The following is a 56,273-nucleotide window of genomic DNA, read 5'->3' as shown; positions in this document are numbered from 1 at the left end:
ACTTCCTCGACTTTGCCGCTCGCGTCGGTAATGTGCCAATAGCGCGACAACAGCTGGACGAACTCATCCGAGTTGTTCTCGATGGTGACGCGGTAGCCCCAGACGTAACGGTTTTCCGACGGCTCCGACTGGTCCACCAGGTAGAATGGCTCGACCTCGACCGCGATGTTGCGGGTGATTGCGCGATACATATGCTGCGCTCCTTGGCCTGCACGTTGACAGAGTCCGTCGCAGGAGGCGGCGGGTCAACTGCTGTTCGACAAAATCACGCCGATTGTGATGAATGCGCGGTGGATTTCACCCCGCCGACGCATCGGCGTCACCCGTATGTCATGCCGCAAGGCCAGTTTCCAGGTCGTTCAACGACAAGGAAACTCTGTCATGAAACGTCTCTTCGCCCTTCTTTTCGCCGCGGCCTGCCTAGCTGGTGCAACCGCCCATGCCGACGATCTGACAAGCGGCATCGGAAAGCTGACCAGGGGCACGGAGTGGCAGTTGGTCAAATCGCCGAGGCTGGAATTTGACACCTTCCACCCCCAGGGCTTCGCCCGCGTCGGCGAGGCGCTGTTCATGTCGTCGGTGGAGATCATCGAGCGGACCAAGAAGTTCGAAGCGCCGCAGAACGGGCTCGACCGCGACGAGGGCAAGGGTGCTGGCCACCTGTTCAAGCTCGATGCGAACGGCAAGCTCGTCGGCCAGGTGAAGCTCGGCGACGGCGCGATCTATCATCCCGGCGGCATCGACTACGACGGCCGCTGGTTGTGGGTGCCGGTTGCCGAGTACCGGCCGAACAGCAAGTCGATCATCTACCGCGTCGATCCGGAAACCCTGGAGGCGACCGAGGTCTTCCGCTTTCCCGACCATATCGGCGGCATCGTCTCGGATCCCGAAAGCGGCACCTTGCACGCCGTCAGCTGGGGTTCGCGCCGCTTCTACAGCTGGAAGGTCACCGAGGACCTGACAGTGCCGGACGCAGCGCTCGACCCGGAAAAGACGCGTACGCTCAATCCCTCCCACTATATAGATTATCAGGATTGCGCTTTGGCCAAGCCGGGCCAGGCGGTCTGCACCGGCCTTACCGAGTATCGCCCGGGGCCTGACGGGCAGGTCTTCCGCCTTGGCGGCATCGAAACAGTCGACCTCAAGGACGGGCGCCCGCTGTTTCAGGTGCCGATCCAGATCTGGACGGAAAAGGGCAAGTCGATCGCCGGCAATCCGGTGCTGATCGAAAAGACCGAAACGGGCCTGCGCCTGACGGCTGCCCCTGAGGACAACGAGACCAAGCTCTACGTCTACGAAACCAAGCTGCCGTAAGGCGGAATGCGAGCGGCGCTCCTGATGCCGGAGCGCCGTTCGTGGAGCTGCCGCTTAGCGGGCCGCCTTCAGCGCATCGCCGATGTCGTTGAGGAGGTCGTCGGCATCTTCGAGGCCGACTGACAGGCGCAGCGTGCCGTCGTCGATGCCGAGTTCGGCTCGGGCTTCGTCGCTGAGGTTCTTGTGCGTCGTCGTCGCCGGATGGGTGATCAGGCTCTTCGAGTCGCCGAGATTGTTCGAGATCAGGATGATGTTGAGGGCGTTTTCGAAGGCGAAGGCCGCCTTCTTGCCGCCCTTGATGTCGAAGCAGATCAGCGTCGAGCCGCCCGACATCTGCTTCTTGACGATGTCGGCCTGCGGATGGTCGGCCCGGCCCGGATAGATCAGCCGCGACACTTCGGGGCTATCGGCGAGGAAGTCGGCGATCTTGCCGGCAGTCTCGGTCTGCTGACGCACACGCAGCGGCAGAGTTTCGAGGCCCTTGAGCAGCGTCCAGGCGTTGAACGGCGACAGGCTGGGGCCGGTGTGGCGGAAGTAGTCGTGCAGGTTTTCGTCGATCCACTTCTTGTCCGACAGGATCACGCCGCCGAGGCAGCGGCCCTGGCCGTCAATGTGCTTGGTCGCCGAATAAACGACGATATGGGCGCCGAGTTCGAGCGGCTTCTGCTGCATCGGAGTGGCAAAGACGTTGTCGACGACAAGGCGCGCGCCGATCGAATTGGCCAGCGTTGCGACCGCTGCAATGTCGACGACTTCGAGCGTCGGGTTGGTCGGGCTTTCCAGGAAAAACAGCTTCGTGTTGGGCTGGACTGCCTTTTCCCAGTTCTCGATAAACGTACCGTCGACCAGCGTCGCCTCGATGCCGTATCTCGGCGCCAGCGTCTCGACGACCCAGCGGCAGGAGCCGAACAAGGCGCGAGCGGCAACGATGTGGTCGCCGGCCTTGAGCCCGCACAGGATGGCAGCGGTGACAGCCGCCATGCCCGACGCCGTGGCGCGCGCGTCTTCAGCGCCTTCGAGCGCGCACATGCGCTTTTCGAACATGTCGACGGTGGGGTTGGCGTAGCGTGAATAGATGAAACCGGGGCTCTCGCCCTTGAAGCGGGCTTCGGCACTTTCGGCGCTGTCATAGACGTAGCCCTGGGTGAGGAAGATCGATTCCGAGGTTTCGCCGAAGCCGGAGCGGAGGGTGCCGCCATGGACGAGGGTGGTCTGGGGTTTCCAGTTACGCTGCTTTTCGGAGCTCATAGCCAAATCCAAATACAAAAAAACCGGTCGCGAAGTCGCAACCGGTCCATCGACGGCCCTTTAGCGACTTGTTTAACGTGGCTGCAAGCCGACCGGCCAAATCACCACGGGATAAATGTCCTTTAGACCCGCAGCCTGCTTGCGTCAATCGTGGGCTCGACTAAACGTTTTGGGCCACGCACATGACCCCGAAACGGTCGGGATCCAGCCGCCTCGGCTCGCATTTCGGGCTCGTGGCGCTGTAGAGGAGTGAGGCAATTGCGGCAGTCGGGCATACTTCCGGATCAGGATATCGCGGCCCTGTTTGCGTCGGGCGCTCTCAAGGCGCCGCCGCTCGATGGCGACCAGATCCAGCCGGCGAGCCTCGATCTCAGGCTGGGCGCAACCGCATTCCGCACACGCGCCAGCTTCCTGCCCGGCCCCAACTGGCTGGTCTCGGAAAAGCTCGACCGGCTCAAGCTGCACGAGATCGACCTGACCAATGGCGCGGTGCTGGAGACGGGCTGCGTCTACATCGTGCCGTTGCTGGAAAGCCTCGCTTTGCCGGCCGAGATCTCGGCCTCGGCCAACCCGAAGAGCTCTACCGGCCGCCTCGACATCTTCACGCGCGTGATGACCGACCGCGGCCAGGAGTTCGACAAGATCCCGGCCGGCTATACTGGTCCGCTCTATCTCGAAGTCAGCCCGCGCACCTTCCCGATCGTCGCGCGCAAAGGCTCGCGCCTGTCGCAAATACGCTTCCGCAAGGGCAATGCGCTGCTGTCGGAGACAGAGCTTAACGCGCTGCATGTGTCCGAACGGCTGGTGGCCATCGATCCGCCCAACATTTCGGGCGGCGGCATCGCACTGTCCATCGATCTGGCTGGCGAAGTCGGCAGCATCGTCGGCTATCGCGGCAAGCACCACACCGGCCTCGTCGACGTCGACAAGCGCGCCGCCCAGAAGGTCGTCGATTTCTGGGAGCCGATCTACAACCACGGCGCCGAGGAACTGGTGCTCGACCCTGACGAGTTCTACATCTTGGTGTCGCGCGAAGCGGTGCATGTGCCGCCGCTCTATGCCGCCGAGATGACGCCGTTCGATCCGCTCGTCGGCGAGTTCCGCGTCCATTATGCCGGCTTTTTCGATCCCGGCTTCGGTCATTCCAGCGCCGGCGGCACCGGCAGCCGCGCCGTGCTCGAGGTGCGCAGCCACGAAGTGCCATTCATCCTGGAACACGGCCAGGTCGTCGGCCGCCTTGTCTATGAGCACATGCTGGCGCGCCCGAAGGCACTGTATGGCACCGACCTCGGTTCCAACTACCAGGCACAGGGCCTCAAGCTTTCCAAGCATTTCCGCATGGACTGACCTAGCGTCATGGTGCGCAGACCTTAGTCTGCTTGTCCATTTCCGGCCGCTGTGCTTGGCTGGAGCCAGGACGCTCGCATAAGGGCGCCTGGCAAATGGAGAGGACCATGCAGATTTCTTGGAAATTCGCTTGCGCTGCTTCGCTGGCAGCTTTGCTGTCGGCGGCAGGCGGTGCCTGGGCGCAGGACGCGGCAAAACTCAAGATCGCCACCGAAGGCGCTTATCCGCCCTTCAACAGCCTGAGCGCCGACGGCAAGCTGATTGGCTTCGACGTCGACATCGCCAACGCGCTGTGCGCCCAGATGAAAGTCGAATGCGAGATCGTCGCCCAGGATTGGGACGGCATCATTCCGGCCCTGCAGGGCAAGAAGTTCGACGCCGTCGTGGCCTCGATGACCATCACCGAGGAGCGCAAGAAGCAGGTTGCGTTCACCAACAAGTACTACACCACGCCGCTGGCATTGATCGCGGCGAAGACCTCCGACCTTACCTCGCCGGAACCTGATGCGCTGAAGGGCAAGACCGTCGGCGCGCAGGCCTCGACCACCCAAAGCATCTATGCCGAGGACCACTACGCCAAGGCCGGCGCCGACGTGAAGCTCTATCCGACGCAGGACGAAGCGGTGGCCGACCTGACCAACGGCCGTCTCGATGCGGTCGTTGCTGACAAGTTCGTGCTCGTCGACTGGATGAAGACCACCGGCCAGGATTGCTGCAAGATGATCGGCGATCTCAAGGGCACCGAATCCGAGACCGGCATTGCCGTGCGGCTGGATGATACGGCCCTGCGCGACAAGCTCAACGCGGCCATCGACGCCATCGTCAAGGACGGCACCTACGCCAAGGTCAATGCCAAGTATTTCGACTTCGATATCTATGGCGCTGATTGACGTTAAAGCCTGAGAACCGGGCCGGGCGCGTCTTGCGTCCGGCCTGTTCGTTTCAGGGACAGGCATTCGTTGCGGGCCGCCGTCGTGGCCCTCCGACAAGGAGGCGTCAGCTTAGACGATCTCAGCTTGCAGGGTCGTTTCAGGGGGATTTGGAGCGGGTAGCGGGAATCGAACCCGCGCGTTCAGCTTGGGAAGCTGACAGGCTACCATTACATCATACCCGCGCGGGCACTTGGTTAGCATCAGCGTTGCTGGCAGGCAATCGGGAAACGGGATGTCTTGTCCGACGGCTGATGTAATTCGGCGATCTTGCCGAACGGCGCTATTTGCGCTTCCGAAGTATAGATGCTGCCTTGCGCGTCTCAGACAGCGCGATCTCGCCATAGGCACGTGGTTTGAGCTTGCCGCCAAAGCCGGCGCGCAGAATCTTACGGGCCTGGCTGCCGGAGTAACGCGCCAGAATCTCGCGACAAAAGACGCGCGAACGAAACTGGGGCGCGAGCTTTGGCGCGTTGGCCAGGAATATCTCGAACACCTTTGGATCGCTGTAGAACCTGCGCAGCCGTCTCGGCGTTTCGCGGGTGATGAGGTCCAGCACCGACCAGAAGCCGCCGTCGAGCATCCAGACATATCTGACCGCGTTGGCCAGCAGAAAATCGATGTCCGTCAGCGTCGCCTCCTGGGCGAGCCGATAGTATTCCGGCGTTCCAGAGCGCAGCCAAGGCGAGCTTTCGTGGTTCGAGAACGCGTTTTCGCCGTGCAACCTGTAGCCAGACAGGACGACGTCAATGAGCGCGCTGCCACCGAATGCATGACACATGAAGTTGAAGTAGCCGTCCGCCGAACGCATGTATTTGGCCTCGCCGCCGCGCCGGACCAGCCGCAGTTGAGATGCGCGATACATGTTTGCCGTGCCAGGGCTCCAGTGCCAGCCGCTCGCCGACTTCGAAACGAGTGCTGTCCGCACCGAAAGTTGCTGGAAGTCCCGGTGCGAGACGGTTGGCAGGCGCAAGATTGACGCCTCGGGGTGCAGATTTCGTGTCTGGCCCTGGCTGTTGATGGCGCCGCTGCCGCTGGCGGCGGCCAGCATGTTTCCGCGCGCGTCCATCTCCGCAACGCTCGAGGACGTGAAGGCAACGCTTTGCCGGAGCGCCAGGTGAGCCTGGACATGCATTGAAGCGTAGGTCGAAAGCAACACATCGTCGGCGTCGACGAAGCTGACGAAGCCGCCCTTGATCCTGTCCAGCGACCAGAAGGCCGCGCCGAGCTGGCCCAAATTGTCAGGCAGGTTTGCGACTGTGAAGCGGCTGTCGCCGGCAATGTGCCTGGCGATCACCTCGGGGCTGTCGTCGGTCGAGCCGTTGTCGATGACCAGGCATTCGAAATTCGGGTAGTCCTGCGCCTTGATGGAGTCGATGGTGGCGCCGACATAGCGAGCATAGTTCCAGGCGATGACGACGAAGCTGACCAGCGGCGGCTTGAGCGCGCCGCCTGAGAGGCCGGCGAGGCTGCGCTCGCCGATGCTGAAGTCGGACGCTGCGGGCCGGGAAGATGCGCGAGTCTTGCGGATGACGACCTGGTAGTCCTGGTGCAGGACCTCATACTCTCCCGATCTGGCCTGGAGAAAGGCATCGATGCCGGCCTTCGGTCGCTCGGGTGCGGGCTTGGTGGGTTGCCACTGGTAGTCGTCGAGGATCATGATGCCGCCTGACACAAGCAGGTCCCAGCTTTGCTGGGCATCGGTGAAGGCAGAGGCGGCGTGATGGTCGCCATCGACATAAACGATGTCGAAGCGGCGCGATGCGCGTTGCATTTCAGCCAGCGCCTCGATCGAGAAAGCTTTCACCTTTTCAAGCCGATGGGCGAAGGGTTGCGTGTTGGCGTCGAAACGCGCCTCGACGTCGGCCATGTCGGTGTGATGGCACTCTCCTGCCGTCCTGTGCTCGATGCTGCCTTCGAAGGTATCGATGCAGGTGAGCTGACAGTTTGGCAGGAACTGCAGGAAAAACAGGGCCGAGCGGCCTTCGAACGAACCGACTTCCAGAACCCGCAAAGGCTCGTGCGACCGCTCGCGCAGCAGCCGTTCCCAGACCGGGACATGGTGGGAGGTCCAGTCCCTGCTGAAGGCCTTGCCGTCAAAGTAGTTCATTCAAACGCGCCTATTGGCCTGGAAATCGTGAGCCTGTAGAAAGCCTGTAGAAACAGGATTACATGAGCCTGCCTGCCGAAGGACATCTATAGCGAAAGCAGAGGCCGACGTGCATCCGGAAAAACGGGTACTGGTAACAGGCGGGGCCGGATTTCTTGGATCGCATCTCTGCGAGCGGCTGCTGGAGGCAGGAGCGCATGTCTTGTGCGCCGACAATTTCTATACCGGCGCGCGCTCCAATGTCGCTCACCTAGCCGAGCATCCACGCTTTGAGCTGATCGATCACGACATCTGCCACCCACTGCATGTCGAGGTTGACGAGATCTACAACCTGGCCTGTCCGGCGTCGCCGGTCCACTACCAGCGCGATCCGGTCCAGACCACCAAGACCAGTGTGCTCGGCGCCATCAACATGCTTGGCCTCGCCAAGCGTCTTGATGCCAGGATCCTGCAGGCGTCGACGTCTGAGGTCTATGGCGACCCTGCCGTCCACCCGCAGGATGAAACCTACTGGGGCAACGTCAATCCGATCGGTCCGCGCTCCTGCTACGACGAAGGCAAACGCTGCGCCGAAACGTTGTTCTTCGACTATCGGCGCCAGCACGATCTGGAGATCAAGGTCGCCAGGATATTCAATACCTATGGTCCGAGGATGCAGCCCGGCGATGGTCGTGTCGTCTCCAACTTCATCATGCAGGCGCTGCGCGGAGACTGCATCTCGATCTTCGGCGATGGCACGCAGACGCGGTCGTTCTGCTACGTCGATGATCTTGTCGACGGCTTGATCAGGCTGATGGACACGCCGAGGGAATTCACCGGGCCGGTCAATCTGGGCAATCCCGAGGAATTCTCGATGATCGAGTTGGCGAGAGCGGTTTTGGCTGAAACAGGCAGCAGATCGCTGTTCGAGTTCTTTCCGCTGCCTGAGGACGACCCCAAGCAGAGGAGGCCAGATATCACCTTGGCCGGCACGTTGGGCTGGCAACCGAAAACGCAGTTAGAGGAAGGCTTGCGCCGAACGGTTGTCTATTTCCAGGCACGGCAGGTCGAGACGCTCGAAGTTGGCGGCGCCGGCGAGGAGGCCGCGGCGGCGGTTTCCTGATCTCGCGAGCGCAGGATCAGGAACGCATCTGGGGCTGTTCGCGCGCGTGCTCCTGTCGCTGCGATTTGCCTTTCGCCGCTAGCTCGGCCATTCCCACCAGCATCTCATCCTGGTCATGGAAACAGACGCGTCCGCGGCCATCCTGCTTGGCACGGTAGAGTGCCTTGTCGGCACGCTTGAAATAGGCGTCGATGTCGGTTGAATCGTCGCCGATCAAGGTGACGCCGACGCTGGCGCCGATGGTGATCTGGTGGCCGCCGATTTCGTAAGGGGCGCACAGCGCCTCGACGACGCGGCAGCCGAGCGATACCGCCGCATCGGGCTGCAAGCCCTCGCTCTGGATGACGGCGAATTCGTCGCCACCGAGCCGCACCAGGCAGTCGGCATTGCCGGCACAGCCGCGCAGTCTGTCGGCGACCGCGCAAAGCAGCGCATCGCCAACCGGATGGCCAAGTGTGTCGTTGACCTGCTTGAACAGGTCGAGGTCTAGGCACAGCAAGGCACTGTCGAGGCCAAGGCGGGTGTTTGCCGCTGCCTGTTCGAGCCGCTGGTGGAACAAGGTGCGATTGCCGAGCCCTGTCAGGGTGTCGTGGTGCGCCAGATGGGCGATGTCTGCCTGCGCGCGCTTGCGCTCGTCGATGTCTTCGAGAAGCCCGACCCACTCGATGATCTGGCCGTCCTGGTCGAGTACTGGGGCGCCCTGCGAGCGGACCCACAGCCAGCGCCCGTCACTGATCTTGAGACGGAACTCGACGTCCAATGACGTGGAACCGGCGAGCGCCGCCGCCCATGCCGCCGTGGTGATGGGACGGTCCTCGGGATGGATGGCGCTGGTCCATTCCTGGCCTTCGACCTCGCTTTCCGGCCTGCCGGTCAACTGTTCCCAGCCGGAAGCCAGGCCAGCTCCGCCATCACCGTCGCGTCGCCACAGCACGATGGCGCCGGTTTCAGCGATCGTGCGATAGCGCCGCTTTTCGTTGCGCAGCGAGCACTCGGCACGCGCGAAGCTTTGTCGCAAGGTTTCGAATTCACGAATGGATGACGGCGCCACCACAGCCGCATCCGTTTCCTTGCCGTCGGCTATGGCGTTGCTGTAGCGCGCAAGGGCCTGGACCGGCTGCAGGATGCGGCCGCCGAGCCATATCGCGGCACAGACTGCCAGTAATACGCTCGCGCCCGCACCCAGCAGCAGCTTCAGCATCGGGTCGCGCCAGCGCGCATCGAAGACGCTCGTCGACTCGCCGACGATGATCACCCAGCCAGGTGTTCCGGCAAGTTTCTGGAAAGACAGGACGATCGGCACGCCTTCAATTGTCTTTGCCGTGAAAAGTCCTGCACTGGTGCCGAGCGCCTCCAGCCTGGGCCAGTCGGGAGCGACCTGGCCAACGAACCGGTCGGCGTCGCGTGAACGCGCAAGAATCCGCCCGTTGCCGTCAGTGACGGCCACGAGAATGTCGGTCAGAGCGCGCTTGCCACGTTGCAAGGTCTGGATCAGCTCCTGCGGCGACGTCGACATCACGAACGCCGCAGCCCCGCGCTCGCCTGTCGGAGTGGGCACGGCGAGCACAAGGCGCGGCTCGTTGCCTGTGGTCAGCACGTTCGAGACGACATTTGCCTGCGTCCTTATGGCGAGCAAGGCAGCGTCCGCTGCCGCAGCCGACCTGGCGCGCAGTACCGGGACGCGATCGCTTGGGATCAGCGCGACATTGTTGCTGGCTCCGAGTGCCCACTGCTCGGGTTCGGGAAGCGGTTCGGCATTTGGGGTTTCGCGATGTTGTGCCAGCACCGACATATTGGCGAAGCGGCTATCGAGTTCGCCTTCGATAGCGTTGGCCAGCGTGCGGGCGGTATCGTTCAGGCGCGCGGTCGCGGCATCCTTATAGGCAGTGCCGGCGGACCAGACGGCAATGCCCGACACCGCAACGACAGGCAGCAGGCAGGCGAGTGCCAGCGCGATGAGATAGCTGTTGAGATTGCGCTGACGTTGCCAATGTTTCTCGACCCCCACCGCGCACATGCTCCCAGCCAAGGTATGCCGGCGCTGTGGCCGACGATCCATCAGAGGTTGCTAATCACCCGAGAATGTTTGCCAAAAGGTCAACGCCAAGTATCGTCCTGCTTGAAATATCTGCGGCCAGATGACGCTCAGGTTGTGTGGGGCGTGGAAACGCCGGGCCCGCACCTTGATGCTGGCGCGGTTATCACGATATCCCTGTCAGGCTAGAATCGTAGGAGATCGAACTTGTCCGGATTGGCGCGTTTTCTCGGAGACACCCCGCTCAGGGTGTTGATCAAGCTCCTAGTCATCTCCTTCCTCGTTGGCATCGTCATGAGCGCTTTCGGCTGGTCGCCCTTCGACGTGCTTTATGGCATCCGCGATTTCTTCGTCGACATCTGGCGCATGGGCTTCAGTGCCTTCCACCGCTTCCTGGGCTACTTCCTGCTCGGTGCCGCGATCGTCGTGCCCGCCTTCATCATCCTGAGGTTGTTCAGCTACCGCAAATAGGCCCTGCCGTCTTCCGGGGGGCGTGATCTCTTCGGGACCCGGCTCAGGCGAAGGCAGCTGCCGCCTCGAACAGGATGGCATGGCGCGCCGCAAGCGCTGCGATGTCGGTCGAGTAGCCGCCGCCGATCACGCCGCACAGTGGCAAGCCGGCCTCGCGAAAGTGCGCGATGACGATGTGTTCGCGTCGGCGCAGGCCTTCGTCACTCAGTGCAAGACGACCAAGCCGGTCGTCGCGATGTGGATCGACGCCGGCATTGTAGAACACGATATCCCATCCGCCACGGCGTGACAGGCTGGTCAGCGTATCGGCGAGAACCTGGAGATAGGCGTCGTCGGTGGTGCCGTCGGGCAGGCCGATGTCGAGGCTTGAGGCGACTTTGCGCACTGGGTAATTCTTCTCGGCATGCATCGAGAAGGTGAAAACGTCGGGGTGGCCGGCAAGGATCTCGGCGGTGCCGTCGCCCTGATGCACGTCGAGATCGACGACCAGGATCTTTCCGACCTGCCTGTCTGCGAGCAGCGCCAGCGCCGCCACCGCGACGTCGTTGAAGGTGCAAAAGCCCGCACCCTGGGCGCGCCGGGCATGGTGGCTGCCGCCGGCGGCATTGCAGGCGATGCCGTGGCCAAGCGCCAGATGTGCGGCAAGCAGCGTGCCGCCAGCTGCAAGCTGGGCGCGCCGCGACACACGCTCGCCGACGGGGAAGCCAATCTCGCGCTCGATATGCTGCGGCACCGTGCAGGCCAGCACTTGATCGACATAGGTCGCGTCATGGGCCAGGCGCAGCCATTGCGGCGCGATGACCTCGGGTCGGTTGAGCCCGCCCGTCAGGGCGAGGGCCTCGAGCCGCGCCATCAACTGGGTGTACTTGCCCATCGGGAAACGATGGTCGGCGGCAAAGCCGGCGTCGTAGTCGGGATGGCTGACGATTTGAAGCGGCATGACTGAACCAGGGGAGCAAAATCGATTGGAGCCGCAACTTAAATTGTTGCGGGCGTTGGGGAAACCGGGGCATGTGCCGAGCGGGAGATTCGGCAACAGGGAGGACTTTCGTTGGAATACGCATCGCCAGAGGGCCGCGTGACGCCTTTTTCCGTCACCAACCGCTCGGTGCTGGCGATTGCCGTGCCAATGACCCTTGCCTACCTGACGACGCCCTTCATCGGCCTTGTTGGCACCGGCGTCGTCGGCCAGTTCGGCGATGCCGCCCTGCTCGGTGGCCTTGCGGCCGGCGCGGTTGCTTTTGATGTAGTCTTTACCAGCTTCAACTTCCTGCGCGCCGGAACGACGGCGCTGGTGGCGCAAGCCTTCGGCCGCGGCGACGCGTCGGAGGAGCAGGCAGTGTTCTGGCGTGCCGTGGTGATCGCCCTGATTGCCGGCATAGTGCTGGCGTTGACGGCACCGCTGACCTCGCTTGCCGGTCAATGGTTCATGCAGGCCGAGCCGCGCGTCAACGAGACGCTCGACCACTATGTCCGCATCCGTATGCTGGGCGCGCCCTTCGCGCTGATCAACTACGCCATCCTGGGCTACATATTGGGGCGGGGCGAGGGCGGCTTCGCGCTGTTCCTGCAGGCGACGCTCAACGGCGTCAACATCGTCATCTCCATTCTGCTCGGCCTGCATCTCGGCTGGGGCGTCGAGGGCGTTGCCTGGGCAGCCGTTGCCGGTGAGCTGGCCGGCATGGTCATCGGCCTGGCGGTGCTGCTGCGGCGTTTTGGACGTGAGCCCAGGCTGGCGCGCCGGCGCATCTTCGACGCCGCCGCGTTCCGACGGCTGTTCGTGCTCAACCGCGACATCATGATCCGCTCGCTGTCGCTGCTCATTGCCTTCGCGCTGTTCACCCGACAGGGCGCCCAGTTCGGCACGGTGACGCTGGCCGCCAATGCGGTGCTGATGAACTTCTTCATCGCCGCAGGCTTCTTCCTCGACGGCTTTGCCGCCGCAGCCGAACAGCTCGCCGGCCGTGCTGTCGGCGCGCGCTACGAGCCGGCCTTCCGCAAGGCGGTCTATCTCTGCTCGATCTGGGGCTTTGCACTGGCCGGCAGCATGACGGCAGCACTCATGGTCTTCGGCGTCGACCTGATCGCGCTGATCTCGACGTCTCAGGATGTGCGCGCCGCAGCCATCGCCTTCCTGCCCTGGGCGGCGTTCACCGCGCTGAGCGGCGTGCTCGCCTTCCAGATGGACGGCATTTTCATCGGCGCCGCCTGGTCGCGTGACATGCGCAACATGATGGTGGTGTCGCTGCTGGCGTTCATCGCAGCACTGCTGGTGCTGCCTACGCACTACGGCAATGCCGGCCTATGGGCGGCACTGCACCTGTTGCTGATCGTGCGCGGCCTATGCCTGCTGGCGATCCTGAAGCCGCGGGCGCGGGCGACGTTTCAGAGCGGTGCCGCCGCCCATTGATCGAGCTTGCTGTCGCGTAGTTCGGCAATGTTCTTGAGCCCTTCGCGGGCTGCAAACTCGGACATGCCGCGCACGATGCGTGCCGGCAGCGACGGGCCGGCATAGACCATGCCGGTGTAGAGCTGGACGAGGTCGGCGCCGGCGCGGATCTTTTCCAGCGCCGTCTCCGTCGAATCCACGCCGCCGACGCCGATGATGGCGCGTTGCGGACCGAGCAGCTTGCGCATGCGCGCGAGCACCGCGGTCGAGCGTGCGAACACCGGCTTGCCCGACAGGCCGCCGGTCTCGCCGGTATGTGCGGGGCTGTGCAGCGTCGGCCGGGTGATGGTGGTGTTCGAAACGATGACGCCGTCGATGCCCTTTTCGGTCACTTCGGCGGCGATGTCTTCCAGCTCCGCCTCGTGCAGGTCGGGCGCGATCTTGAGGAAAATCGGAACGGGATGGCCGGCTTCGGCACGGGCGATCATCACGCTGGCCAGCAACTCGGCCAGTTGCTCGCGCGCCTGCATGTTGCGCAGGCCCGGCGTGTTGGGCGACGAGATGTTGACGGTCAGATACGAGGCATGGCGGGCAAAGCGCTTTACGCCGAGCACGTAGTCACCGATGCGGTTGGTGCTGTCTTTGTTGGCGCCGATGTTGACGCCGACGATGCCGAGTCGGCCGGCGCGGGCGATCAGGCGCTTCTCGCAGGCGTCGTGGCCTTCATTGTTGAAGCCGAGCCGGTTGATGACGGCGTCATCCTCGACGAGGCGGAAGATGCGCGGCTTGGGGTTGCCTGCCTGCGCCAGCGGGGTCACCGTGCCGACCTCGGCGAAGCCGAAGCCAAGGCCCAGCAACGCGTCGGGCACCTCCCCGTTCTTGTCGTAGCCGGCGGCCATGCCGAGCGGATTGGGCACGTCGAGCCCGGCGATCTTCAGCCGCAGGCGGGCATCGCGCGTAGCGCGCCCCCCGACCGGCAGGCCACAGCGCAGTGCCCTGATCGACATGCCATGCGCGGTCTCGGCATCGAAGCTGAACAGCAGATGCCGGCCGAGACGGTCGAATGCGCTCATGCTTCAAGCTCCGGAAAGTCGTGGGTGCCGTCAGCCTTGAGCGGCAGGGGGCGAACCCATTTGGCAGTTTTGGTCTCAAGCGGTGCGAAAAGATGCGGAAACAGCGCGCCGCCGCGCGAGACTTCGTATTTGAGTGCAGGGCCGAGGCGTTCCGCTGCGATGGCGACGAGCAGCAGATTGTCCTGCCCGGCAAAGTGCTTGGTTGCCGTCTCCACGACCTGTTCGGCGGTCGAGAAATGGATGAAGCCGTCGGCGAGGTCGACCGGCGCGCCCTCGAAAATCCCGTTCCGTTCGGCTTGCCGCCACATCGGTTCGGGACAGATCTTGTAGATGGTCTTCGTCATACGGGCGCTATAGGCTGAAAGCATGATGCGCGAAAGGGCAGCTTTCATTGCCCACCGCAATTTGGGCCCAATGCCCTCAGACAATGCGCACCGTCCGCAAATGGAGACAGCTATGCGCCGCGCCTTTTTGATGTTCGTTCCCCTAATTGCCGGTCTGGGCGCCGGACCAGCCCTGGCCGCCGAAGCGCAGCGCTACCAGATGGAAAAGACCGACAAGGGTTATGTCCGCATGGATACCCAGACCGGTGAGATGTCGATCTGTGAGGAGCGCGACAACCAGCTGGTGTGCAAGCTCGCCGCCGACGAGCGCTCGGCACTCCAGGACGAGATCGGCCGTCTGCAGGGCGAGGTCAAGGCGATCGAGAACCGGGTGGTGGCGCTCGAGAACTCGCTGACCCAGAAGCTGGAATCGACATTGCCGACCGAGGAGGAATTCCAGAAGAGCATGGGCTATATGGAGCGCTTCTTCCGCAGCTTCATGGGCATCGTCAAGGACATGGAAAAGGAAGAGCAGGCACCGCAGACCGCACCCGCTCCGAACAAGACCTGAGTGCAATTTGTGCGCTGGCAGCCCGAAAGTTGAGCATGAATGGCCAACGCGCGCGGTGATTTGACTTTAGCTGCTTGAAAACCCGGCGCCGCGCCGCATAATCGCGCCCGACGGTCCAAGGCGCACAGAACAGTCGGGACCTCGGGAGGGATATTTGCCAGCAGGCCACAAGTTCGTCATCGCGGACGACCATCCGCTTTTCCGCGGTGCTCTCAAGCAGGCCATCGCCGGGCTCGCCGATGTGTCGAGTGTGCTGGAAGCCGGTGACTTCGAGAGCGTCAAGGCGATCGTGGCGGCCAACGAAGACATCGACATCGTCCTGCTCGACCTGTCCATGCCCGGTGCCTCGGGGCTTTCCGGCTTGATCTCGCTGCGCGGCATTCATGCGACGGTGCCGGTCGTCATCGTCTCGGCCCATGACGACCCCGAAACGATCCGCCGTGCGCTCGAACTCGGCGCCTCCGGGTTCATCTCCAAGTCGGCAAGCATGGATGACATCCGCAAAGCCATCGAGGCGGTGCTTTCAGGTGAGATTTCGGCTCCCGGCGACATCGATCTCGGAGTCGAGCGCGATCCGGAGATCTCCGACTTGATCAAGCGGCTGCAATCGCTGACGCCGCAGCAGACGCGCGTGCTCGGCATGCTGGCCGAGGGCCTACTCAACAAGCAGATCGCCTACGAACTCGGCGTCTCCGAGGCGACGATAAAGGCCCATGTCTCGGCGATCCTGCAGAAGCTCGGCGTCGACAGCCGCACCCAGGCGGTCATCCTGCTGTCCAAGATCGGCGGCGAGCCACGCTCGGCGGCCTGACGCATTTCGCAGCCACGCTGGAAGCGTGGCGCCGGCGACAATGCGCCGGAAGGCATACCGTCACTCGGCGGCGTGGGCCATGCGCCGCATCCGGTTCATCATCGAGCGCAGCACGGCCGGCTTGAGCGGCTTGTTGAGCACGGCGACGTCGATCTGATCGGCGGCGGCGCGGACCTCGTTGGAACGGTCAGCGGTAATGAGGAGTGCAGGTGTTGCCTCGCCATAGACCGCGCGCAGCGAGCGGATGACATCGAGGCCGTTCTCGCCGTCGAGATGGTAGTCGGCGAGGATGATTTCGGGCGCCGGCCCGTCCGGCTCGCCGGCGAGGAAGGCCGTCGTTCCGGAATAGGTCCTGACCTCGCAACCCCAGCCCTCGAGCAACAGCCGCATGCCTTCGAGAATGCGGGCATCGTTGTCGATGCACACGACGGTCAGCCCGTTGAGCGCAGCGGCAGCCTGGATGCGTGGCCGGGTCGTGGCCGCGGCAGGCAGTTCCTCGGCGGTGGTGACAGGCAGGATCACTGAAAAGCGGGTGCCCTTGCCTTTGTGCGACTCGATCTGAATCTCGAGCTTCAGCACGCGCGCGATGCGGTCGACGATCGACAGGCCGAGCCCCAGCCCCTGGGCTTCGCGAACACCGTCGTCGAGACGCGTGAACTCCTGGAACACGGTGCCGAGCTTGTCGGTGGCGATGCCGATGCCGCTGTCGATCACCTGTATCTCTGCCAACTCGCCACGACGCCGGACCCCGACGATGACGCGGCCACCGCGGGTGTATTTGATGGCGTTGGAGACGAGGTTCTGGATCAGCCGCCGCAGCAGGTTGCGATCGGTGTTGACGGCAAGCGTCGACGGCACGATCACCAGTTCGAGGTCCTTGGCACGCGCCATGGGCAGGAAGTCGGTGCCGATCTGGCGCAGCAGACCGTCGAGGCGGAACACGGTTTCTGCCGGTTTCATCGCACCGGCGTCGAGGCGCGAAATGTCGAGCACGGCGCCGAGGATGGTCTCGACCGATTCCAGCGAGGATTCGATGTTGCGCGCCGCAAGGCCGGCATTGCCCTTGCCGGCCTTTTCGATCAGCGACGAGCAGTAGAGCCGGGCGGCATTCAGCGGCTGCAGGATGTCGTGGCCGGCGGCCGCGAGGAAGCGCGTCTTGCCGAGATTGGCCTCCTCGGCGAGCATCTGTGCCTGCGCCAGCTCCTCGTTGACGCGGGTAAGCTCCGCGGTGCGGCTCTTGACCCGCTGCTCCAGCGACTCGTTGGCGCGCTTGAGGGCGAGGTCGGCGGCGACACGCGCGGAAATGTCGGTGTAGGTCGCAACGATGCCGCCGTCGGGCATCGGGTTCGACTGCATTTCGATGATCCTGCCGCTGGTCTTGAGCTCGACCTGCCAGGGGCCGCCAAATCTGGTCAGCCGGTCGAGCGTGGTCAGGCGCGAGGTCTGCGGAATGTCGCCGCGCGCCACGAGGTAGGCGAGGATGCGGTCGATCGAAACGCCGACCTGGCCCATCTCGTCGGGCAGGTCGAACAGCGAGCGGTATTGTCGGTTCCAGCAGATCAGTCGGAAATCCTGGTCGAAGACGGTGATGCCTTGCTCCATCTGGTCGAGCGCGATCTGCAACAGGTCGCGGTTGTGCTGCAGCGCTTCGGTGGCATCATCGAGCAGGCGGAACGTGTCCTTGGATGAATTGTCGCCGCGCTTGAACAGCAAGGACAGGATCAGCCGTGCCGACGAGGAGCCGACAGCACTGGCCATCAGCTGCTCGGAAAAGCGGATGACGTCCATGCCGGCCGGGTCGTTGCCGTTGAGCTTGCTGCCGCTCTCGTTCTGGAAGGTCTCGAACGAGCGCTCGGTGCGCTCGACGCCAAGATATCTGGCGATCGTGTCCTTGAGGTCATTGACGGTGATGGTGGTGCGGAAGCGGCGCAGCGACGGCATCGGGCTCGAGTCGCGTGGCACGAAGATCGACGCCTGGATGCGTTCGAGCGGCACCGAGGCGCGCGACAGCGAGCCGAAGACGAAGAACAGCGTGTTGATGGCAAGGCTCCACAACACGCCGTGATTGAGCGGTTCGGCTGATGTGCCAAACAGCGCCTGGGGCCTCAGCGCCTCGATGCCGAACAGCCCGTCGGTGATGACGGTGGTGTCGGGTGCGGCCAGCGTCGGCAGCATCAGCGTGTAGGCCCATACGACGATGCCGGCGGCCATGCCGAGTGCAGCACCGCGGGCATTGGCGCGGCGCCAGATCAGCCCGCCGATGAAGGATGGCGCGAACTGGGCGATGGCGGCGAACGACATCAGGCCGATCGAGGCAAGCCGCGTGTTGGTGGTGCTCTCGCGGTAGTAGAGGAAGGCGACGAACAGGATGATGAAGATCGAGGCGCGGCGGATGTTGAGGATGATCGCCGACCAGTCCTCGGTGTCGCCGGATTTGAAGCTGATCAGGCGGCGCACGAAGATCGGGATGACGAGGTCGTTGGAAATCATGATCGACAAAGCGACGCTGGCGACGATGACCATGGCGGTTGCCGCCGACAGGCCGCCGATGAAGGCGATCATGGCGAGCAGGTCCTGGCCCTTGAACAGCGGCAACGACAGCACATAGAGATCGCTGGTGGTCGCGGTGCCGACGGTGGAAAGTCCGGCAAAGGCGATCGGCAGCACAAACAGGTTGATCGCCACCAGATAGGCCGGGAAGACCCATGTCGCGGTGCGCAGTTCGCTCTCGCTGCGGTTCTCGACGATCATGACGTAGAACTGGCGCGGCAGCATGATGATGGCGAAGCCGCTGATGATGGTCACCACCAGCCAGGTGCCGAGCGAGGTGCCGTAGCCCATGGCGTCGCCGACCTGCTCGGTGGCGGCAAAACTCTGCAGCATGTCGCCGGGGCCGTCGAAAAGGGCGAAGGTGACGAACAGGCCGACGGCGAGGAAGGCGACGAGCTTGACGATCGACTCGACTGCGACCGCCAGCACCAGTCCGTTCTGGTGCTCGGTGGCGTCGGCATGGCGGGTGCCGAACAAGGTGGCAAAAAGTGCCAGCAGCAGAGCCACCACCAGCGAGATGTCGCTGACGAAGGGATCGAAGGACGGCGGCGAGCCGGTGTAGTGCTCGACCATCAGGCTGACCGAACCGGAGATCGCCTTGAGCTGCAGCGCGATGTAGGGGATGGCGCCGACGGTCGCGATCAGCGTGGCGATCGAGGCGACGGCGAAACTCTTGCCGTAGCGGGCGCCCAAGAAGTCGGCGATCGAGGTGATCTTCTCGGCCTTGGCCAGCTTGATGATGCGGCTGAGCAGGGGAAAGCCGAACATGAAGACCAGCACCGGGCCGATATAGATGGCGAGGAATTCGAGGCCGCGCTCGGAGGCGAGCCCGACAGAGCCGAAGAAGGTCCAGGAGGTACAGTAGATGGCAAGGCTGAGCGCATAGATGAACGGACGCGGCCGGCCCGGTCCCACGTTCGCGGCCCGGCGGTCGCCGATGCTCGCGATGGCGAACAGCAACGTGACGTAGGCAATGGCGATGAGGACGACGGCCAGCCCCTGCACTCTAAATTCTCACTCCCTTGGCGGCCAGTGGCCGTGCAATGAGGCAATCACAGCTGCGAAGACAAGTCCATTATCCTTGTCTCCTATGCCGGCCCGGGTGTGCTTGCATTGGCGGGGTTTTGCAACCGGCGGTTTTTGCTATGTTGGCGCTGTGCGGCGACGGTTGGTGGGGAACGATTCGCCTTTCTGCAGATCGTGAACGGAGGGTTCAATGCTCAGGGAATTCCAGGAATTCATCGCCAAAGGCAATGTGATGGACCTCGCGGTCGGTGTCATCATCGGCGGCGCCTTCGGCCTTATCGTCTCGTCGCTGGTTGGCGACATCATCATGCCGGTCGTCGGGGCGATCTTTGGCGGCTTCGATTTCTCGAACTACTTCCTGCCGCTGTCGTCTTCGGTCACGGCAGTTTCGCTTGAAGAAGCCAAGAAACAGGGTGCTGTGTTCGCCTATGGCAACTTCTTCACCGTGGTCATCAACTTCCTGATCCTCGCCTGGATCATCTTCCTGATGGTCAAGGGTGTGAACACCATGCGCAGGCGTCTGGAGAAGCAGAAGGCAGCCGAGCCAGCTGGTCCTCCGCCCGCCGATGTTGCGTTGCTGACTGAAATCCGCGACCTGCTCGCAAAGAAGTAACCAGCCGAGGCTGGCATCGCGAAAACCCCCGGTTGGCTGGACCACCAGGGGTTTTTTCGTTTGCGCGGGCGCGATAGGACTAGGCTCAAGCAGCAACTCTCAGCCTGGGATGACCATGAGCCTTATTGACGCCGTTCGCATTGAGGCCCGCAGCGCTCCGATGAGCGGCATCGAGGCGGTGGCCAATTACGGGCGCGACCGCGCAGGCCTCATCCCGCTGTGGTCGGGCGAGGGCGACATGCCGACGCCGGCCTTCATCAGCGATGCAGCGGCGCGGGGCCTTGCCAATGGCGAGACCTTCTATACCTGGCAGGCCGGCATCCCCGAATTGCGCGAGGCGATCGCGCGCTATTACCAGCGCCATTTCGGCAAGAGCTTCGGCGCCAACGAGTTCATCGTCACCGTCGGTGGCATGCAGGCGATCACCATGGCCTTGCAGGTGACGGCGGGTGCCGGCGACGAGGCCGTCTATCTGGCGCCTGCCTGGCCGAATTTTGCCGGTGCGGCTGGCGTCGCTGGCGTCAGGCCGGTGCCGGTGCTGCTCGACATGACCGACAATGGCTGGAGCTGCGATGTCGAAAAGATCGCCGCCGCCATCACGCCGCGCAGCAAGGTGATCTTCGTCAACACGCCGTCCAACCCGACCGGCTGGACCGCCGATCGCGGGACCCTGCAGGCGATCCTCGACCTCGCGCGCAAACACGACCTCTGGATCATCGCCGACGAGATCTATGCACTGTTTCATTACGGCGGCAGCCGGGCCGCGTCGTTCATGGACATCATGGTTGCAGAGGACAAGGTCCTGTTCGTCAACACCTTCTCCAAGAACTGGGCGATGACCGGCTGGCGCGTCGGCTGGCTCAAGACGCATCCGTCGCTGAGCCGCACCTTCGAGAACCTGGTCCAGTATTCGAGTTCCGGCGTAGCGCAGTTCATGCAGCGTGGCGGCATTGCCGCGCTCAACGAGGGCGACACCTTCATCGCTTCGCAGGTCGAACGCGCCCACAAGGCGCGCGACATCGTCTGCAAGATCCTCGGCGAGACCGGCAAGGTGCGCTTCAGCGTGCCGCCGGGTGCTTTCTACCTGTTTTTTGCCGTCGACGGCATGAAGGATGCGGAGGCTGCCGCCTTCGACATCGTCGACAAGGTTGCCGTCGGCGTGGCGCCCGGCACGGCTTTTTCAGCCGGTGGCGAAGGCTTCCTGCGCCTGTGCTTCCACCGTCGCCTCGACCAGATCGAGGAGGCGTCGCACCGGCTGGCGAAGTGGATCAAGGATCAATAGCCCTGGCTGGTTCCAAGGCTCCAGATGCAGAAAGGCCCGAAACCTGACCGGTTCCGGGCCTTTCGAATGAGGCGCTTGCCGTTCAGCCGCCCGATTGCGGCACCAGCAACGAAACGATGCGTTCGCTCTTGGGGACTTCGGTGTGGCCCTCGGTGCGGTAGGGAATGCCCAGTGCATTCCAGGTCTCGACCAGCGCTTCCCTGAGTTCGGCGATCAGCGCATCGTTGTGGAACGGTGTCGGCGTCACGCGCAGGCGCTCGGTGCCGCGCGGCACCGTCGGGTAGTTGATCGGCTGGATGTAGATGCCGTGCACGCCGAGCAGGCGGTCGCTGGCCATCTTGCACAGTTCGGGGTCGCCAACCAGGATCGGCACGATATGCGTTGCCGACTCCATCACCGGCAGGCCGGCGTCCGCCAGCACCTTTTTGGTGTGCGTCGCCTGGCGTTGCTGGGCGTCGCGCTCGACCTGAGAGCTTTTCAGGTGCCGGATCGACGCTGTTGCGGCCGCCGCAATCGACGGCGGCAAAGCGGTGGTGAAGATGAAGCCAGGAGCATAGGAGCGCACGGCGTCGATGACGCTGCGCGTGCCCGTGATGTAGCCGCCAAGCGTGCCGAATGCCTTGGCCAGCGTGCCCTCGATGATGTCGATGCGCTGGGCGAGGCCTTCGCGCTCGGTGATGCCGCCGCCGCGGCCGCCATACATGCCGACCGCGTGGACCTCGTCGATATAGGTCATGGCGTTGTACTTCTCGGCGAGATCGGCGATAGCCTCGATCGGCGCGATGTCGCCATCCATCGAATAGACGGATTCAAACACGATCAGCTTGGCGCGCTCGCGGCCGGCGGCCTGAAGCAGGCTTTCGAGATGGGCGACGTCGTTGTGGCGAAACACCTTCTTTTCGGCGCCGGAGCGGCGCACGCCTTCGATCATCGAGGCGTGGTTGAGCTCGTCCGACAGGATCAGGCAGTTCGGCAGAAGCTTGGCAATTGTAGAGATCGCGGCTTCGTTGGAGACGAAGCCCGAGGTGAAGACGAGGCCTGCTTCCTTGCCGTGCAGGTCGGCGAGCTCATGCTCGAGCTCGACCAGCGGATGATTATTGCCGGAGATGTTGCGCGTGCCACCGGCGCCGGTACCCATGTTGCCAGCAGCCTTCTGCATCGCCGCCACCACATCGGGATGCTGGCCCATGCCGAGATAGTCGTTCGAGCACCAGACGGTGATTTCCTCGGCCTTGCCGTTGGAGCGCCAGATGGCGCGCGGAAACTTGCCGACGATGCGCTCGAGATCCGCGAAGACGCGATAACGGCGCTCGGCATGGACCTGGTCGATCGCTTCTTCGAAAAACCGCTGGTAGTTCATATTGACGTCCCAATTTTTCAACCGTGAGCATAATCAACGGCCGGTTCGGCGTCCATCGACCGTTTTTGGTCAAAATGCCACGCCCTCGACGTCCCAAACGACCACGGATCGTCGAAACGTCCTTGATGTGGATCAAATTCGGCTGCGGCAGAATGGTCAACGTGATGAGGCCGCGAAAGTCCTATCTCGCATTCGCCGGTATTGTCAGGCTACACAGGGCCCGACGGAATGCGATGCGGAGTGTAGTCATGGCGGTATTGGTGACGGGTGGTGCCGGTTACATCGGCAGCCACATGGTCTGGGAATTGCTCGATGCGGGCGAAAAGGTTGTCGTGCTCGACCGGCTGTCGACCGGCTTCGACTGGGCCGTGGCACCCGAGGCGACGCTTGTCCGGGGCGACGTCGCCGACAAGGATCTGGTCGGGCAACTGATCCGCGAACATGAGGTCGACGCCATCATCCACTTCGCCGGCTCCATCGTGGTGCCGGAGTCGGTGTCCGATCCGCTCGGCTACTATGAGAACAACACCTGCAAGACGCGCAGCCTGATCGAAACGGCGGTGCGCGAGGGCGTCAAGCACTTCATCTTCTCCTCGACAGCCGCCGTCTATGGCGCCGCCGGCATGGAGCCGGTGGTCGAGGACGCGAGGCTGGCGCCGGAATCGCCCTACGGCCTGTCCAAGCTGATGAGCGAATGGATGCTGCGCGATGCCGCCGCGGCGCACCCGCTGACCTACACCGCGCTGCGCTACTTCAACGTCGCCGGCGCCGATCCCAAGGGCCGCGCCGGTCAGTCGACCAAGGGCGCAACGCATCTGATCAAGGTCGCCTGCGAAACCGCGCTCGGCAAGCGCGGCTCGATGCAGGTGTTCGGCGAAGATTATGCGACGCCCGACGGCACCTGCGTGCGCGACTACATCCACGTTTCAGACCTTGTCGCCGCGCACCGTCTGGCGCTTGCGCGCCTGCGCGCCGGTGGCGGCAACCTCGTCGCCAATTGCGGCTACGGCCACGGCTATTCGGTGCTCGAAGTCATCGACAGCGTGCGTCGCGTCCATGGCGGCGACTTCACGGTCGAGATGACCGTCCGCCGGCCAGGCGACGCGGCCTCCGTCGTTGCCAATTCGGATCTGGCGCGAGGCGAACTCGGCTGGGCGCCCAGGCACGATGATCTCGACGCGATTGTCGGCGACGCGCTCAACTGGGAGCGGCTGCTCAGCCGCAAGAACTCTTCCGTTATATAAGCTACAGGTGGTGGATATCCGCCGCTCTGTCTCGATAATTGCAGCGCCAGGCGTTATGGGTGGCAAAGGGGCGTGACCCCGCACGGTGAAAGGTTCCCGCCAGAGCCTGGTGCATCGACCGATCTTGGGCGTCGATGCGCGAGAAAGAGTTGGAGCGTCCTTTCCGCGTGCCGGGGCACTGCGCGACGCTCCAAGGGGTGGCAGCATGAAGATACTGGTTCTGGGCGCGGGTGTGGTCGGGACGGCGGCAGCCTATTACCTGGCGCGCGACGGCCACGAGGTCACTGTCGTCGAACGCCATCCGGCCGCGGCACGCGGCACGAGCTATTCCAATGCCGGGCTGGTCTCGCCGGGCGATGCCACCGCCTGGGCCTCGCCGGCGGCGTTGAAGACTTTCATCCGCTCGCTCTACACGTCCGATCTCGGCATCAAGGTCAGGCTCAGGCTCGACCCCTATTTCTACGCCTGGAGCCTGCGCTTTCTGCGCCAGTGCACGACGGCGCGGCTGCGCGCCAATAGCGAGGTCAAGCTCAGGCTCGCGCTCTATTCGCGCCAGTGCATCAACGAGATCTCCGACGAGGCCGGCATCGGCTATGACGATCGCCGCAAGGGCATCCTCTACTTCTTCCGCTCGCAGAAGAGCCTCGATGAAGGCAGTGAGAACTATCGTTTCCTCGCCCAGCACGGACTGCCGATCGAAATCGTCGACCGCAACCGCATGGTCGAGCTGGAGCCCGGCCTGGCAGCCGCCAAAGACGGCATTGCAGGTGGGGTCTATTCGCCGATGGACCAGACCGGCGATTCCCGCATGTTTGTCGAAAAGCTCGCCACCTATGCCAAAGAGCATCTGGGTGTGGAGTTCCTGTTCGACACCACGGTCGAAGGGCTTGTCGTCGAGGGTGACCGCGTCAGCGGGGTGAATACACCGGCAGGCGTGCTCACTGCCGATGCGGTGGTCATCGCCATGGGCCCCGAGAGCGGGCTGCTCGGCCGCCGCCACGGCATCGACTTGCCAGTCTATCCGGTCAAGGGCTACACCGCGACGGTGCCGCTCGAGGTTCCCGACAAGGGGCCGACGATGGGTGGCGCCGACGAGGACAACCTGATCGCCTATTCGCGACTTGGCGATCGCCTGCGTTTGGCCGCGACGGCCGAGTTCGCCGGTTTCGACCGCTCCTACAAGCCCAGCGATTTCGCCCGCCTGTTCAAGGCCGGCGAGGAGCTTTTCCCCGGCGCCTTCAATCCGCGCAAGGCTGAAGTCTGGGCCGGCCTGCGGCCGATGATGCCGGGCTCGGTGCCGGTCATCGGCCCGGCCCGCTACAAGGGGCTTTATCTTGACACCGGCCACGGCCATGTCGGCTGGACCATGGCCTGCGGCTCCGGCAAGTTCCTCGCCGACCTGGTGGCCGGGCGCAAACCCGACATCGATCCACAGGGGCTGGTCTACGGGGGCTGAGGCATGTCTGGACCGCAAGTCGCCATCGATCTCGGGCGCATCGAGCGCAATGCGCGGGCGGTCGTCGAACGCGCAGCACTTTCCGGCATCAAGGTGTTCGGCGTCACCAAGGGCAGCTGCGGCCTGCCACAGGTGGCGCGCGCCATGCTGCGCGGTGGCGTATCGGGGCTCGCCGAGTCGCGTTTCGAAAATATCCGCCGGTTGCGCGAAAGCGGCATTGGCTGTCCAATCATGCTGCTGCGCAGCCCGCCGATCTCGCGTGTCGAGGAGGTGGTGCGCACCGTCGATATCAGCCTGCAGTCGGAGCTGGAGATCATCCGCGAGATCTCGCGCATCGCCCAGCGCATCGGCCGCGTCCACGACGTCATGCTGATGGTCGATCTCGGTGACCTGCGCGAGGGCATCTGGCCGAACGACCTGTTGCCGACGGTCGAGCGCGTGCTCGAGCTGCCGGGCGTGCGCATCGCCGGGCTCGGTACCAACCTGACCTGCTTCGGCGCCATCATGCCGACCGAGGACAACCTCAACCAGCTCGTCGCCTATGCCTACAAGGTCGAGCGGCTCGCCGGCATCAGCCTCGACTGGGTGTCGGGCGGCAATTCGTCGTCGCTGCCACTACTTTTGGAAAACAAGCTGCCCGCCGGCATCAACAACCTGCGTATCGGCGAGGCGATCCTGCAAGGCGGCTACGAAACCTTCAGGGAGGAGCCGTGGCGGGAGTTGGAGTTCAACGCCTTCAGGCTCACCGGCGACCTGATCGAAGTCAAGCTCAAGCCGTCGTTGCCGATTGGCGAATCCGGATATGACGCCTTCGGCAACCAGCCAGTGTTCGTCGACGAAGGCGATCGGCTGCGCGGCATCGCCAACATCGGCCGCGAGGACACGATGATCGAAGGCCTGGTGCCGATCAATTCCGGCGTGCGGGTGCTGGGCGCGTCGAGCGACCACCTCGTGCTCGACATCACCGATGCCGAACCGCCGCTTGCCGTCGGCGACCGCGTCAGCTTCCACATGAACTACGGTGCGCTGCTGACGGCGATGACCTCGGAATATGTCGAAAAGGCCCCGATGCACGACATTGCCGACTTCACCGGCCGGCGCATGGTCTCGATCGTCGCCGATGGTGCCGCCGGTCCGCTGCTGGCAAGGCAGTCGGCCGGCACGCGGCTCGAACAGATGCAGTTAGACGTCGTCGAGATCGCCGATGCCGAGCACCCGCCGGCGGGCCTTCTCAGGCTGCACGCGGGTGCCGACCGGCACACGGCGTCGAAAGCACTGGCCGCGACCGCCGAGACCGCGCACTCCTTCGGCCTGATCTGGATCGATTCCATCGCAGCGCTGATGCCCGAAAGCGAGGATGGAGATGAAGCGCCGGAACGCTCGGTGTTGGCCCGCGTGCTTGGCCTCGACCACAAGCCCGGCGCGCTGCAGCCGCAGCTTTCGCCCGAAAACGTCGTGCTGGTCGGCCTGCGCGAAGCCGATCCGGCCGAGGTTCGCATCCTCAAGGATTCGCGCGTCACCGCCTTCACCATGGCCGAGATCGATGGTTCGGGCATGCGCGAGGTGATGCGCGAGGCGATCCGCATCGCCTCCGCCGGCACTGTCGGTTTCCATGTCAGCTACGCGCCCTCGGTCACCGAGATGCCCGGCTGGACCGGCGGCTCCGGCGGCATGACGGTGCGCGAGACGCACCAGGCGATGGAGGCGATAGCGCTGTCGGGCGGCATGCTGTCGATGGATGTCTCGGGATTGGGTGCCGACACCGAGCCGCGCCTTGCCGCCGAAGCCGTCAACTTCGTCATGTCCGCCTTCGGCAAGCGGATACTCTAGACCGCCTCAGCGCCGGCCGAGGTTCTGCCTGGATTCATAGAAATATTGCAGAGCGATGATGACGGCTGCGATCAACAGGTAGAACACCGACACGAGCAGCAGCACCTCGATCGCCTTGTAGGTCTCGGAGATGATGACTGTCGAGGCAGCCGTCAGCTCGTCGATCGCAACCAGGCTGGCGAGCGAGCTGCCCTTGACCATCTGGATGGCGTTGGAAAACAGCGATGGTGCGGCGAGCCTGTAGGCCTGCGGGACCATCACCTTCCAGTATGTCGCGAATGGCCGAAGGCCGAGCGCCTTGGCGGCGTCGAGCTGGCCAGCGGGAATGCTCTCGAAGCCTGAGCGCAGGAATTCGAGATTGTAGGCGGTCGAGGCGAAGATCAGCCCGATCAGTGCCGACGGCACCGGCTCGAGATAGATGCCGAGGCGGGGCAGGCCGTAATAGAGCGCAAACAGCAGCGCAAGCACCGGGGCGGCGCGGGCAAAGAAGCTGTAGCCGATGATGATGCGGCGGAACGCGCCCTTGGGTCGCTGCATGTAGATGGCCATCGGCAGTGCCAGGATGTTCGACACCACGATGACGACCACCGAAATGAGCAGCGTCATCACCAGCCCATCGCGCAGCATCTGCTGGTAGGACGGATCGAGCAGGGTGTTCATCGGACCACCGCCTGCTTCGGCTTGCGTTCGTTGAAGACGAGCAGCGGCGTGACGATCAGGATGTACAGGCCGACGGCGAGCGTCAGGAAGGTGAAGGGCGCGTTGGTGGCGGCAATGCCCTGCTTGGTGACGTAGAGGATCTCGCTGACCGACACGGCCGAGGCGACCGACATGCGCTTGACCGTGCCGATGGCGTAGGTGATCCAGCCCTTGCGCGCCAGCGGCAGGACCTGGGGGAGCAGTACGCGCAGGAAGACGATCCACCTCGGCAGGCCGAGCGCAAGGCCGGCCTCATATTGCCCGAAGGACACGGCCTTCAGGGCGCCCTTGAACACCTGGTAGTCGAAAGCGATGCCGACGAGGGTGAAAGCGATGATGGTCGAGCCGACGGGGCCGAAGTCGATGCCGATCTGCGGCCCGCCGAAGAAGAACAGGAACAGTACCACGAGTTCCGGCACCGAGCGGAAGAAGGCGCTGAACGCCTCGATGCCGTTCCGGAGCCAGGACTTTTCGCGGCCGTAATGGACGAGCGACAACAGCAGCCCGAAGATGGCCGACGCCGTGAAGACGACCGTCGACAGCGCAAGGGTCAAGGCCGCCGCAACCAACAGTCGCGGCAGCCATGCAAGTGCGATCTCCATGTTCCGCCGCCCCGCGCGGAAAGTCTTTTACTGAGCCTTCGACCAGTCGATAGAGGCGCCGAACCACTTGTCGGCGAGGCCCTGCAAGGTGCCGTCCTTGCGCCAGGTCTCAAACTGGGCGTCGATGGCGTCGGCCAGCGGCTTGTTCTTGTTGTTGACGGCGACGCTCTGGGTGATGGTTGCCAGCAGGTCGTCGAGGGTGACGGTGCCGGTCAGCTTGCCCGACTTGGCGAGGTATTTCGGGCCGAGAAAATCATGGGCGGCAAAATCGATGCGGCGGTTCTCGAGGTCGAGGAACAACTCGGTCGCGCCGGGATATTCGCGGCTCTTGGTGACGCAGTCGACCGGCAGCTTTTCCTTGGCGACCTTCTGGAAGGTGCCGCCACGCACCGCACCCATGGTCTTGCCGCAGACGTCCTTCCAACTGGCGATGTCGGTATCGGCCTCGCGGCGGGTGACGGCAGCGCCGTTGACGATGTAGGGCGACAGCAGGAAGAAGTCCTTCGAAGCCAGGCGTTCGGGCGTACGGGTCACACCAGAGGCGATGAGGTCGAAGCGTCCCGCGCCCAGGCCCGGCAGCAGGCCGGCGAAGTCGAGCTTTTCGAACTTGGCTGTGAGGCCTAACTGCTTGGCGATCAGGTTGACGACGTCGATGTCAAAGCCCTCGAGCTCGCCCGCGGCGTTGGTCATGCTGAAGGGCGGCGCCGAACCCGACGTACCGACCGTGATGGTGTCGGCGGCAACGAGGGCGGCCTTGTAGTCCTGCGCACTTGCCGCGCTCACGCCGAATGCCGCGATGAGGGCCAGCAGGGCTGTCCGCACAATTCCCATGATCACTCCTTTGGATAGGCTACTTGAAAACAGAATGTTTGGGTTATATCACAAACCGCTAAAGCCACCAAGGTCGGCGACTAGTTTGGATACAATAGTTTCTGGAGCATCTGTTTCTCAAGAACGACAGTTTCCAAAGTTCGAGGTTTTGTGGAATGGAACTGCGTTTCAAGCTCAACTACCTGTTTCAGGGGCAGAATTCGCCGTTCCTGCATGCCGTCGATGCCGGCTATTTCGACGATCACGGCCTGTCCTGCACCTTCGTCGAGGGCTTCAGTTCGTCGCTGGTGACGCGCGCTCTGGTAGATGGTGAAGCAGATATCGGATACGGCGATGTATCCTCTGTATTCGAGCGGGCGCTGCGCACGGGCGAGACCGAGATCTCCTGCCTCGTGCCGATCTATGAGCACACGCCCTGCTGCCTAGGCTATCTCTCGGATGGCAAGCGGCTGACTTTGGCCGACATTCCCGGCAGCACTTTGTGCGGCCCGAATGGCGACACCTCAGCACGGCTCCTGCCATTGCTGCTCAAGCGCAACGGTTATGCGCCTGACAGCTACAGCTATCTCGGCGTTCAGCCCGAGGAGCGCGACGGGCTGGTCGCCTCGCGCTCGGTTCTTGCCGCGACCTGTTTCGACGCGACGCTGAAATTCGCCATGCAGATGCGCGGCTACGACGCCAGCGCGCTCGACTTTCTCTATTTCGCCGACAACGGGCTCGACATCTATTCGGGCGCGCTGGTGGCGCTCAACTCGGTGCTGGAAAAGGAGCCGGGCCTCGCCGGCAAGCTGCAGGCGATCACCCGCCAGGCTTGGAATGATTGCCTTGCCGATCCGCAGCTCGGTGTCGATGCGGTGATCAGGCGTTCGCCCGACATGGATCCTGATATCGTCCTGAGCCAGCTGACCTGGATCCTCGAGCGGCAGGTCTTCCCTGACGGGGCGCGGCCGATGGCTTTCGATCTCGACGGCGCCAAGATGGTCGACACGCTGGAATGCGCGACATATGCCGTCGGCGCCGAGGCCAAGCGCAGCCCGGTCGGTCTGCCGGCCGAGATCTGCCTAGTCTAGCCTAGCCGGTCTGTTCCTGCACCTTGTCGGCGAGCGAAGCATAGGTCGGGTTGACCGTGCCGACATCGAAAATGATGTCGAGCTTCATCGCCAGCACCGCTTCCATGTTGGCGGCGTCGCCCTTGCCGGTCAGGCGGCCATGGACAGGCAGGTCGCGGTAGGGCGCGGCGATGAACGCCTTCTCCTCGTCCTTGAACTCGCGCACCCAGCCGACCATGCGGTCGGGCGCGACGGAATAGAGCAGCACCGAAGCGGGCGGGCCGGCGGCCATGACGCGGGTGATCTTCTCGGGCAGCGCCACCTTACGGCCAGCGGCGTCGGTGAAGACGCGTTGCTCTACCGAGGCGAGCGAGGCCGAGCCGGCCAGGGCAGTGACGGCAGCCAGGAATGAAATCAAGAGGTTGCGGCGTCTCATACTGTCGATCTCGGGTTGAACAATGGGTTTGGATATATACATGCCAATATAGCGAGCGGCACATTGTTATGTTCGGCGGAATATAACGGTCAAGGGCTTTATGCCGCTGTACCAGTCGATTTCAAGGCCTTCGCCTTGACCCATGGGCGTCGGTCGGGGAGGCTGGATTCAATCGAGCCCCAAGTGGGCCAAGGAGAATAGTCCATGTACACCCACGTCCTCATTGCCACCGACGGCTCGGAACTGGCGCAGAAGGGGCTCGACCATGGCTTGAGCCTGGCCAAGGGCATCGGGGCGAAGGTGACGGTCATGAACGTCACCGAGCCGGCGCCGATCTTCGCTTCCGCCGGCATGTATGGCCCGGTGGCGACGGCAGAGGACATCGTTTCCTACCAAAGGGCCGGCGAGGAATATGGTGCCAAGGTGCTGACCGCCGCCAAGGCTGAGGCCGACAGGCTGGGCGTCAACGCCGACACTGTTCATGTCGAGGAGATGTGGGCAGCAGAGGCGATCAACCAGATCGCCCAGGACAAGGGCTGCGACCTGATCGTCATGGCCTCCCATGGCCGCCGCGGCCTCGGTCGCCTGATCCTCGGCAGTCAGACGGTCGATGTGCTGACCAACAGCAAGGTGCCGGTGCTGGTCGTGCGCTGAACGCTTCCGCCTGAAAACAGGAAAGGTCTCGCTGACCAGGTGTCGGCGAGACCTTTTTGCTATTGGTTCTGGCTCAGATGATCTTGCCGCGTGCCGGCACTGGCCAGAGCTCCGGCGCCTTGCCGCTGCCGTAGACATGGACGGCGTCGACCATGTTGGTGACGACGCAGGCGTGGTTGGGCACGATGCGGATGCGCTGGCCGACGGTGAGGTTGATGTCGCCATCGCAGCGCAGGCGGCCGTGCTCTTCCGACAGTTGGTCGATTGTAATGTCGGGGCGGCCGAGCACATGGCCGTGGCCGACGAGGCCGAGCAGGTCGGAGGTCAGCGTCTTTGAGCCGGCGTCGATGATGGCGCGGTCGGGAGCGGGCACCGAAACGACGGTGGCGAGCACTGTCAGCGCGCAGTCTTCCCATTCAGCTACGCCGCGGGCGACCAGCGAGCGGTCGTTGTAGACGTAAGTTCCGGGGCGGAATTCCGTCGCAACAGGCGCCAGATGCGCCTTCATCATGTCGGGTGAGCCGCCCGAAGTGATGGCAGGCACGGCAATGCCTCTTGCTTCGATCAGCGTCTTGGCTGCGGTCATGAACGCCTGCACCCTGGCAGCGCCGCCAACCGGCGGATAGGTCATCAGTCCGGCGAAACGCAGGCCGGGGGCCGTGGCGATGCGGGCGGCGAGCTCGACGGCCTCCTGCGGGGAGCCGACACCGCAGCGGTCGGCGCCGGTGTTGCATTCGACGAAGACTTCGAGCGTGACGCCGGCCGAGGCGAAGGCGGCGGCAATTCCGTCGATCACGGTCGCGTTGTCGGCAACGACGGCAAGCTTGACCTTGCGGGCGAGGGCCACGAGCGCGGCGAGCTTGTCGTCGCCCAGGATGTTGTAGGTAATCAGCACATCGTTCAGCCGGTCGCTGGCTGCGATCATGGCTTCGGCTTCCGAGACCTTCTGGCAGGTGATGCCGACCGCGCCGGCGTCGAGCTGCAGTTCGGCGATTGCCGGCAGCTTGTGCGTCTTGATGTGTGGACGGACCTTCAGCCCGTGGCTGTCGGCATAGGCCTGGAAGCGCGTGATGTTCCGCTTCGCCACATCGATATCCACCAACACGGCGGGGGTCTGGATCCTGTCGAACATGGCCTTGCCTTCCAATCATGCGGACACCGCGGACCTTGCCTGTGCCGCGCTTGACAAACAATGCCGCGCGGAGTTTTATACGTCAATCCGATATTAAGGACACATGTCCAAAATAGCGGACATCTGATTGGGAAAATTGTTTTGGGAGGAACGGCGAAATGAAGATCGCACTTTCCGCGGCCGTCGCCGCGCTCGCGCTGATGGCGGCAATGCCTGCCGGCGCACAGGAAAAGCAGAGCAGGCTCGATGAGGTTCTGGCGCGTGGCCATTTGGTCATGGGCACCGGCAGCACCAACGCGCCGTGGCACTTCAAGAGTGCCGACGACAAGCTCCAGGGCTTCGACGTCGACATGGGGCGCATCGTCGCCAAGGCGCTGTTTGGCGATCCCGACAAGATAGAATACGTCAACCAGTCGTCGGATGCCCGCATCCCCAACATCACCACCGACAAGGTCGACCTGACCTGCCAGTTCATGACGGTGACGGGCGAACGCGCCCAGCAGATCGCCTTCACCATTCCCTACTACCGCGAGGGCGTCGGCCTGATGCTGAAGGGCGACAGCAAGTATGCCGACTATGCCGCGCTCAAGGGCGCCGGCTCGGGCGTCACCATCTCGGTGCTGCAGAACGTCTATGCCGAGGCGATGGTGCATGCCGCCTTGCCGGAGGCCAAGGTCGACCAGTATGAATCCGTCGACCTGATCTACCAGGCGCTGGAATCGGGCCGTGCTGATGCTGTCGCCACCGACCAGTCGTCGCTCGCCTGGTACATGAAGCAGAACCCCGACCGCTACAAGGATGCCGGCTATGGCTGGAACCCGCAGACCTATGCCTGCGGCGTCAAACGCGGCGACCAGGACTGGCTGAACTTCGTCAACACCGCCCTGCATGAGGCGATGACCGGCGTCGAGTTCGACTTCTACGCCAACTCCTACAAGACCTGGTTCGGCAAGGAGCTTGCTCCGCCGCAGATCGGCTTCCCGGTCGAGTACAAGTAGGCTCGTCCCTTGGCGCGGCCCCCGGCCAGGACGGCCGCGCCAATTCTTCTGATCGGAACCTGACGGCACCATGGGTTACACGCTCAATTTCTCGGCGGTCTGGCGCAGCTTCGACCAACTGCTCTGGGGCCTGGCGCTCAGCCTGGGCTTAGCCTTCGTGGCGATCGCCATCGGCTGCGTGCTCGGGCTGATCACAGCCTTCGGCCTGTTGTCGAAGCAGGGTGCGCTGCGCCATCCCGCGCGCATCTACGTCACCATCATCCGCAACACACCGATCCTGGTGCTGGTGCTGTTCACCTTTTTCGCTTTGCCGCAGCTTGGCATCCGCCTCGGCAAGATCGAAAGCTTCGTGGCGACGCTGGCACTCTACTCCGGCGCCTATCTCGCCGAGGTGTTTCGCGGCGGCCTGCTCGCCGTGCCCAATGGGCTGAAGGAGGCCGGTCTCGCCATCGGCCTGACCCAGGCGCAGATTCGCAATTCGATCGTTATGCCGCTGATGCTGCGTAACGTGCTGCCATCGCTGTCGAGCACGCTGATCTCGCTGTTCAAGGATACCTCCCTGGCCGCGGCGATCGCCGTGCCGGAGCTGACCTTCGAAGCCCGAAAGATCAACGTCGAGAGCTTCCGTGTCATCGAGACATGGATCGTCGCCAGCTGTCTTTATGTCGCCACCTGCTCGGTGCTCGCAGCCCTGCTGCGCCAGCTCGAGCAGCGCATGTCCATTCCCCGGTGAACGCCATGGAACTCGTGACATTCTTCGAAACGCTGTGGCTGGCCCGCATCCCGATCCTCAAGGGCATCGGCGTCACCGTCTCTATCTCGGTCCTGGCGATCCTCGTCGGCACCATCTTGGGCATCGGCGTCGGGCTTGCGCTCACCTATGGCAACAGGCCGCTGCGCTGGCTGGTGCGCGGCTACACCGATTTCATCCGCGGCACCCCGGTTCTGGTGCTGGTTCTGGCGAGCTACTACGTGCTCGGCACCATCGGCATCGACCTCGGCCCGTTCCAGGCCGGCGTGCTGGCGCTTGCGGTATTCTGCTCGTCGCATGTCGGCGAGATCGTGCGCGGTGCGCTGCAGTCGATCCCCAGGGGCCAGACCGAGGCGGCCAAGGCGATCGGCCTGACCTTCCCGCAGACCTTCGCCTATGTGCTCGGCCCGCAGGCGCTGCGCCAGGTGCTGCCGGCCTGGGTCAACACCGCCGCCGAGATGGTCAAGGCCTCGACGCTTTTGTCGATCATCGGCGTCGCGGAACTGCTGCTCAGGACGCAGGAGCTGATCTCGCGCACCTTCATGAGCCTCGAATTCTATTTCTTCGCGGGCTTCCTTTATTTCGTCGTCAACTACGGCATCGAGCGTTTCGGCCGCTACGTTGAACGCAAAACTTCGATCCCTTCGTGAGGCCGCAACAATGACCGGCAACCTTCTCGAAATCCGCGACCTGCACAAGCGCTACGGCGAAGTCGAAGTGCTCAAGGGCGTCGACTGCACCATGGCCCAGGGCGACGTCATCTCGATCATCGGCTCGTCGGGCTCCGGCAAGACGACCATGCTCCGCTGCATCAACATGCTTGAGGAGTTCCAGGGTGGCTCGATCCGCATCGACGGCGAAGAGATCGGCTATGACACCGCAGGCGGCACGCGTCGGCGCAAGAAGGAAAAGGAAATCGCCCGCCAGCGTGCGATGACCGGCATGGCCTTCCAGCAGTTCAACCTGTTTCCGCATATGAGCGCGGCCGAAAACGTCATGCTCGGCCTGGTCAAGGTTAAGAAGATGGCCCGTGACGAGGCGCGCATCGTCGCCGAAAAGTGGCTCGACCGTGTCGGCCTGGCCGAGCGCCGCGACCGCTTCCCCGGCCAGCTCTCAGGCGGCCAGCAACAGCGCGTGGCGATCGCGCGCGCCATTGCCATGAACCCCAAGCTGATGCTGTTCGACGAGGTGACCTCGGCGCTCGACCCCGAGCTGGTCAACGAGGTGCTGCAGGTCATCAAGGACCTCGCTCGCGACGGCATGAGCATGCTGCTGGTTACCCACGAGATGCGGTTTGCCTATGAGGTGTCCTCTCGCGTCATCTTCATGAACCAGGGCCGCATCGGCGAAGAGGGCAATCCGCGCGAGATGTTCCTGAAGCCGCAGACAGAGCGGCTCGCCGAATTCCTCAAGACCTCAACCTTCAACTAGCATTCGGAGAATAGACATGACGATCAAGCGCTACGGCACCGGCCAGACCGGAGCGGGCAAGCAGGCATTGCCTTTTGCCCGCGCCGTCGAGGCCAATGGCTGGCTCTACGTTTCCGGCCAGGTCGCCATGGAGAACGGCGAGATCGTCGGTGGCGGTATCATCGCCGAGACGCGCAAGACGATGGAAAACGTCATCGCCATTCTCGAGGAGGCCGGCTATGGGCTGGAGCACATCGTGCGCGTTGGCGTCTGGCTCGACGACCCCCGCGACTTCTGGTCGTTCAACGGCGTCTATGCCGAGTATTTCGGTGACCATCCGCCGGCCCGCGCTTGCGTACAGTCGAGTATGATGGTCGATTGCAAAGTTGAAATCGACTGCGTCGCCTACAAGGCGCCGTGATGGCATAGGTATTGCCCGGCGATCTGCCGGAAAAGGCGGCACATGGACGACGTATCGGACGACATGGTCAACAGGCGGGCGCGCGGTCTCGATCGCGCCTTCGAGATCCTGAACTTTCTGCGCCTGAAGCGCCAGCCGCTGCGCCCCAACGAGATCGCCCAAGGCATCGGCGCGCCACGGTCGTCGGTCTATGAGCTGGTCAATCTGCTGATGCGCCAGGGCATTCTGGAATATCGCGGCGAAGACGGCCGCGTGTTCCTTGGCCGCAAGCTCTACTTCCTCGGCGTCGCCTATTCCGAGCAGTTCGACCTGATGCGCGAATGCGACAAGCTGCTGACGCATATCGCCGAGGAGACGCGCGAAACGGCGCAGATGTGCCTGCTCGAAGGCAACAAATACACAGTTGCCCAGATGAAGGAGGGGCTGCGCCCGTTCCGCATCTCGTCGAATGTCGGCGATCCGGTGTCGATCCCATGGACGGCCTCGGGCCGTCTCCTGGTGGCGCATATGAGCGATCAGGAAATCCTTGATTTCATTCCCAAGGAGGACTTCCGCTTGCCCAACGGCCAGTGGCTTGACCCGGCGCTGTTCATATCAGAGGTGCGCGAGGCGGCGCGTGTCGGCTACTACACCTTCAACAGCGCGGTCGAGACCTTCACCCATTGCTTCGCCGTGCCGGTCTACCAGGCCGACAACATCTGCATCGCCACGCTGTGCCTTGTGGCGCCGCGCGAGGACGGGCTCAAGAACCACGCGAGCTATCTCAAGACACTGCTCGATGCCGCCGCCGACCTGTCGAGCCGCCTCGGTCACACGGCAGCCGACGAGCGCGCCGGCATCAGGGCCGCCGGCCAGCGCTGACGCTCGAGCACGCGGACAACCACAGAAATCAGGATTGGCCGTACGGGCATGGCGGGACGCGTTCTATCAATCGGCGAGTGCATGGTCGAACTCAGGCAGGCCGAGGGCGGGCTGCTTAGACAGGGTTTTGCCGGCGACAGCTTCAACACGGCCTACTACGTCAGGGCATTCCTGCCCGAGGCGAGGCCGGTCGACTATTTCACCGCCGTCGGCACCGACACGATCTCCGATGAAATGCTGGCCTTCATCGAAGGCGCTGGTGTTGGCACCGGCTTCATACGCCGCGTGTCGGGCCGCAGCCCCGGCCTCTACATGATCCATCTCAAGGACGGCGAGCGCAGCTTCTCCTACTGGCGTTCGGCCTCAGCGGCGCGGCTGCTGGCCGACGATCCCGCCGCATTGCGCGCGGCCATCGACGCCTCGGAGGTGATCTTCTTTTCCGGAATCACGCTGGCGATCCTGGCATCCGAGGCGGTTGCCACGCTGTTGGACGAACTCGGCCGTGCCAAGGCAGACGGCAAGCTCGTCGCCTTCGACCCCAACATCCGGCCGCGGCTGTGGGACGATGTCGAAACCATGCGGAGCACGATCACGGCAGGTGCTGCCGCATCGTCCCTGGTGATGCCGAGCTTCGAAGACGAGGCAACGCATTTCGGCGATGCCTCGGTCGACGCGACGATCGCGCGCTACGCTGGCCTCGGCGTCGGCAAGCTCGTCGTCAAGGACGGTGCGGCCGGCATCACGCTGCGCTTCGACGGCGAACGGTCCTTCGTGCCTGCGACACGGGCGGAAAAAGTTGTCGACACGACCGGTGCCGGCGACAGCTTCAACGGCGCCTTCCTCGCCAATTACTTGCAGAACGGCGACCATCGTGCTGCAGCAGGCCTCGCCGCCGACGTGGCGGCCGCCGTCATCGGCCATCACGGCGCACTTGTCGGCCGGGCAGAGATCGGCGTATCGGCCGCGCCACGCTGAACGCTGCGGTGCTTCAGGTCGCCTTGATGCCGCCAGTCATCAATGCGGATGCACCATCTTGGTCGGCTCCTCCAGCAGGGTGAACGGGTAGCCGTCGCATGTGACGTCGGGATTTGTCGGGCTGAACATTCCGTTCGGATTGTCCTTGAACAGCCAGGCGTGCAGGTCGTAATGGGCGAACTCCTTGGGGATCAGGGGTTCGTGGCCCTCCATCGGACCTTGGAACGGCTGGCCGAGCACGGTTGGCCGTTCTTTCACAGCGTCCATTGGAACCAGCCACTCGACTGCGACGAGGGTGAGCTTGCCGTCGGCCCCAGGTTCGTAGACCAGTACATTCGGCTTGGTGGGGTCAGGCGGCCCTTTCACTGTCAGATTGACGAAGTGCACGCCCATCGCGCCCTTTGGATACTCCATCCGTCCTTCGATCTTTTCGCCGGTGTAATGGACGCAGCCGACTGTCGAAAGATAGAGGTCGCGGATAGCGACGTACGGATCCTTGTATTTTTCGAGAGCCTGACGCGCGGCGTCGAGTTCGGCTTTACTGGGTTCTGCGGCGCTGGCGGCATTGATGGTGGGGCCAGCATTCCAGGCGAGAGCCAGGGCGACGATGGCGCCACTGGCGAGACCGGCAGACCTCATGGCAGTTCCTCCGCTGATGCATCGTGCAATTGCACGGGCCAGGAGTCTCGCTCGCTAGGGTGTCGCTGTAAATCAATCGAATGGGGGAGGAGGCTAGTCAAATCAGCGGGCTGCTTCCGGCCAGCCGCCGGCGTCTTGGGGGCGGTTACAAGGCTTTGCCGTGGAACGGCTTTTGCGGCGGCCTGCCCATTCGCTATGCATTTTGCCCGCAGTTTGATCGGCGGCCCTTGAATCTTTTGTAAAGAAATTTTACCATGGGTGAACTGACTATTTTGTGAGCTTTTCAACGAGGGATAGCTGCGTGAAAGATGACCGTTTGTCAGCCGTGATGACTGCCGACGGCAAGAAGGCACCCGCCCCGGTACCGACAAAGGCTCCTCCGGTACCGCTGCACCAGGATCCGCACGCCATCCGCGACACCCCGGAAAAGGTGCTGGAAGTGGCGCTTGGCCACGAGGTTCGCGCCTTCCGCAAGAAACTCGGCATCACCGTCGCCGACCTTGCTGCCATGACCAACATCTCGCTCGGCATGCTGTCCAAGATCGAGAACGGCATCACCTCGCCGTCGCTGACGACCCTGCAGGCCCTGTCGCGCGCGCTCGGCGTACCGCTGACGGCGTTCTTCCGCCGCTTCGAGGAGGAACGCAGCGCCGTCTTCGTCAAGTCGGGCGAGGGTGTCGACGTCGAGCGCCGCGGCACCCGCGCCGGGCATCAGTACAATCTGCTCGGCCATATCGGCTCCAACACCGCGGGCGTCGTGGTCGAACCCTATCTGATCACGCTGTCGGGGGATTCGGATGTGTTTCCGATGTTCCAGCACGAGGGCATGGAGTTCCTCTATATGCTGGAAGGCGAGGTCGTTTACCGCCACGGCAGCAATCTCTACCGCATGACTCCCGGCGACAGCCTGTTCTTCGACGCCGACGCACCGCACGGCCCGGAAGAGCTGACCACCTTGCCGATCAAGTACCTGTCGATCATCTCCTACCCGCAAGGCAGTTCGGGCGACTAGCGCATCCTCGATGACCGCGGAGCCGGTTTGAGGCGTTTTGCAGCCTCAGCCTTCAGCTTTAATTGCTGATGACATATCCATTGCCGCCGCGACAATGGTCCGTCTCAACCATACGTGCCTGGGCGCGTCTTGCTGGCGCGCATGCCAGGCAAGGCTCATCGTGAAAATCCGGAGATCGAGTGGCGGCGGCAACGATACGAAACGCCTCATGTTGGCGGCCGCTCGCGCCAGGCTCGACGGCAGGGTCATGATGAGGTCGGAGCGAGCGGCGATCTCGACCGCCGCGAAGAAATTCGGCACGCGCAGCTTCACCCGCCGCGTTCGTCCCATCAGCGCGAGTGCTTCATCGACAGGTGCCGGTCCGACGCCGGTGACGCTGACCACGATATGTTCGAGCGCCAGAAAGCGGTCGAGAGTGAGTTTTTCGCTGAGCGCTGGGTGATGTGCCCGCATGAGCGTCACCAGTTCTTCGTCATAGAGGCGACGTCGGTGGATGCCGGCCGGCGCATCGTCGATCAGCGCCACCATCGCATCCGCGCTGCCGTGCTCCAGCATGTCGAACCTGTTGGGATCAGGCGCGACGATATCGAGATCGAGGGACGGTGCCTCCTGGGCGAAGCGGGCGAGCAGATGCGGCACGAGCGCTGCGGCCTGGAGATCGGGTATGAGAAGCCGGATCCGACCCGTCGCCGTCGCGGGCTCGAACGTATTGCCTTCCAGCATTTCGCCGACGCCGGCCAGTATTTTGCGGAGGGCAGGGCGCACCTCTTCGGCACGGGCGCTGAGGACATAGCCGCCGGGTCCGTCGACCAGCAGCGCGTCCGAAAACAGCGCGCGCAAACGCCCGAGCGCCCGGCTCGCTGCCGGCTGGCTCATGCCGAGCCGCTGTGCGGCCCGTGTGACGCTCTTCTCGTCCAGCAGCGCTTCGAGCGCCACCAGCAGGTTGAGGTCGATCCGGCGTAAATCCACTTCGCGCATGCTAGGTATATACGACATGCATTGGACGCATGGAAAGCCTGCGCATATCCATTCCTTCATCGAGAGATCTGACGGAGTGGCAATCATGTATGTTGTGCTTGGAGCAAACGGACGGGCCGGCGGCGAGGTAGCGCGCGCCCTGATCGAACGCGGCGAGGCCGTTCGTGTCGTCCTGCGCCGCAAGGAGCAGGGTGAAAAATGGACAGCCTTCGGTGCGGAGGTGGCTGTCGCTGATATCGACGACGCCGACGCCATGGCCGATGCGCTGAAGGGCGCGCAGGCCGCGTTCCTGCTCAATCCGCCGCCAGCGAGCGGCGACCCCTTTGCGCGGACCGAAGAACTTGGCGCGGCACTGGCCGATGCAGTGCGGCGGGCGCGTCTGCCTAAGATAGTTGTCCTGTCTTCCATCGGAGCGCAGCACGCCTCCGGCACCGGCGTCATCGCTACCCTCAATCGGTTCGAGGCTCTGCTTGACGGGGCAGCACCGGCGACCGCCTTCCTGCGGTCGGGCTATTTTGTCGAGACCTGGGGCGAAGTGGCGGAAACCGTCATGTCGGAAAGCGTGCTGCCAACCTTTCTCGAACCCTCCCAAAAAATCCCGATGGTGAGCACGATCGATGTCGGGCGCACGGTGGCAGCCCTGCTCTGCGAGGAATGGACCGGCAAGCGGGTCGTGGAGCTCAGCGGACCGGAAGACTGGAGCGCCGGTGATGTGGCTTCGGCCTTCGCGGATGTTCTCGGGCATCCGGTCAAGTCGATGCTGGTCCCGCCGGAACAGCGCGCTGCGATACTTGCCGGGGAAGGTGTGCCCCACGAGGTGGCGCGCGCGCTTCTCGGCATGTTCGAAGGGATCGCCAACGGCCTGTTCGTGCGCCAGGGCGACAGTGAACAGCGGCGCGGCACGATTTCGCTGGCGATGGCGGTAGAGCGCCTAGTCACAACGGGCGGCCGCTGATCCTCAGCCAGGCAGCGCGTCCCGGAGTTCACGCGGTTCGCGGCTGGCAGCACGAAAACGAAATAGGAGGCGATATCATCGCCTCCTATTTCGTTGGCCGGGGCTCAGCCCCTTCGAGGCCTGCCGTCCTAGTCCGGGCTGAAGCCCGGCGAGGTCGGGGCGCCGTCGTCATGTTTCGACAGCCACTCGACGGTGGTCTGGCGATAGCGGGTCAGGCCCTTGTATTCGGCGAGTTCGACCGGCAGGTCGCGCAGCACGCGGTGGAAGCGGCGTGCCCATTTCGGTACCGTCACCAACTCGTCCATCTTGAGCAGGTAGCAGCGGATCGGAAAGACCAGCGCGTTGGAGCGCGGCAGCCGCCAGAAGCTTTGCAGTTCGACGCGTAGGTGAACCTTCTGGCCGACATTTTCAGGCGTCACCGTCAGGCGGTCGCCGCCCCATTTGTGGAAGTTCTCGGGGCTGGTATCGAGGCGCGGATTGATCGTCATCGTCCAGTTCAGGCGCCGCGCCGGTTTGCCCTGCTGGATGTTGGTCAGGTACTTCAGGGCACGGGTGAAGACGCCCATTTCATGCGCCAGCGGCACGGGTGCGTGCCATTCGAAGAAGTTCATGCCGATGTCGAAGTCGAGCGACCAGTCGGCCTGCGTGGTGATCATGCCGGCGTCCATCCAGAGATTGTTGTCGCGCTGGTCGAGGATGGCGAAGTCGCCCTGGCTCTGGCGGGTGATGTACTCCATCGGACCGTAGGGCAAGGTGGAGACGTCACCGAAGGTGAAGGTGTCGTCGATGCCGAGCGGCCGGTTGATCCAGTGCCAGCGGTCACCCTCGCGGGTCAGGCTGAAATGCTCAGGATAGCTCGCGGCCTTCTCCGTCATCAACAGTTCGAGCAGGTCCCAGCCGGCAAGCGTCATGTGCGGCAGCGACTGGCAGCGCAGCGGATCCTCCGCCAGCACCATGGCGCGGTCCTGCATTTCGGAAACATAGTGCTCGTCGACGTCGACCAGATGCTCGAACACGCTGTTCTTCGGTCCCGGCACATGCGGCTCGATGTTGACCGAGTACATGTAGGCATCTTCGTGATAGGGGAAGGGAAACCGCCGGATGTTTTCCGGACTGTTCCTGAAGGTAAAATCGTCGCGGAACGTTTCTTTCCTGAAGTTAATTCCCATCAATTCCTCCCTCTTCCGAAGCGTTGAACGCGCCCCGGGATGTTCTACCGTTCCAGGACCAGCGAGCGGCCCTCGAAGCGCGAAACGCATGGCATGATCTTCTTGCCCGAGCAGTGCTCCTCATCGCTCAGCCAGTGGTCGTTGTGCTTGAACGTGCCGTCATAGGAAATGACGTTGGTCTCGCACTGGCCGCAGACGCCGCCGCGGCAGAGATAGGGCGGGTCGACGCCGGCCGCCTCGATCGCCTCGAGCAGGCTCTGCTGTTCGCCGACGTGGATTTCCAGGCCGCTGACCGCCAGCCTGACGTCGAATGGCGTGCCTGGCTGCGGTGCCGCGAAATGCTCGTAGTGCACCGAGTCGTCCGGCCAGCCATGGGCGGCGGCGGTGTCGCGCACCCATTTGATCATGCCGGCGGGGCCGCAGACATAGATGTGCGTGCCCAGCGGCTGCGTGGCGAGCAGACGGTCGAGCGGGATGCGCTCGTTGTGCTCGTCGTAGTAGAGGTTGACCCTGTTGCCGTAGCGTTCGCGCAGCACCTCGGTGTAGCTGCCGAGTGATTCCGAACGGCAAGTGTAGTGCAGTTCGAAATTGCCGCCCGACGAGGCGAGCTGGGCGGTCTGGGCGAGGAACGGCGTGATGCCGATGCCTCCGGCGACCATCAGGTGCTTTTTGGCGCGCAGGTCGAGCGAAAACAGGTTCACCGGATAGCTGATGACCATTTCCATGCCGCGCTTGACACGGTTGTGCATGAACAGCGAACCGCCACGGCCAACGTCGTCGCGGCGCACCGAAATCGTGTAGTCGCGCGTGGCAAGCGGCGAGCTCATCAGCGAGTAGGGGTTGAGTCTGGTGGTGTCGCCGTCGCGCATCTCGACGACGACATGGGCGCCGCCTGAAAAGGTCGGCAGGTTGCCGCCGTCGGTACGCTCGAAGTGGAAACGCTTGACCAGTTCGTTGACCGCGACCACTTCGGTCACGGTGACGTTCAGCTTGTTTGTTCCCGCGCTCACCGGAAAATCTCCTCTTTCTGAGGGACCTCGGTCGGATCCTCGGCATTGATGCAGACGCCCTGGAAGGCGGCCAGGCGCTTGGAATAGTGGTCGCGGACAAGAAGCAGCAGACCGCAATGCGAACAGGTCGCCGGCTGGGTGGTGACGTTCTCGGTAATGCCCTTGCAGTGCACGCACTGGATGCGGCGTGCCCACGAACCGCGATGCTCGGTCTGGATCGAGGCGGGGTCGACGCCGGCTTCGATCGCTGCCTGCATCATCTGGCCGATCAGGCCTTCGGTTCCTGCGAGATACATGCGCAGGCCCATATGGGCGTTGGCGAGTGTCCAGGTCAGGCGCGGCATGGCTGCCGCGACCGAGGGGCCTTCATAATACTGGGCCGGCTTCAACGCCTTCAGGGATGCCTGGAAGCTGTCTCCGGTCCGGCCCGGGATGAACATGATATGTGCGTTGGCGAAGAAGTCCTCTGGAGCCTTCTTCGCCAGGTCCAGGATCGCGGACGCCCCTTCGGCGTCCGCGATCAGAAGGTGGCTCTTGCCGGCCTGCGGTGACAATGTTCCGTAGACCGGGCGACTGAGGATCGTCTTCACCGGTGCACTGTCCAAGGTCTCAGCCCTTTGCCGTCCGCTTCAGCTTCTTCGGGTCGTCGAACGGCAGCGACTGCGCCGTTGCCTTGACCGTACCGCTGGTGTTGCGGATTTCCAGCGGCGTACCTACGATGGCGCAGTCGACGTCGAGGCGGGCGATGCCCATCGACTTCTTGACCAGCGGTGAATACATCGCGCAGGTCACGACACCGACCTTCTTGCCGTCGCGATAGATCTCGGCGCCTTCGTCAGCTGGCTTGTCGCTGTCGAGCAGCACGCCGAAGATCTTGAAGCGTTCCTTGCCCTTGAGGCGGTAGTGCTCTTCGGCGCCGCGGAAGCCGGTCTTGCCGGGGCTGACGGTGAAGTCGAGACCGAGTTCCCACAACGTGTCGCCAGGGCCTTCGTTCGCGAACGGGTACTTCTGCGAGTTGTCGTACGGGTAAAACAGAAGGTAGCTCTCGACGCGCAGCATGTCGAGCGTGGTGAAGCGTGTTGGGATGATGCCCATCGACTTGCCTTCCTCGACGATGGTGTCCCAGATATTGCCGGCGTCTTGGCCGCGGCAGAAGATTTCGTAGCCGCGCTCGCCGGTATAGCCGGTGCGCGAGATCATCACCGGCAGGCCGAACAGCTGGGTCTGCATGTGGTGGAAATAGTTGAGGTCGCGGATGCCGGGCACGTGCTTGGCGAGGTAGTCGACGGCGAGTGGGCCCTGCAGCGACAGGTCGTGCAGGTTGTCGTCGAAGCGTACCGAAACGTCGCGGCCGATCGAGGCGCGGCTCAGTTCTTCATGGCCCGATCCCGAGCCGTGCACGACCATCCACGAATTGGTCGAGATGCGGTAGATCACGCAGTCGTCGGTGAACTTGCCGGCATCGTTGAGCATGCAGGCATAGACCGACTTGCCCGGATAGATCTTCTCGACGTCGCGGGTGGTGCACAGGTCGAGCAGGTGCGAGGCGTGCGCGCCTGTTATGTGGACCTTCTTGAGGCCCGAGACGTCCATCAGGCCGGCCTTGGTGCGGATCGCCACATACTCCTCGTCGGCGTCCTTGTCATAAGACCAGGCCGTGCCCATGCCGCTCCAGTCTTCCAGTTTGGAACCCAGCGCGCGGTGGCGATCACCCAACGTCGAAAAACGCCATGAAGCTGTCATTTCCGGTACTCCTCCATATTGTTCCCCGCCTTTGGCCTTGCCTTGAGGCGGGCATTGTTGGGGACATTTGAACCCAAATTTGCCTCTAGGGCAATATCCAAGTGCAAGAATTTTTACTGCTAGGCAACATTTTGCCTAGCGCCGAAGCGCCAGGCACAGGCTGGCCGTGCCGTCCGGAGATGGCCCGGAAGTGGGTAAAAAAAGGCCTGGCACATGAAGTGCCAGGCCTTGAAAGGGCGCTCCGGGCCTGGGGGACAGGAGGGGTGGATTGGAGCGCCTTGGGAGAGAGGTTTTTCCTCAGAACAGTCCTTCGATCTGGCCCTGTTCGTTGAGGAAGATCTTTTCCGATGACGGTGCCTTGGGCAGGCCGGGCATGGTCATGATCTCACCGCAGATGGCGACGATGAAGCCGGCACCGGCTGCAAGGCGGACCTCACGCACCGGCACGACATGGTCGACAGGCGCGCCGCGCAGGTTCGGGTCGGTCGAGAACGAGTATTGCGTCTTGGCCATGCACACCGGCAGGTGACCATAGCCGGCGGCTTCCCAGGCATGCAGCTGGTCGCGCACCGACTTGTCGGCGATCGCCTCCGAGCCGCGATAGATGCGCTTGACGATGGTGTCGATCTTGTCGAACAGCTTCATCTCGTCGGGATAGAGCGGCGAGAACTGCGAGGCACCCGATTCAGCGAGCTGCACCACCTTGTGGGCGAGCTCCTCGATACCGGCCGAACCCTTGGCCCAGTGCTTGCACAGGATCGCTTCGGCACCCATCGAAGCGACATAGTCCTTCATCGCCGCGATCTCGGCATCGGTGTCGGAAACGAAGTGGTTCATCGCCACCACGACCGGCACGCCGAACTGCTTCACATTCTCGATGTGACGGCCAAGGTTGGCGCAGCCCTTCTTCACCGCATCGACATTTTCCTTGCCGAGCTCTTCTTTCTTGATGCCGCCATTCATCTTCATGGCGCGCACGGTGGCGACGATGACCGCAGCTGCCGGCTTGAGGCCCGCCTTGCGGCACTTGATGTCGAAGAACTTTTCCGCACCAAGGTCAGCGCCGAAGCCGGCTTCGGTGACGACATAGTCGGCGAGCTTGAGGGCTGTGGTGGTGGCGACCACCGAGTTGCAGCCATGGGCGATGTTGGCGAACGGGCCGCCATGGACGAAGGCCGGGTTGTTTTCCAGCGTCTGCACCAGGTTGGGCTGGACCGCATCCTTCAAGAGCACCGCCATTGCGCCGTCGGCCTTGAGGTCGCGGGCATAGACCGCCGTCTTGTCGCGGCGATAGGCAACGATGATGTCGCCCAAACGCTTTTCGAGATCCTTGAGGTCGGTCGCCAGGCACAGGATCGCCATGACTTCGGAGGCAACGGTGATGTCGAAGCCGGCTTCACGCGGAAAACCGTTGGCAACGCCGCCGAGCGAGCAGTTGATCTCGCGCAGCGCCCGGTCGTTCATGTCCATCACCCGGCGCCACACGACGCGGCGGGTGTCGATGCCGAGCTCGTTGCCCCAGTAGATGTGGTTGTCGATCAGCGCCGACAAAAGGTTATGCGCGGTGGTGATGGCGTGGAAGTCGCCGGTGAAGTGGAGGTTCATATCCTCCATCGGCACGACCTGGGCATAACCGCCACCGGCAGCACCGCCCTTGACGCCGAAGTTGGGTCCGAGCGACGCCTCACGGATACACACGATCGCCTTCTTGCCGATGCGGTTCAAGCCGTCGCCAAGGCCCACCGTCGTCGTGGTCTTGCCTTCTCCTGCTGGCGTCGGATTGATCGCGGTGACCAGGATCAGCTTGCCGTCCTTGTTCTTGCGTGCATTGGCGATGAACTCGGCCGAGATCTTCGCCTTGTCGTGGCCATAAGGCAAAAGATGCTCGGACGGGATGCCGATCTTGGCGCCGACCTCCTGGATCTGCTTCTTCTTCGCCGCACGCGCGATCTCGATGTCGGTCTTGAATTCGGCCATGACTCTCTTCCCTTGAGTTTGGTTCGATTTCCGCGGAGCCCTCAGGCTCCCAGATTTAAAAACGAGGTGCTGACTGGCCTGCCGTACGGCAGGCGGAGACGACCGTATTGGCCATCAGAAGTGCAATCGTCATCGGCCCGACGCCGCCCGGCACGGGCGTGATGGCGCCGGCCTGTTCGGCAGCACTGTCGTAGTCGACGTCGCCGACGAGCTTCGACTTGCCATTGGCGCCGGCCTCGAGCCGGTTGATGCCGACGTCGATGACGGTGGCGCCCGGCTTGACCCAGTCGCCCTTGATCATCTCAGGACGCCCGACGGCGGCGACAAGGATGTCGGCGCTGCGGCACAGCGCCGGCAGGTCCTTGGTGCGGCTGTGGGCGACGGTGACGGTGGCGTTGGCATTGAGCAGCAGATTGGCCATCGGCTTGCCGACGATGTTGGAACGGCCGACCACAACTGCGTTGAGGCCCGAAAGGTCACGGCCAAGTGCGCGCTCGATCAACAGCATCGAGCCGGCCGGCGTGCAGGGCACGAAGGCGGTGTCGAGTTCGCCGGTGCCGAGCTTGCCGACATTGGTGAAATGGAAGCCGTCGACGTCCTTGTCGGCCGAGATCGTCTGGATGATCTTGCCGGCGTCGATATGGTCGGGCAGGGGCAGCTGGACGAGGATGCCGTGGATCTTGGGATCGGCGTTGAGCTTCTGCACCAGCGCGACGAGATCGGCTTCCGAGGTGTCGGAGGGCAGTGCGTGCTCGACCGAATGGAAGCCGCATTCCTTGGCCTTCTTGCCCTTGGAGGCGACATAGACCTGGCTTGCCGGGTCGTGGCCAACAATGACCACCGCGATGCCGGGAACGATGCCGGTCTCGGCGGTCAGCTTTTCGGCTGCGATCCGGACCTTTGTCACCACATCGGCGGCAACTGCCTTGCCATCGATTACCGTCGTCATCCTATTCCATTCCTCCCAGGCGCGCGCGTGCGATCCTATGGCATAAGCCATCGGTTCCAGCCCCGGATTCCACCATCCGGACAGCTTTTTGCGCTGAATTTTCCCGTCTGAATCTATAGCAGCAGACGAGGGTGAAAGTCAACCTTAATGCAAGAATCTTTCATAGAAAGAAATATTGGCCCAGCGCGTTTTCCTCGTGTGAAGCACCTGGGCTGATGCAGGTGCCAAAGGAAAAGGCCGGCTTGCGCCGGCCTTGACCATTGTCAGAAATGCTTGCTGTCAGAGCACGAAGAACCAGTTGGAAAGCAGCACCACCGCGAGACCGGCGACGAGCGTCAGGTAAGGCAGGATGCCGGCCTTCTTCACGCGCAGGTCGCTCTGCTGCATGCCGAGATCCTCGAGCATGTGCTCGGGGAACTTGCCGCGATCCTGGACGTAGTGGCGGTAGCAGAACACCGGGATGATCAGGGCGGCGGTGAACAGTCCGGCCCACAGGGCCATCGGGTTCCACACCTTGGCGCCGGCGCCCATGAAGACGGCGTTGACGTAGGCGAACAGCGCGCCGACCGTGATCAGCCAGGTCGGAGCGCGCCACGGCCGCTTGATGTGGCCGTTGTCCATGCGGTGGATCCAGCCGGAGTTGAGGTTGAGGAAGTTGAAGATGATGTAACCGCAGTTCGACACGGCGAGGATGAAGAAGAAGCTCGTCGCATCCGTCGAGGCGATGGCCAGGACGAACAGGTTGGCGATCAGGTCGGTCCACATTGCACGCGTCGGGGCGCCATGCTCGTTGACGTGGCTGAGGTAGCGCGGCAGCCAGCCGTCGAGCGAACCCTGATAGAGCGTGCGCGACGATCCGGCCATGGCGGTCATGATGGCGAGCAGCAAGGCGAGGATCATCAGCATGACGAGCAGGCTCTTGACCAGCCCGCCACCGCCGACCATGCCGGCCAGTGCATCGGCAACGCCGGAACCGTCGACGATCGGGGTTGCCAGCATGCCATTGAGGCCGAGCACGCCCTGGAAGGTGAAGGGCACGATCATGAACAGCAGCATGCACAGCAGGCCGGAGTAGAAGATCGCCTTGAAGGTGTCGGTCGCCGGGTTCTTGAACTCGCGGGTGTAGCAGACAGCGGTTTCGAAGCCGTAGGTCGACCATGCCGCGATGAACATGCCGCCCAGGATGAGCGTCCAGCCGGCGACGTTCCACGCGCCCGGCTCCGGTGCATAGGCGGCAGCCAGCGGCACGAAGGGCGAGTAGTTGTCCCAGTTGATCTGGCCGGTGATGATCGGCACGATGCCGACGATCAGCAGCGGCACGATGACCAGCAGGCCGACGACCTTCTGCACGCTTGCCGTGCCGAGAATGCCGCGATGCTGGATCGCGAAGGTGATCAGCATCAGGACGGCGCCGATCCAGAAGGTGGCGTTGAGCGAGAAGCCGACCGGACCGAGCGAATGGCTATACAGCGTCCAGGTGCGGATGCCGGGGGTCGCGGCAGCAGTGACCGCGGTCACGGCGTCGGCGGCACTGGTGCCGACATTGGCGGCCAGATACTGCAGCACCTCAGGCGAGGTTTCGGTGAAGCCCGGGATCGGCGCCAGCGCATTGAGGATGTAGGCGGCGGCAATCGAACAGCCGAGCGACAGCACCGGCGACCAGGCGAACCAGTTGCACCACACCGACAGCGGCGCGACGAACTTGGAATAGCGCAGCCATGCGGTCGCGCCATAGACCGAAGCACCGCCCGACTTGTTCGGGAACAGGCCGGCGATTTCGGCATAGGTGAAGGACTGGATGAACCCCATCAGCATGGAGAAGATCCAGATCGCGAAGGCGATGTTGCCGGCAGTGCCGGCGATGCCGCCGATGGAGAACAAGACAAGCGGCGGCACGCCGCTGGCAACCCAGAAGGCGCCTCGCCAATCGATTGTCCTGTGAAGCTGGCCGGCGGTATCCGCCGGACTGATGTCCGTAACAGCGCTCATTGGTTCAGTTCCCCATTGATTGAGAATGCCCGTCGTCCAGCCCCGGCTTTTCCGGTTTTCATGGCACGGCGGCAGTTTCCGCTTAGGCTTCTTTTTTTCCTCAAAGTGAAGTTTGTCCGAATTCGAAGCGCCGTCAAGCTATTTTGTCGCAGCGTAAGGCCAATCTTCACCGCTCGTACCCCGGTTGGAAAAATGGCCAACGCTCAGGCCCCTCTCTGGACAGCCGCGACCTACCCGGACGGGTAGGAAAGGCGGTTTTGCGCCGTTTGCCGGCTTGGCGGTCCATTCGACGGCAAAAATGCCGCATCCACTGGAATGAAAAAATCATTCATGATATGAATTGTACTGAAGGGGTCGATCTCGGGCAGGACCGGAGGAGGATCGGCCCAGCGCAAGAGACGTCGGCAAGAGGTGCGTACACGAACATAGGCGGGAGGAACATGAACGCCGAATGGAAGGGTCAGCGCCATGGCATCGGGATTGAGGTGATGCCGGTGGCGAAGGAAAACAGGTTCAGGGTTCTGATCGCCGAGCGCAACCCGCTTGTCATCGCAGCTCTTGGCGACATGCTTTCGCGCGACAGCCGCTTCGAGCTGGCCGAAAGCGTGCAGACCGGAAAAGCCTTTGTCGATGCGGCTTCAGCGGCGGATCCCCTGTTCGATATCGCGGTGCTGGGCTGGCGGCTGCAGGACATGGATTCCGGCGAGGTGCTGGCCGAGATGCAACGGCGTGGCGTTCATGCCCGTGTGGTGATCTTCTCCAACGACCACGACATCTCGATCCTCAAGCAATGCGTACGCCTTGGTGTGCAAGGCTTCTGCTATCAGTTCGACGATCCGGCAATCCTGTTCGACACGCTTGTCGCGGTCGCCCATGGCCGGATCTGCATTCCCTACATGGATGTGTCCAAGATCAATGATACGCCGCTATCACGGCTGACCGCGCGCGAGCGCGAGCTGCTGTCGGTGCTGGCCGATGGCTGGACCAACCTGCAGATCGCCGCGCGTACCGGAATTTCGGAAAACACGGTCAAGTACCACCTCAAGAATCTGTACGACAAGCTCGACGTCCGCAACCGGGCGATGGCGGTGGCGCTTTATGCCAGCGAGAAGAACCGCGGGCCGAGCTTCAGTTCGTAGTAGCCATCGACTTCAACTGGATGGGCTCAGCCCTTTCGAGGGCGAGCCCATTCGTGTTCGCGCCAGGTCGAGGCACCGCCTCGGCGCCTCGCACGTCTCTTTGACACCAATCTCCGGGGGTACTCCCTCACAGGAATAGGGTTCCTCGGCCGCCATGAAATGGAGGCGGGGCGGCTTGAGCGGTCGACGAAGTGAAGTCAGGCGGCGAGCGAATTGGACCGGACGACCTACCCTCAATGGTGTTCGCTTCAACATCTGAAACCGCGCAGCCGGACACGCTCCCGCGCGACCTTCATCGTCGTGCCAGAGCGGTGAAGGCGCGCAAAAGCGATGCCGCCCCGGCCGGGGCGGCGTTTCATGTCAGGAAAGTCGAGCGGCCCGGTTGGGCCGGCCGTTACTCCGCCGCTTCAGCTGTGCTGAGGTAGGATTCCAGCGAGTCGTCGAGCGCGTCCTTCCAGGGCGTGTGATGGGCCGGTGCCATGGTTCCAGTGATGACCGATTTGTAGGAGTGGTTGCGAAACTCCATGATGCCTTTCTTCTTGTGTTCCTTCCACTCGAAGAAGGCTTCGTTGGCGCCGTCGACGTCGAAACTCGGATAGTCGGTCTCTGCGATCAGCTCCTTGACGTACTCGCCCTGATATTCGATCGCGTCATGCGAGTCCTTGCCGGCATCCTCGCGAACGACGCGGTCCGCGACGTCGGCGACCATCGCCTGCTTGCTGTCAGGCAGCTTGATGCGGCCCAAAATGACGTCGCGCGTCCACCATGCCTGCGCGTCGAACATGTTGAAGGTGAACCACTGGTCCTGCATGCCGAGATAAAACATCGCCGGATTGTGGACATAAGCGACGCCCTTGTAGAGGTCGGCTGTCGCCAGCCGGTTGGCGGTCCTGAGCCTGAGGTCGTCGGGCAGGAACGGGAAGTGATGCTTGTAGCCGGTGCACAGGATGATCGCGTCGATGCGCTTGGTCGATCCGTCCTTGAAGGTCGCGGTGTTGATCTCGACCTTCTCCAGCAGTGGCCGCTCTTCCCAGTTGTCGGGCCATTTGAAGCCCATCGGTGCCGTGCGGTAGCAGTTGGTGATCGACTTGGCGCCGTACTTCCAGCATTGCGAGCCGATGTCCTCGGCCGAATAGCTGGTGCCGACGATCAGGATGTCCTTGCCGGCGAACTCGCGTGCGTCGCGGAAGTCGTGGGCGTGCAGGATACGGCCGTTGAAGCGGTCGAAGCCAGGGAACTCTGGCACGTTCGGGGTCGAGAAATGACCAGAGGCAACGATGACGTTGTCGAATTCCTCGGAGTAGCAGTGATCCTTGGGTAGGTCCTGGACGGTGACGGTGAACTTCTTGGTCTCTTCGTTCCAGGTCACCATGCGCACGGCGGTCTCGAAGCGGATCCACTTGCGCACGCCGGCCTTGTTGACACGGCCCTCGATGTAGTCGAACAGCACCGCGCGCGGCGGGTAGGAGGCGATCTGCTTGCCGAAGTGCTCCTCGAAGGAATAGTCGGCAAACTCCAGGCCCTCCTTGGGGCCGTTCGACCAAAGATAGCGGTACATCGAACCATGTACCGGCTCGCCATACTGGTCGAGGCCGGTGCGCCAGGTGTAGTTCCACAGCCCACCCCAGTTGGCCTGCTTTTCGAAGCAGACAACTTCCGGGATTTCCGCGCCCTTCGCCGCGGCCGACTGGAATGCCCTCAACTGCGCCAGACCCGACGGTCCGGCACCGATCACGGCGACACGCTTGGCTGTCATGGTTTCCTCCTTTTGGTATAGACCAAATTTCGTTATTGGTTCCTCTGGTTCAGTTATGTTGCCTGCCATTATACCAATTTGTCAACGACGTGTTTCCTGTGAGGAAGGAAAATTTCGCGAGGTTGGGATGAAGCGCTCTGTTTTTGGTGGTACTCACTGATATGCCGAATTCCAGCTTTGCCCATCGACTAGCCGTTTCCAGCGTCCTGCCCCGGCTGTCGGTCGGCATGCCGGACGCCGTGAACATTGGATTCCTGGCACCGCTCAGCGGTCAAGTGGAATCCTGGGGCCTGCCCGGATTGCATGGTTGCCGGATCTGGGAGGACTGGCTGAACAGGACCGGCGGCCTGCTGATCAACGGGCGCCGCTATCCGATCAAGATCCTCGATTTCGATTGCGGCTACGATGCCGGGCGAGCAGCGGAAGGCGCGCGCCATCTGATCGAACGGCATGACGTAAAGCTGCTGATGACGCTGGGCGGAGACACGTTGGCTGAGATCAGGGACTATCTGAGCCAGCGCAAGGTCCTGACCTCGACCCTGCTGCCGAGCGACCTGTCGCCTGATACGCCATACCTGATCGCGCCCAGTGAGCTGCATCCGATCTTCAACGTGACGGGGGTGGAGTGGCTGGCGCAGGCGCGGCCGGAACTGCGAACGGTGGCGATCTGCAGCCAGACCGACGCGCTCGGCCTGCCGTCGCTTGCAACCTATCGCGCGGCCTTCAAGGCGGCCAAGCTGGGTGTCACCAAAGAGATCCAGTACGACCCTGCTACGACCGATGCTGCCGCAATCGTCCAGCCGATGCTGGATTCAAACCCTGATATCCTGTGCTGGTGCACCAGCTATACGCCCATGGTCCATGCGATGACCGAGTATGCCCATGCGCAGGGCTTCAAGGGGCAGATCATTTCCTGCACACTCGACTATTATGACCAACTCGTTGCGCGGACTTCGGTCGAATTCATGGAAGGCTTCGTTTTCCAGTTTCCGGATTTCGACGACGAGAGGCTGACCGACAAGACGTTCTTCTTCAACCAGCCGAAAGGCTTCTTTGACGAGTACAACAGCCGTTTCCCCGGCACCTGGACGGCGGTGAGCTGGGAATATGTCGCCATCCTCGACATCTGGCATGCGGCGGTCGAGAAATCCAACAGTGTCAATCCTGCATCCGTGCTGGCGGCCATGAAGCAGCTTGGCCACGTCACCCATGCGTTTGGTCCGGCGCATTGGTGGGGCGAGAGCATGTTCGGGATCGACAACGCGCTGGTCGGAGATTGGCCGGTGGTGACGTTGAAAACCGGCAAGGCGAAGATCGCCGCCTTCGGCTCGATTCCGCGCTGGCTCAAACGCCATGGCGGCCTGCTCAAGCAGGAGATGTCGGACCTGGGGCAGCTGTGGGAGCAGCGCCTGCGAGCGAGCGGCAATGGCACCGCCCTGCAGGCGCGAACGCCGGAATCAATCCTGCAGAAGTAGCTTCTGCTCTTCGACCAGGTGCAGCTTGATGAACTCGACGGATCGCTCGACGTCGCGCGAGGCAATCGCGTTGAACAGCGCGTTGTAGCGCTGCTGGTATTCGAGGATACGCTTCGGTGACAGATGCCGGCGCAACTGCGTTGTACGGAAGCTCACCCTGCAGGCCTCGATCGCCAGGTTGTAGCAGGATGCCAGCAAGGGGTTGTGCGTTCCCTCGGCGATCTTGCGGTAGATTTCCTCTTCGCATTTGACGAAAGCGGCGACGTCGGTGTGCACGTTTTCGATCTTCGACATCAGCTGTTCGAGTTCCCAGACCTCGCGCGGGGTCATGTTGATGACCGCGAGGCGGACCATTTCAGGTTCCAGGATGCCGCGCACGACAAGATGATCCAGCGGGCTGGTTTCCAGCGCGACCGAGTTGTCTGCTCGCTCCGGCACCTCTTCCGAACGGTAGGTGACGAAGCTGCCGCTGCCGGGGCGCCGCTTGATGACCTTGCGGTCTTCCAGCACATCCAGCGCTTCGCGCACCGTGTTGCGGGCAACTCCCATCTCCGAGGCCAGCGCCCGTTCCGAAGGCAGGCGCGTATCCAGCGGGTATTCTTCCGACTGTATCTTGGCAAACAGCCGGTCGAGCACGGTCTGCACCGTCGCTCCCACCGAATAGGAGGCGATGATTTGCGATGTGAGTTGGCCGGTTTCAACCTTCATTGCGCGACCTTGCATGTCAGCTCTGCCTCATGGCTGCGGCAGCGGACGAACCCTACCGCAGCGCAGTCCAAGTTTGAAATACTTATCGAATCTGGTCCACTAACACGGTTGAACGGGCCGGGACAATCGCACGGCGGACGGCAGGCAAATGGTCCCCGATATCGCCGGGAGGCGACCTTCGGGATGATCACCTCACCTCATTTTCTGGTAGCGCGATGAAACGAAGCCTTGCGACGGCGGCAAAATTGAGTATTCTTCTGACTGAAATAACTTTACACACAGGCAAATTTTGACGAGGTGGCGATGACAATTTCAGTCTATCCCGAAATTGCGGCCGGCCCTCCGCGTCCGAGCCTGATCCTTCAGCCTGGGCTTTTGCTGCCCGGCATGGAGCGCTACCACGTGCCGGGCTTGGGTGCGGTGTTGATCGACATCGAACCAGGCGACCAGCTGAGCGTGCGCAATCTCGAAGGCGGCCAGCCATGCGAGCTGGTGGCCTTCGACGCTGCCGGCCGCGCCGATCCGGGCATTTTGTCGACACGCTCGAACAGCGATGCGGCGGGCCTCAAGGCGCTGCTTGTCGATGGCGACGACAGTTTGCAGAAGTTGCGTCTGGGGCTCGCCCGCCGCAAGCTCGAGCTTGGCCGGGTCGAAGCGCTGCGCTTCTTCGACGGGTCGACGCCGGCCGGTACCGAGGAGAGTTTTGTCGCTGCCCGCGCCGGTTCGCTGGTGGTGGCAGCACCCGGTGCTGCGATGGCGGTCGACGGCCATGACACCTCGACACCCCTGGTGGTGATGGTCAAGCGGGCCAGGGTCCGCACAGCCCCTGTTGGTTTCGACCTGCCCGATCCACTCGCCGATCCGGTGCTCG

The 56,273-nt window shown here is 63.1% G+C and carries 51 protein-coding genes, 1 tRNA gene, 1 pseudogene and 1 riboswitch (1 of these 54 running past the window's edge); of the genes and pseudogenes, 27 read left to right on the top strand and 26 right to left on the bottom strand.

All coding sequences use genetic code 11. The features are described from left to right. A protein-coding gene (apaG, locus tag IHE39_RS14525) for a Co2+/Mg2+ efflux protein ApaG (RefSeq protein WP_184771871.1) crosses the window boundary here: on the bottom strand, nt 1-191 show its beginning. It extends 202 nt beyond the left edge of the window; 191 of the gene's 393 nt are visible here — the first part of the coding sequence; it begins with the start codon at nt 189-191; the stop codon falls past the left edge of the window. A 190-nt stretch (nt 192-381) separates the two neighbouring features. Here apaG and IHE39_RS14520 point away from each other — a divergent pair, with 190 nt between their 5' ends. Then, nucleotides 382-1,314 (top strand): DUF6454 family protein, encoded by a 933-nt coding sequence (locus tag IHE39_RS14520; RefSeq protein WP_192566975.1) that lies wholly within the window; start codon nt 382-384, stop codon nt 1,312-1,314. Between the two features lie 54 nt (nt 1,315-1,368). Here IHE39_RS14520 and IHE39_RS14515 read toward each other — a convergent pair whose 3' ends face one another. After that, on the bottom strand, nt 1,369-2,562 hold the full coding sequence (locus IHE39_RS14515) for an O-succinylhomoserine sulfhydrylase (RefSeq protein WP_192566974.1): 1,194 nt from the start codon (nt 2,560-2,562) through the stop codon (nt 1,369-1,371). Between the two features lie 40 nt (nt 2,563-2,602). Further along, nucleotides 2,603-2,680: riboswitch (SAM riboswitch) on the bottom strand. Nucleotides 2,681-2,820: 140 nt separating this feature from the next. On the opposite strand from IHE39_RS14515, the gene IHE39_RS14510 reads away from it, so the two are divergent. Beyond that, nucleotides 2,821-3,909 carry a 2'-deoxycytidine 5'-triphosphate deaminase gene (locus IHE39_RS14510; RefSeq protein ID WP_192566973.1) on the top strand — a complete coding sequence of 363 codons (1,089 nt, stop codon included), beginning with the start codon at nt 2,821-2,823 and terminating at the stop codon, nt 3,907-3,909. Between the two features lie 107 nt (nt 3,910-4,016). Next, nucleotides 4,017-4,799 carry an ABC transporter substrate-binding protein gene (locus tag IHE39_RS14505; RefSeq protein WP_192566972.1) on the top strand — a complete coding sequence of 261 codons (783 nt, stop codon included), beginning with the start codon at nt 4,017-4,019 and terminating at the stop codon, nt 4,797-4,799. A 150-nt stretch (nt 4,800-4,949) separates the two neighbouring features. Here IHE39_RS14505 and IHE39_RS14500 read toward each other — a convergent pair. Both IHE39_RS14500 and IHE39_RS14495 read right to left on the bottom strand, forming a co-directional pair. After that, nucleotides 4,950-5,023 (bottom strand) — tRNA-Gly (locus IHE39_RS14500). A gap of 98 nt (nt 5,024-5,121) precedes the next feature. After that, a complete protein-coding gene (locus IHE39_RS14495) occupies nt 5,122-6,948 on the bottom strand; it encodes a glycosyltransferase (RefSeq protein WP_184771860.1) in 1,827 nt (608 codons plus the stop codon). 109 nt (nt 6,949-7,057) lie between these two features. On the opposite strand from IHE39_RS14495, the gene IHE39_RS14490 reads away from it, so the two are divergent. Further along, entirely contained in the window at nt 7,058-8,050 is a 993-nt protein-coding gene (locus IHE39_RS14490; protein WP_192566971.1) for an NAD-dependent epimerase/dehydratase family protein, read from the top strand. 16 nt (nt 8,051-8,066) lie between these two features. Here IHE39_RS14490 and IHE39_RS31080 read toward each other — a convergent pair whose 3' ends face one another. Further along, nucleotides 8,067-10,058, bottom strand: a complete 1,992-nt coding sequence (locus tag IHE39_RS31080) for a diguanylate cyclase domain-containing protein (protein WP_192566970.1) — start codon at nt 10,056-10,058, stop codon at nt 8,067-8,069. 234 nt (nt 10,059-10,292) lie between these two features. Here IHE39_RS31080 and IHE39_RS14480 point away from each other — a divergent pair, with 234 nt between their 5' ends. Beyond that, nucleotides 10,293-10,556 (top strand): DUF6460 domain-containing protein, encoded by a 264-nt coding sequence (locus tag IHE39_RS14480; protein ID WP_184771854.1) that lies wholly within the window; start codon nt 10,293-10,295, stop codon nt 10,554-10,556. 43 nt (nt 10,557-10,599) lie between these two features. Here IHE39_RS14480 and IHE39_RS14475 read toward each other — a convergent pair whose 3' ends face one another. Beyond that, entirely contained in the window at nt 10,600-11,496 is an 897-nt protein-coding gene (locus IHE39_RS14475) for a histone deacetylase family protein (RefSeq protein ID WP_192566969.1), read from the bottom strand. Between the two features lie 111 nt (nt 11,497-11,607). On the opposite strand from IHE39_RS14475, the gene IHE39_RS14470 reads away from it, so the two are divergent. After that, nucleotides 11,608-12,966, top strand: a complete 1,359-nt coding sequence (locus tag IHE39_RS14470) for an MATE family efflux transporter (RefSeq protein WP_192566968.1) — start codon at nt 11,608-11,610, stop codon at nt 12,964-12,966. Here IHE39_RS14470 and IHE39_RS14465 read toward each other — a convergent pair. Together IHE39_RS14465 and IHE39_RS14460 are read right to left on the bottom strand one after the other, a co-directional pair. Next, nucleotides 12,942-14,018, bottom strand: a complete 1,077-nt coding sequence (locus tag IHE39_RS14465; protein ID WP_184771847.1) for a quinone-dependent dihydroorotate dehydrogenase — start codon at nt 14,016-14,018, stop codon at nt 12,942-12,944. The two genes, IHE39_RS14470 and IHE39_RS14465, sit on opposite strands and share 25 nt — an antisense overlap. Next, entirely contained in the window at nt 14,015-14,362 is a 348-nt protein-coding gene (locus IHE39_RS14460) for a DUF952 domain-containing protein (RefSeq protein WP_184772067.1), read from the bottom strand. The genes IHE39_RS14465 and IHE39_RS14460 overlap by 4 nt, the downstream gene beginning before the upstream one ends. A 112-nt stretch (nt 14,363-14,474) precedes the next feature. On the opposite strand from IHE39_RS14460, the gene IHE39_RS14455 reads away from it, so the two are divergent. After that, a complete protein-coding gene (locus IHE39_RS14455) occupies nt 14,475-14,912 on the top strand; it encodes a hypothetical protein (RefSeq protein WP_184771845.1) in 438 nt (145 codons plus the stop codon). 154 nt (nt 14,913-15,066) lie between these two features. Then, nucleotides 15,067-15,723, top strand: a complete 657-nt coding sequence (locus IHE39_RS14450; protein WP_184771843.1) for a response regulator transcription factor — start codon at nt 15,067-15,069, stop codon at nt 15,721-15,723. A 60-nt stretch (nt 15,724-15,783) separates the two neighbouring features. Here the strand turns inward: IHE39_RS14450 and IHE39_RS14445 are convergent, their stop codons facing one another. Then, nucleotides 15,784-19,278, bottom strand: a complete 3,495-nt coding sequence (locus tag IHE39_RS14445) for a PAS-domain containing protein (RefSeq protein WP_192566967.1) — start codon at nt 19,276-19,278, stop codon at nt 15,784-15,786. A 211-nt stretch (nt 19,279-19,489) separates the two neighbouring features. Here IHE39_RS14445 and mscL point away from each other — a divergent pair, with 211 nt between their 5' ends. Then, nucleotides 19,490-19,912: a large conductance mechanosensitive channel protein MscL gene (gene mscL / locus IHE39_RS14440; protein WP_184771840.1), complete on the top strand. Its 423-nt coding sequence runs from the start codon at nt 19,490-19,492 to the stop codon at nt 19,910-19,912. Between the two features lie 115 nt (nt 19,913-20,027). Further along, on the top strand, nt 20,028-21,194 hold the full coding sequence (locus IHE39_RS14435; RefSeq protein WP_192566966.1) for a pyridoxal phosphate-dependent aminotransferase: 1,167 nt from the start codon (nt 20,028-20,030) through the stop codon (nt 21,192-21,194). Nucleotides 21,195-21,276: 82 nt separating this feature from the next. On the opposite strand, the gene hemA is transcribed toward IHE39_RS14435, so the two are convergent. Further along, complete coding sequence (gene hemA, locus IHE39_RS14430; RefSeq protein WP_192566965.1) at nt 21,277-22,554, bottom strand: 5-aminolevulinate synthase; 1,278 nt, start codon at nt 22,552-22,554, stop codon at nt 21,277-21,279. Between the two features lie 248 nt (nt 22,555-22,802). Here hemA and galE point away from each other — a divergent pair, with 248 nt between their 5' ends. The 3 genes from galE to IHE39_RS14415 all read left to right on the top strand — a co-directional run bounded on the left by galE (nt 22,803) and on the right by IHE39_RS14415 (nt 27,084). Further along, a complete protein-coding gene (galE, locus tag IHE39_RS14425) occupies nt 22,803-23,798 on the top strand; it encodes a UDP-glucose 4-epimerase GalE (protein ID WP_192566964.1) in 996 nt (331 codons plus the stop codon). Nucleotides 23,799-24,003: 205 nt separating this feature from the next. After that, nucleotides 24,004-25,254, top strand: coding sequence for a D-amino acid dehydrogenase (locus IHE39_RS14420; protein WP_192566963.1), 1,251 nt, complete (start codon nt 24,004-24,006; stop codon nt 25,252-25,254). A 3-nt stretch (nt 25,255-25,257) separates the two neighbouring features. Beyond that, nucleotides 25,258-27,084 (top strand): alanine racemase, encoded by a 1,827-nt coding sequence (locus IHE39_RS14415; protein WP_192566962.1) that lies wholly within the window; start codon nt 25,258-25,260, stop codon nt 27,082-27,084. A gap of 6 nt (nt 27,085-27,090) precedes the next feature. On the opposite strand, the gene IHE39_RS14410 is transcribed toward IHE39_RS14415, so the two are convergent. The 3 genes from IHE39_RS14410 to IHE39_RS14400 are packed head-to-tail and all read right to left on the bottom strand — an operon-like array spanning nt 27,091 to nt 29,216. Next, a complete protein-coding gene (locus IHE39_RS14410) occupies nt 27,091-27,744 on the bottom strand; it encodes an amino acid ABC transporter permease (RefSeq protein WP_192566961.1) in 654 nt (217 codons plus the stop codon). Continuing rightward, on the bottom strand, nt 27,741-28,385 hold the full coding sequence (locus IHE39_RS14405; protein ID WP_192566960.1) for an ABC transporter permease subunit: 645 nt from the start codon (nt 28,383-28,385) through the stop codon (nt 27,741-27,743). Before IHE39_RS14405 ends, IHE39_RS14410 begins: the two co-directional genes overlap by 4 nt. Before the next feature lie 27 nt (nt 28,386-28,412). Next, entirely contained in the window at nt 28,413-29,216 is an 804-nt protein-coding gene (locus tag IHE39_RS14400) for a substrate-binding periplasmic protein (RefSeq protein WP_192566959.1), read from the bottom strand. 155 nt (nt 29,217-29,371) lie between these two features. Between IHE39_RS14400 and IHE39_RS14395 the strand changes: the two genes are divergently transcribed. Next, nucleotides 29,372-30,286: an ABC transporter substrate-binding protein gene (locus IHE39_RS14395; RefSeq protein ID WP_192566958.1), complete on the top strand. Its 915-nt coding sequence runs from the start codon at nt 29,372-29,374 to the stop codon at nt 30,284-30,286. A gap of 1 nt (nt 30,287) precedes the next feature. Here IHE39_RS14395 and IHE39_RS14390 read toward each other — a convergent pair whose 3' ends face one another. Further along, the gene (locus IHE39_RS14390; RefSeq protein ID WP_192566957.1) at nt 30,288-30,701 is read right to left on the bottom strand and encodes a TroA family protein; all 414 of its coding nucleotides are present in this window, start codon (nt 30,699-30,701) and stop codon (nt 30,288-30,290) included. Between the two features lie 204 nt (nt 30,702-30,905). On the opposite strand from IHE39_RS14390, the gene IHE39_RS14385 reads away from it, so the two are divergent. Next, nucleotides 30,906-31,355, top strand: a complete 450-nt coding sequence (locus IHE39_RS14385; protein WP_192566956.1) for a universal stress protein — start codon at nt 30,906-30,908, stop codon at nt 31,353-31,355. Between the two features lie 73 nt (nt 31,356-31,428). Here the strand turns inward: IHE39_RS14385 and IHE39_RS14380 are convergent, their stop codons facing one another. Then, the gene (locus tag IHE39_RS14380) at nt 31,429-32,487 is read right to left on the bottom strand and encodes a D-TA family PLP-dependent enzyme (protein WP_192566955.1); all 1,059 of its coding nucleotides are present in this window, start codon (nt 32,485-32,487) and stop codon (nt 31,429-31,431) included. A gap of 158 nt (nt 32,488-32,645) precedes the next feature. Here IHE39_RS14380 and IHE39_RS14375 point away from each other — a divergent pair, with 158 nt between their 5' ends. From IHE39_RS14375 to IHE39_RS14345, 7 genes are all read left to right on the top strand, one after another. Further along, on the top strand, nt 32,646-33,485 hold the full coding sequence (locus tag IHE39_RS14375; RefSeq protein WP_115733306.1) for a transporter substrate-binding protein: 840 nt from the start codon (nt 32,646-32,648) through the stop codon (nt 33,483-33,485). Between the two features lie 70 nt (nt 33,486-33,555). Further along, nucleotides 33,556-34,218: an amino acid ABC transporter permease gene (locus IHE39_RS14370; RefSeq protein WP_184771813.1), complete on the top strand. Its 663-nt coding sequence runs from the start codon at nt 33,556-33,558 to the stop codon at nt 34,216-34,218. A 5-nt stretch (nt 34,219-34,223) separates the two neighbouring features. After that, nucleotides 34,224-34,886: an amino acid ABC transporter permease gene (locus IHE39_RS14365; protein WP_115733304.1), complete on the top strand. Its 663-nt coding sequence runs from the start codon at nt 34,224-34,226 to the stop codon at nt 34,884-34,886. Nucleotides 34,887-34,896: 10 nt separating this feature from the next. Further along, entirely contained in the window at nt 34,897-35,667 is a 771-nt protein-coding gene (locus tag IHE39_RS14360) for an amino acid ABC transporter ATP-binding protein (protein ID WP_184771811.1), read from the top strand. 16 nt (nt 35,668-35,683) lie between these two features. Continuing rightward, nucleotides 35,684-36,067, top strand: a complete 384-nt coding sequence (locus IHE39_RS14355) for a RidA family protein (RefSeq protein ID WP_067965357.1) — start codon at nt 35,684-35,686, stop codon at nt 36,065-36,067. A 42-nt stretch (nt 36,068-36,109) separates the two neighbouring features. Continuing rightward, entirely contained in the window at nt 36,110-36,928 is an 819-nt protein-coding gene (locus IHE39_RS14350) for an IclR family transcriptional regulator (protein WP_184771809.1), read from the top strand. Between the two features lie 48 nt (nt 36,929-36,976). Then, a complete protein-coding gene (locus IHE39_RS14345; RefSeq protein ID WP_192566954.1) occupies nt 36,977-37,903 on the top strand; it encodes a sugar kinase in 927 nt (308 codons plus the stop codon). 39 nt (nt 37,904-37,942) lie between these two features. On the opposite strand, the gene IHE39_RS14340 is transcribed toward IHE39_RS14345, so the two are convergent. Further along, the gene (locus tag IHE39_RS14340) at nt 37,943-38,542 is read right to left on the bottom strand and encodes a hypothetical protein (RefSeq protein ID WP_192566953.1); all 600 of its coding nucleotides are present in this window, start codon (nt 38,540-38,542) and stop codon (nt 37,943-37,945) included. Between the two features lie 328 nt (nt 38,543-38,870). On the opposite strand from IHE39_RS14340, the gene IHE39_RS14335 reads away from it, so the two are divergent. Then, complete coding sequence (locus IHE39_RS14335; protein WP_184772065.1) at nt 38,871-39,554, top strand: helix-turn-helix domain-containing protein; 684 nt, start codon at nt 38,871-38,873, stop codon at nt 39,552-39,554. 45 nt (nt 39,555-39,599) lie between these two features. On the opposite strand, the gene IHE39_RS14330 is transcribed toward IHE39_RS14335, so the two are convergent. Beyond that, nucleotides 39,600-40,532 carry a LysR family transcriptional regulator gene (locus IHE39_RS14330; protein ID WP_192566952.1) on the bottom strand — a complete coding sequence of 311 codons (933 nt, stop codon included), beginning with the start codon at nt 40,530-40,532 and terminating at the stop codon, nt 39,600-39,602. 85 nt (nt 40,533-40,617) lie between these two features. Here IHE39_RS14330 and IHE39_RS14325 point away from each other — a divergent pair, with 85 nt between their 5' ends. After that, the gene (locus IHE39_RS14325) at nt 40,618-41,487 is read left to right on the top strand and encodes an NmrA family NAD(P)-binding protein (protein ID WP_192566951.1); all 870 of its coding nucleotides are present in this window, start codon (nt 40,618-40,620) and stop codon (nt 41,485-41,487) included. 128 nt (nt 41,488-41,615) lie between these two features. On the opposite strand, the gene IHE39_RS14320 is transcribed toward IHE39_RS14325, so the two are convergent. From IHE39_RS14320 to IHE39_RS14290, 7 genes are all read right to left on the bottom strand, one after another. After that, entirely contained in the window at nt 41,616-42,656 is a 1,041-nt protein-coding gene (locus tag IHE39_RS14320) for a heme-dependent oxidative N-demethylase family protein (protein WP_184771798.1), read from the bottom strand. A gap of 44 nt (nt 42,657-42,700) precedes the next feature. Next, on the bottom strand, nt 42,701-43,666 hold the full coding sequence (locus IHE39_RS14315) for a 2Fe-2S iron-sulfur cluster-binding protein (protein WP_192566950.1): 966 nt from the start codon (nt 43,664-43,666) through the stop codon (nt 42,701-42,703). Beyond that, nucleotides 43,663-44,256 carry a dimethylamine monooxygenase subunit DmmA family protein gene (locus tag IHE39_RS14310; protein ID WP_343070090.1) on the bottom strand — a complete coding sequence of 198 codons (594 nt, stop codon included), beginning with the start codon at nt 44,254-44,256 and terminating at the stop codon, nt 43,663-43,665. The genes IHE39_RS14315 and IHE39_RS14310 overlap by 4 nt, the downstream gene beginning before the upstream one ends. 19 nt (nt 44,257-44,275) lie before the next feature. Continuing rightward, nucleotides 44,276-45,409: an aminomethyl transferase family protein gene (locus IHE39_RS14305; protein ID WP_192566948.1), complete on the bottom strand. Its 1,134-nt coding sequence runs from the start codon at nt 45,407-45,409 to the stop codon at nt 44,276-44,278. A 297-nt stretch (nt 45,410-45,706) separates the two neighbouring features. Further along, nucleotides 45,707-47,386, bottom strand: a complete 1,680-nt coding sequence (locus IHE39_RS14300; protein ID WP_192566947.1) for a formate--tetrahydrofolate ligase — start codon at nt 47,384-47,386, stop codon at nt 45,707-45,709. 55 nt (nt 47,387-47,441) lie between these two features. Further along, nucleotides 47,442-48,335 (bottom strand): bifunctional methylenetetrahydrofolate dehydrogenase/methenyltetrahydrofolate cyclohydrolase FolD, encoded by an 894-nt coding sequence (gene folD / locus IHE39_RS14295; protein WP_192566946.1) that lies wholly within the window; start codon nt 48,333-48,335, stop codon nt 47,442-47,444. Nucleotides 48,336-48,614: 279 nt separating this feature from the next. After that, nucleotides 48,615-50,324, bottom strand: coding sequence for a trimethylamine N-oxide permease (locus tag IHE39_RS14290; protein WP_192566945.1), 1,710 nt, complete (start codon nt 50,322-50,324; stop codon nt 48,615-48,617). A 488-nt stretch (nt 50,325-50,812) separates the two neighbouring features. On the opposite strand from IHE39_RS14290, the gene IHE39_RS14285 reads away from it, so the two are divergent. After that, nucleotides 50,813-51,463 carry a response regulator transcription factor gene (locus tag IHE39_RS14285; protein ID WP_184771496.1) on the top strand — a complete coding sequence of 217 codons (651 nt, stop codon included), beginning with the start codon at nt 50,813-50,815 and terminating at the stop codon, nt 51,461-51,463. A 394-nt stretch (nt 51,464-51,857) separates the two neighbouring features. Here IHE39_RS14285 and IHE39_RS14280 read toward each other — a convergent pair whose 3' ends face one another. Further along, on the bottom strand, nt 51,858-53,219 hold the full coding sequence (locus tag IHE39_RS14280; RefSeq protein WP_192566944.1) for a trimethylamine monooxygenase: 1,362 nt from the start codon (nt 53,217-53,219) through the stop codon (nt 51,858-51,860). Nucleotides 53,220-53,458: 239 nt separating this feature from the next. Between IHE39_RS14280 and IHE39_RS14275 the strand changes: the two genes are divergently transcribed. Then, nucleotides 53,459-54,694, top strand: coding sequence for an ABC transporter substrate-binding protein (locus tag IHE39_RS14275; RefSeq protein ID WP_343070089.1), 1,236 nt, complete (start codon nt 53,459-53,461; stop codon nt 54,692-54,694). Here IHE39_RS14275 and IHE39_RS14270 read toward each other — a convergent pair. After that, entirely contained in the window at nt 54,677-55,402 is a 726-nt protein-coding gene (locus IHE39_RS14270) for a FadR/GntR family transcriptional regulator (RefSeq protein WP_192566942.1), read from the bottom strand. The genes IHE39_RS14275 and IHE39_RS14270 overlap by 18 nt on opposite strands. Before the next feature lie 303 nt (nt 55,403-55,705). On the opposite strand from IHE39_RS14270, the pseudogene IHE39_RS14265 reads away from it, so the two are divergent. Continuing rightward, nucleotides 55,706-56,273: pseudogene (locus IHE39_RS14265) on the top strand (aminomethyltransferase); the annotation flags it as partial.

This window comes from Aminobacter carboxidus, from assembly GCF_014863355.1.
Taxonomy (GTDB): Bacteria; Pseudomonadota; Alphaproteobacteria; order Rhizobiales; family Rhizobiaceae; genus Aminobacter; species Aminobacter carboxidus.
This window is presented reverse-complemented; position numbering and strand designations above follow the sequence as displayed.

Excerpts from the sequence above, each read along its gene's own strand:
- IHE39_RS14520 (WP_192566975.1), top strand. The coding sequence starts at position 382 with ATGAAACGTCTCTTCGCCCTTCTTTTCGCCGCGGCCTGCCTAGCTGGT.
- IHE39_RS14515 (WP_192566974.1), bottom strand. The coding sequence starts at position 2,562 with ATGAGCTCCGAAAAGCAGCGTAACTGGAAACCCCAGACCACCCTCGTC.
- IHE39_RS14505 (WP_192566972.1), top strand. The coding sequence starts at position 4,017 with ATGCAGATTTCTTGGAAATTCGCTTGCGCTGCTTCGCTGGCAGCTTTG.
- IHE39_RS14495 (WP_184771860.1), bottom strand. The coding sequence starts at position 6,948 with ATGAACTACTTTGACGGCAAGGCCTTCAGCAGGGACTGGACCTCCCAC.
- IHE39_RS14475 (WP_192566969.1), bottom strand. The coding sequence starts at position 11,496 with ATGCCGCTTCAAATCGTCAGCCATCCCGACTACGACGCCGGCTTTGCC.
- IHE39_RS14465 (WP_184771847.1), bottom strand. The coding sequence starts at position 14,018 with ATGAGCGCATTCGACCGTCTCGGCCGGCATCTGCTGTTCAGCTTCGAT.
- IHE39_RS14460 (WP_184772067.1), bottom strand. The coding sequence starts at position 14,362 with ATGACGAAGACCATCTACAAGATCTGTCCCGAACCGATGTGGCGGCAA.
- IHE39_RS14455 (WP_184771845.1), top strand. The coding sequence starts at position 14,475 with ATGCGCCGCGCCTTTTTGATGTTCGTTCCCCTAATTGCCGGTCTGGGC.
- mscL (WP_184771840.1), top strand. The coding sequence starts at position 19,490 with ATGCTCAGGGAATTCCAGGAATTCATCGCCAAAGGCAATGTGATGGAC.
- IHE39_RS14435 (WP_192566966.1), top strand. The coding sequence starts at position 20,028 with ATGAGCCTTATTGACGCCGTTCGCATTGAGGCCCGCAGCGCTCCGATG.
- hemA (WP_192566965.1), bottom strand. The coding sequence starts at position 22,554 with ATGAACTACCAGCGGTTTTTCGAAGAAGCGATCGACCAGGTCCATGCC.
- galE (WP_192566964.1), top strand. The coding sequence starts at position 22,803 with ATGGCGGTATTGGTGACGGGTGGTGCCGGTTACATCGGCAGCCACATG.
- IHE39_RS14420 (WP_192566963.1), top strand. The coding sequence starts at position 24,004 with ATGAAGATACTGGTTCTGGGCGCGGGTGTGGTCGGGACGGCGGCAGCC.
- IHE39_RS14415 (WP_192566962.1), top strand. The coding sequence starts at position 25,258 with ATGTCTGGACCGCAAGTCGCCATCGATCTCGGGCGCATCGAGCGCAAT.
- IHE39_RS14410 (WP_192566961.1), bottom strand. The coding sequence starts at position 27,744 with ATGAACACCCTGCTCGATCCGTCCTACCAGCAGATGCTGCGCGATGGG.
- IHE39_RS14405 (WP_192566960.1), bottom strand. The coding sequence starts at position 28,385 with ATGGAGATCGCACTTGCATGGCTGCCGCGACTGTTGGTTGCGGCGGCC.
- IHE39_RS14400 (WP_192566959.1), bottom strand. The coding sequence starts at position 29,216 with ATGGGAATTGTGCGGACAGCCCTGCTGGCCCTCATCGCGGCATTCGGC.
- IHE39_RS14395 (WP_192566958.1), top strand. The coding sequence starts at position 29,372 with ATGGAACTGCGTTTCAAGCTCAACTACCTGTTTCAGGGGCAGAATTCG.
- IHE39_RS14390 (WP_192566957.1), bottom strand. The coding sequence starts at position 30,701 with ATGAGACGCCGCAACCTCTTGATTTCATTCCTGGCTGCCGTCACTGCC.
- IHE39_RS14385 (WP_192566956.1), top strand. The coding sequence starts at position 30,906 with ATGTACACCCACGTCCTCATTGCCACCGACGGCTCGGAACTGGCGCAG.
- IHE39_RS14380 (WP_192566955.1), bottom strand. The coding sequence starts at position 32,487 with ATGTTCGACAGGATCCAGACCCCCGCCGTGTTGGTGGATATCGATGTG.
- IHE39_RS14375 (WP_115733306.1), top strand. The coding sequence starts at position 32,646 with ATGAAGATCGCACTTTCCGCGGCCGTCGCCGCGCTCGCGCTGATGGCG.
- IHE39_RS14370 (WP_184771813.1), top strand. The coding sequence starts at position 33,556 with ATGGGTTACACGCTCAATTTCTCGGCGGTCTGGCGCAGCTTCGACCAA.
- IHE39_RS14365 (WP_115733304.1), top strand. The coding sequence starts at position 34,224 with ATGGAACTCGTGACATTCTTCGAAACGCTGTGGCTGGCCCGCATCCCG.
- IHE39_RS14360 (WP_184771811.1), top strand. The coding sequence starts at position 34,897 with ATGACCGGCAACCTTCTCGAAATCCGCGACCTGCACAAGCGCTACGGC.
- IHE39_RS14355 (WP_067965357.1), top strand. The coding sequence starts at position 35,684 with ATGACGATCAAGCGCTACGGCACCGGCCAGACCGGAGCGGGCAAGCAG.
- IHE39_RS14350 (WP_184771809.1), top strand. The coding sequence starts at position 36,110 with ATGGACGACGTATCGGACGACATGGTCAACAGGCGGGCGCGCGGTCTC.
- IHE39_RS14345 (WP_192566954.1), top strand. The coding sequence starts at position 36,977 with ATGGCGGGACGCGTTCTATCAATCGGCGAGTGCATGGTCGAACTCAGG.
- IHE39_RS14340 (WP_192566953.1), bottom strand. The coding sequence starts at position 38,542 with ATGAGGTCTGCCGGTCTCGCCAGTGGCGCCATCGTCGCCCTGGCTCTC.
- IHE39_RS14335 (WP_184772065.1), top strand. The coding sequence starts at position 38,871 with ATGACTGCCGACGGCAAGAAGGCACCCGCCCCGGTACCGACAAAGGCT.
- IHE39_RS14330 (WP_192566952.1), bottom strand. The coding sequence starts at position 40,532 with ATGCGCGAAGTGGATTTACGCCGGATCGACCTCAACCTGCTGGTGGCG.
- IHE39_RS14325 (WP_192566951.1), top strand. The coding sequence starts at position 40,618 with ATGTATGTTGTGCTTGGAGCAAACGGACGGGCCGGCGGCGAGGTAGCG.
- IHE39_RS14320 (WP_184771798.1), bottom strand. The coding sequence starts at position 42,656 with ATGGGAATTAACTTCAGGAAAGAAACGTTCCGCGACGATTTTACCTTC.
- IHE39_RS14305 (WP_192566948.1), bottom strand. The coding sequence starts at position 45,409 with ATGACAGCTTCATGGCGTTTTTCGACGTTGGGTGATCGCCACCGCGCG.
- IHE39_RS14300 (WP_192566947.1), bottom strand. The coding sequence starts at position 47,386 with ATGGCCGAATTCAAGACCGACATCGAGATCGCGCGTGCGGCGAAGAAG.
- folD (WP_192566946.1), bottom strand. The coding sequence starts at position 48,335 with ATGACGACGGTAATCGATGGCAAGGCAGTTGCCGCCGATGTGGTGACA.
- IHE39_RS14290 (WP_192566945.1), bottom strand. The coding sequence starts at position 50,324 with ATGAGCGCTGTTACGGACATCAGTCCGGCGGATACCGCCGGCCAGCTT.
- IHE39_RS14285 (WP_184771496.1), top strand. The coding sequence starts at position 50,813 with ATGCCGGTGGCGAAGGAAAACAGGTTCAGGGTTCTGATCGCCGAGCGC.
- IHE39_RS14280 (WP_192566944.1), bottom strand. The coding sequence starts at position 53,219 with ATGACAGCCAAGCGTGTCGCCGTGATCGGTGCCGGACCGTCGGGTCTG.
- IHE39_RS14270 (WP_192566942.1), bottom strand. The coding sequence starts at position 55,402 with ATGAAGGTTGAAACCGGCCAACTCACATCGCAAATCATCGCCTCCTAT.